The organism is Bacteroidota bacterium (assembly GCA_020402865.1).
In the GTDB taxonomy this organism is placed as follows: Bacteria; Bacteroidota; Bacteroidia; order Palsa-965; family Palsa-965.
In genome coordinates, this window is the sequence record JADBYT010000006.1 from 57672 (window position 1) to 115342 (window position 57671).

Here is a 57671-nt window from a genome sequence, read left to right on the forward strand (position 1 = left end):
GCGCAACAATCAATCGCAATGCCGCCGTGTATTCAGGTTGTGTGCGGAGATGTCCGTACTTTTTATCCCACTCGCCCGACATAAGTTCGGTTTCCAGACGTTTCACGAGCAGCTCTTCCTCGCCCGGTTTCAGAAAGCCCCAGGCCGATTGCGACTTACGCACTTCAGGAAGCAGAAACATTTCGGGGCGTCCGAAAAATGCTTCCTGAAAACCGTCGGTACAATGCAGGGTAACCGGAATTTTTATCACTTCGCAATTATCGCCCAGTGCGGCTGTAATGCGTTCGATTTTCGGGTAGCGGGTTTTTTCCACTTCAATGAGCTCGGGGAAATAATGCACGTTCCAGAATTCGTGCAGGGCATCGGGATCAAATGTCATTATGACCACCTTGTTTTTTGCTACGCGATGTAGTTCGCGCAGGCCCTGTTCAATGTCGGGCCAGTGGTGTACGGTAACCATAGCCATTACGGCATCAAATGCATTATCATCAAACGGTAATGCACCTGCCACACCATTTACAGCCGGATTTTTGCCCGCTTCCAGTCGCTGCATGCGCATGCGTGCTGAAGGTTCAACGGCCACCACATACTTATCTTCCGGTTCATACGAGCCCGCACCTGCGCCTACATTGAGCACGGTGTGCGCATTGCCGAGAGCGTGGTGTATGTGGGCGGCTATGTGTTTGTCGGCACGGCGTATCTGGCTGTAGTGCTGCCCGTGTGCGTTGTAGTCGAAAGCCGGGTTTGCGATTTGCATGAGTGGAAGTTTGTGGTGGTGAAAGTAGGGCTAAAGGTGTTTAGAAAAATCACTCTTAATCAATTTAACACTTATTCCGCCTTCAATTCAAAACCATGTAAATATTAATAAATGAAAACCGGGTTTGTCAAACAGACAAACCCGGTTTTCATTTGAAAATAACTATCGAAATATACAATCGAAAAACATGATCGAAAAAACGATCGAAGAACCACTCAAGTCACCGCAACTGTCATTTCGAGCGGAGCCGAGAAAGACAGTTAGTTCCCCAGCACTTTAAACAACTCATCCAGTTTAGGCGTGAGTACAATATCGGTTCGGCGGTTTTTGGCGCGTGCTTCGGGTGTTTTGGCGGCATCTACAGGCATGTGTTCACCGTGTCCGGCCGCAGTAATACGCTTGGGATCGATGGCTTTGTTCTGCAGCAGAATTTTGGTTACCGAAGTGGCGCGCATTACGCTGAGGTCCCAGTTGTCTTTTATTTCGCCGGCACCTTTCATGGGCACATCGTCGGTGTGGCCTTCTACCATTACATTAATATCCGTGTTGGCGGCGAGTACATTGGACAGTGTTTTTAGTGCTTCTTCGCCTTTGGGCTGCACTTTGGTGCTTCCGGTGGCAAAGAGGAGTTTGTCTTCCATCGACACATAAATCTTACCGTTTTTCTGTTCAATGGTAAGTCCGTTTCCTTCAAAGCCCACGAGCGCCTGTTTTACTTTGAGTCGGATATCGTTAAGCGCCTGATCTTTTGCAGCCAGTGCGGCTTCGAGTTCTTTCACACGGGCTTCGCGTTTGCCAAGCTCGGTTGTCAGCGAGTCGAGCGAGCGTTTCTGTGCGCGCATGCTGATGTCCACACGACGCAGCGAATCTTCCTTGCGGATAAGTTGTTCCTGAGTCAAGTTGAGTTTGCCCACCAGCTGTGTGTTTTCGGTGGTGGTGCGCTGCATGAGTTCGCGGTTTTGCTTGAGCAGCAATTCGTAGTTGGCCAGCAGCTGGTCGTACTGTGCGGTAATACGGCGGAAAGATGTGCCGCAAATCGACGTATCGCGGCGCAGCCCGTCGAGCTGTTTGTTGGTTTCGGTAAGCTGGCGGTTAAGCTCGTTTACCTGTGTTTCGTAGTTCTGGTTGCTGGTTTTGGCGGTGGCCAGTTCGGCTTCGGCCGCTTTACGGCGTGCTACTTCTTCTTCATACTTTCTCCCGCTCACACAACCGGCTGTTACAGCCACGGCAAGTATCAATGCAAAAACGAAAATGTTTCTCATGGTTATTCAGGTTAATTGGGTAAAGGTAAATCACCGGTACGGAACCTGAAAACACCTGCAACCAAGTTATTAACTGTTTAGTGTGAGCGCAATTACAAAAAAGCCCGGCAGTTGTGGCTGTCGGGCTTTATTAGGCTATAAGCTGCTTATTTTGCGGCCGAATCGCCAGCGGCTTTCTGGTCTTCGGCTTTTTCTTTGTAAAACCACACGCTTGTAAAATCGCGGAACTCCATCTGGTTAATGTCGAAACCGCGCACGTTTTTGTTTACCAGGCGGTCGTTTTGCTCATAGTAAATGGGCATTACGGCGGCATCGTTCATGGCCTGCTGTTCGGCCATGGCAAAGAATTTAGCGCGGCTTGCGGGCGCTACCTCGTTCATGGCGGTTACAAAAAGCGAATCGAATCGGGCGTTTTTGTAACGGCTGGTATTGAGCGGCGATTTTTCCGCATCGGCGGGCACATGTGAGCCGTGGAGAATGGTAAGGAAGGTCTCCGGATCGGGATAATCAGCATACCATGATGTGCGCCAGAAAAGTACTTTGCCCGACTCTATCGATTCGAGGTTTTGTCCGAAGGGCACTGTTTCAATCCGCACATTAATGTTAAGCACTTCGCGCAGCTGGTTGCTCACGTATTCGGCCGTGAGGATGTTTCGGTCGCCGCCGCCGCTGTTTATTTGCAGCGTAATTTCGGGGAAGCCTTTTCCGCCGGGGTAGCCCGCTTCGGCCAGTAGCTTGCGTGCTTTGTCGGGATCGAAATTAAAACCGGTAATGCTTTTGGCATCATAACCATTCATACAGGGCGGTGTAATACCATAATTGGCGGCTTCGGCATCGCCCTGAAGAATTTTATCAGCCACCTGCTCACGGTTTATGGAGTAGCAGAACGCCTGACGCACTTTCACATTGTTAAACGGAGCTTGTGTGGTAAGGAAGCCGTAGAACGTGGTGCTGAGTGAGGGCGATGTTTGAAGTATAAAGCCATTAGGACGCTTTTTGGCATTTTCCAGATCGCCCATAATGTCTTTGCTCATTTCTACCGGCAGGCGGAAAATCATATCAAGCTCATGGCTGTTGAATGCAAGAATTTCGGCACGCTTGTCCTTTATAAACTTAAACTGAAGCTGATCGAGGTAAGGCAAACGATTGCCCCACTCATCGTATTTCCAGTAGTTGGAATTACGCTCAAGCACAACCGTTTCACTTTTCTTGATCACTTTTTGCGTAAACGGACCCGTACCCACGTTGTGGTCGTTAATATCCTCGCCGTATTTCTGCACAGCCTCCTTCGGGAAAATCCAGCAGCCGGGAGTGGCCAGAATATTCAGAAAGCCGGGGTTAGGCGACGTAAGCCTGATTTCAAGGGTAGAGTCGTTCACCACAACCACACCCGAAACTGTTTTCGATTTCTGGCTGTAGCAATCTGCTGCACCTGCCACACGGTCTTTGAATGTGGACTGGTATTGCTTGTTGCGTGGCGAGGGTGTGCAAAGCAGATCAAAGCAGTATTTCACATCTGCGGCATTCACCTTGCGGCCTTTACCATCGGGTGTAAAGCAGGCATCGTTGTGAAAAAACACATCGTTACGCAAATGGAACACGTAGCGGGTTGAACTGTCGGCAACATCCCAGCTGCGCGCAATGGCCGGCATAACCGAAAGGTCTTTCTGGTTGTATTTCACCAGACCTTCGAAAATTTGCGCACCAATGCGGTAACCCGCCACTTCCGTAATTTCAATAGGAAATAATGAGCGGTAATCTTCCAGCTCATTCATGCGGAATACTCCGCCATATTCAACCTCGCCTTTTGCTTTACGTGTAGAGTCGCTGGCATTTTTATCTCCGCCACAGGCAGAAATACCGGCCACAACTACCCCAATGGCAAGCAACGGAACGAGCACCGTCTGTAAACGTTTCATATAAGAAAGGTAATCAGCGTTTATTATGATCGTAAGGGCGCCACAATGTAGTCAAAAAAACAAAACGTGTGCAAACAGCTATGCTTTGATACTTACTAAAATATCAGAATCCCGACATTGGCTATTGAAATAGCTGAAACAATCGACAAGCTAATTGATTGTATCGACGAGTTGTAATGGTAATGTTAACTCGCCGATTACAAATTGCACTCCGAAAAGCGGAATTTTCTACTTGTTTCCCCTAATTTTCACTATTAACACCTGTTGCTGTTTTTTTGTTCAGTTTTAGGGTTGAAATAGGGCTTATTGTTTCTACAAATGAAGTACCGCGGAATGTGTTCATAAGACTTTATTTCCATGAAAAGCAGCTGATATGCCACATATACTGATACGCCGTTTTTTACATCCGGTGCGTTAAACATTTCCCCACAGCCGTCCAGCCGTCGGCAGTATTAAATCGTTTCCACCGCAGCCTGAATAAGGCAAAGTCGTATGTAACACCAATGCGCGGATTCTCAAAAAACGAAATCCCCATTGCCCCGTACCAAGCACACACCGCATGCGCCACATGTAGTTGTTGTAGCGGTCTTCAAAATACCCCATGCTTGAAATAGAGGCTTTGCGTGTAAACGCTTTAATGCTACAGACCAGGCATTTATTAGCGCCGGCAACACAGCAAAAATCAGCACATACGCAAAGCGTTTGAGGAGAATCGGAATTTTCATCAGGTTTACGCTTAGCTTAAAACAGCAATTTCATTTGCATAAATCCAATGCGTGGGTAAAGCAATGCAGCAAGCTAAAAAATGTATCTGCACCGGGTTAAAAATCCACATCTACCAGAATCGGGCAGTGGTCAGAGTGTACGGCATCGGCCAGTATGGCGGCGCGTTTCAGCTGCTTTTCCAGTGTGTTGCTTACCATGTTATAGTCAATGCGCCAGCCTAAGTTGCGCGCACGTGAGTTGAAGCGCTGGCTCCACCAGGTATATTGGTGCGGCTCCGCATTAAAAGCACGGAACGAATCAATAAAGCCGCTGTCTATAAACTTGCCAATCCATTCACGCTCCTCCGGCAAAAAGCCCGATGTTTTAGCGTTACTCACCGGGTTGTGAATGTCTATCGGCTTGTGGCAAATGTTCCAGTCGCCGCCAATTATCAGCTTCTTGCGCTTTTTCTTCAGCGTATCAATGTAGGTCTGGAAGTAATCCAGAAACCCGTATTTAAACTGCTGCCGTTCATCGCCCGTTGTGCCCGATGGCATATATACACTCATTACCGATACATCGCCATAATCAGCACGCAGTATGCGGCCTTCAAAATCGTAAAGAGCATTGCCGCAACCCACTTCCACATGTGTCGGTTTCTCGCGCGAGAGTATGGCTACACCGCTGTAGCCCTTTTTCTGTGCCGGATGCCAGTAGTGGTGCGTAAAACCTGCAGCTTCAAAATCAGCCAGATTCAGCTGCTCCGGTTGTGCCTTAATCTCCTGCAGCAGCACAATATCCGGCGCCGCAGCCTTAACCCAGTCAAACCAGCCTTTATTAATTGCAGCACGTATGCCGTTCACATTGTACGAAATAATTTTGGCCATAAGCTAAAGTTGAACAGCGAAGATAAGCCGTTGCGGCCAAATGTGCGGGGCGTTTACCCTATTGCCGAAAGTTTCAGCAGACAAAGTCAGCAAACAAGCTGCCAAGCTGCGGAAAGTTTCAGCAGACAAGCTTACAAGCTGCGGAAAGTTTCAGCAGACAAAGTCTGCAAACTTTCCGCCGGGGTTAAACAAGTCTCCAGACTTGTTTAAAGTGCTAATCACGTAAGAAGGAGCAATTTCTGCTGCATTTCAAACAACCACCTGTCCCGTGTTCCGCTATACTCCCAAGCTGCGGAAAGTTTCAGCAGACAAAGTCTGCAAACTTTCCGCTATGGTTAAACAAGTCTCCAGACTTGTTTAAAGTGCTAACCACGTAAGAAGGAGCAATTTCTGCCGCATTCCAAACAACCACCTGTCACGTGTTCCGCTATACTCCTTCCCCGCATTTATTGCGGGGAGGGTGCCGCTCCACCCGGGGCTAATTAGTTACGTCAGGTTCATTAAAACACCACCTGTTCCCCGCCCCCCGCATTTGCACCGTTCAAAAAATCACTATTTCTCCAAGGCTTGAAATGCAGCTACCTGAACCTTTCTTATCGTATAAATTGTTTCAGCGCCAGGCATTCCCTGTTTGCCTTGTACACCGTCTGTGCCATTTTTCCCATTCTGCAGGTGTGCACAGGCATTTGGCAGCGACGAATAACCGCTAATCGAACCACCTTTGCCGGCAAAGCCGCCCGTGCCGCCATTACCGCCCTTGTTGTACACGGCTATATTCAACTCACCGCGCGTCACATTCGTGTCGAGCACAAATTCTACATGTCCGCCATCGCCTCCTTCACCGCCATCGCCTCCGTTTCCGCCATCGGCAGCCGGGCAGCACACGGCAGTGTTGTTTACATCGGCAATAAGGCCATCGCCGCCACTCCCTCCGTTAGCGCCACTTCCACCCACACCGCCTGTTACATCAAACACCAGCATGGCTGCCGTATTGCGCATAAACAGCTGTTCGGTGTTAGCCGTAATATCTTTTACCAAAATGGCAAGCAAGGGTGTGGGTGCATTTTTAAGCGTCACTTTTTTTATCAATACCTGCAGCGCATGGCCCGCACCGCCCGGTTTACCGTCTGTACCACTTACGCCATCACGGGCGCATTTTTTACAATCTCCGTTTTCAGGATCCGAGGCATCACGCCCGCCAAACAAAAGTGTTTTCAGCATGGTTGCATCATTACCCGCATTGCCCGTAGCGTTGATATTTAGCGGTAGCGAAAAATCTATTTTCGTTCTCCACTCGCCACTTATTTTGTGCGCTTTTTTGTGTTTTACAATAATTATAAGTTCTCCATTTTCCAGCCCCGATAAATCGTCATTCAGTTTCACCAGATTGGGGGCTAACCAGCTGCCTCCTTTCACTTCTGTTTGCAATTCTGAAAACGAAATGCGTTTGCGGCGTTTGTGTGCATCAGTACTTTTCTGATAGTTTTTGCCCTTATATTCATAAATCACATCAGCTTCAATAGCCGATGTTTGTCCCGGAAACATACTGAACACACTCCCCGGCCGCACGTCAATGCGGATAATGTGTTCGGGCTTACAAGCACTATGGTAACTCAGTGTTGTTTGCCCCGTGTGCAGCATCCGTGCATATACACACAACTCAGGTTGTGGTCTGCCCCAAAAAAGTGCAAACGGAAGTATGATTATGAAAAGTATGCGCATACGTGTTTATCAAGACCAAAGATCTTCTTTTGGGTTGTTTCTAATATGACCGATTAACATCTTTTTTGCACCACATTTTTATGTGGAAAGTGGTTAATAGATAATCTGCATAAAATTGGTTACCATAATTGAGCCGCTTATCATACCACGGAATGCTTCGGCTTACAAAATTCATCCTGCCTAAGTCTAAGCAGACAAAGTCTGCAAACCACGCCCACCCAAGCTTACAAGCTGCGGAAAGTTTCAGCAGACAAAGTCTGCAAACTTTCCGCCGGGGTTAAACAAGTCTCCAGACTTGTTTAAAGTGCTAACCACGTAAGAAGGAGCAATTTCAGCCGTATTCCAAACAATCACCTGTCCCGTGTTCCGCTATACTCCTCGGAAACGCTGCAAATACAGCAGTCTGCACCTGCGGGGTGCCGCTCCACCCGGGGCTAATTAGTTACGTCAGGTTCATTAAAACACCACCTGTTCCCCGCCCCCGCAAAATTTCCCCCCACCCCCAGCGTTATACACAGGCACGATCAAGCCCCTCCGCAAATTCAGCCCGGGCTTTCGTACTTTTAGCGAGGTGAATCTGCAGCAGGTCTTTCGTTTGCGCCATGTGCTGCTGTTGTGCTTTTTCCTTTCGGGCACAGCGGCCGGGCTGCACGCACAAACCTCCGACAACCTGCGCAGCCGCACCCTCGCTCCGGCCGATACAATCCGGCTCGACACACTCAGCATCATCCCCGAAACATTTCTCCTTCGCCTCGGTACCGATACTGTGCCCGCTTCCTGCTACCAGCTCAACGCCGCTGCTGCTTATGTCGTACTGCCGCCCTGCGCACCACGTACCGATAGTTTGCGCATCAGCTACCGCGTGTTTCCGGTGTACTTTGCGGCCACCGCCCGCCGCAAGGATCCCGTGCAGCTTACCGCACCACCCGGCCGCAGCATCAACCCGTTTGTATATAAACCCGGCGAACAAAAGCGCGATGATATCTTCGCCATGAACGGGCTCAACAAAAGCGGCTCACTGGCACGCGGCATTTCCTTTGGCAACAACCGCGATGTATCGGTAAACTCCAGCCTCAACCTCCAGCTCTCCGGCCGCCTTACCGAAAACATCGAACTCACCATGGCGGCTACTGATGATAATCTGCCCATTCAGCCCGATGGGACCACGCAACAGCTGCAGGAGTTCGACCGGGTGTATATTCAGCTGGCAGGCAAAGGCACGCGCCTCATTGCGGGCGACTTTTTTACCACGCGGCCGGCGGGTTATTTTATGAATTACAGCAAGCGCGGGCAGGGTCTTTACGTAACCAGCCGCCAGCGTGTGGGCAATGCCGCCTCGGCCGATTCGCTCAAACAGCCCTTGCTGCTGGTAACCGGCGGCGCAGCCGTATCAAAAGGAAAATTTGCACGCAACATCGTGCAGGGCATCGAGGGCAATCAGGGCCCCTACCGCCTGCGCGGCGCCGAAAACGAATTGTTCATCGTGGTACTTTCCGGCACCGAAAAAGTGTTTGTGGACGGGCAGCTGCTTGTGCGCGGACAGGAGAACGATTACATTATCGACTACAATACGTCGGAAATTACATTCACCGCAAAGCAGCTTATTACCAAAGACAAGCGCATTGTGGTGGAGTTTCAGTACACCGACCGCAACTATGCCCGCTCGCTGCTGCTGGCCGGGGCCGAATACCGCACCCAGCGCTGGGGTGTGCGGCTGCAGGCGTTTTCGGAACAGGACAGCCGCAATCAGCCCCTGCAGCAAACACTTACTGATGTGGACAAACTCACGCTCACACAGGTGGGCGATACACTTTTGCAGGCCGTAGTACCCGGGGCCGACAGTGTGGGCTTCAGCAATGATGTGGTGCTTTACCGCCAAACCGATACGCTGGTAAACGCCGCGCTGTATCCCGATGTGTTTGTGTTTTCAACCGATCCGTCGGTGGCGCACTGGCGGGTTACGTTTTCGTTTGTGGGCGCGGGGCGCGGTAATTACCGGCAAATCAATGCCTCGGCAAACGGAAAGGTGTTTGAGTGGGTGGCGCCCGTGGGCAATCAGCCGCAGGGCGAATACGAGCCGGTTATTCTGCTCGTTACACCCAAGCAGCGCCAGCTTGTTACATTCGGCGCCGACCGCCGCACCAAGAAAAATGCGGTGTTCAGCGCCGAGGCGGCTTACAGCAACAACGACCTGAATACATTCTCTGCCGCCAACAGTAACGACGATAAAGGCTATGGTTTTTTTCTGCGCGGGGCTGATACCTTGAAGCTGCGCGATTCGCTGCGCCTGCTGGCCGATGTGAGCACTGAAGTAGTGAGCCGCTTTTTCACGCCGGTTGAACGCTACCGTGCCGTGGAGTTTGAGCGCGACTGGAACCGTGGCTTTCAGAATGCGGGCGGTGCGGGCTGGCAAAATACATCGGGCAGTGCGCTTTCGCTGGCGGCCGCAGCGGGGCAGCAGCTGGCGCAGGGCGGCGTGCAGTTGCAGCGTTTAGGCTTTGGCACGGCCGGCTACCGGTTTGGTATGTTTCTCGAAGGCAGCAACTACACCGGCTTGCGGCATGCGCTCACTACTACGGTGGCACGCGGCGGTTTCAGGCTCAGTGCCGACGGGAGTTTGCTCACCAGCACAGGTGCGGTGGGTGCCACTGAATTTTTGCGCCACAAAGTGGCTGTGCAACAAATTGTGGCAAAGAAATGGATGATTGCCGCACGCGAACAAACCGAAACTTCGCGTGTACAAAAGCCGCAAAGCGACTCGTTGCAAACCTCCAGTTTCGGGTATTTCGAGTGGGAGGTGCGCGCCGGTACGGCCGATTCGGCTTTGCGTGCGTTTCAGCTTTTCTACAGCCGCCGCAACGATAATCTGCCCACGCCGCTTACACTCAAACAAGCGGCCATTGCCGAAAACCGTGGCGGCACATTTTCGCTCAAACAAAATCCGAACCAGCAAATCCGCCTCACACTCAACTGGCGCACACTGCGCATTACCGATACCGTGCTGGCTCCGCAGCAGCCCGAAAACACACTACTCGGCCGCTTCGAGTACAATGCGCGGTTCTGGAAAGGTATTGTAACCGCGAATACATTCTACGAAGCCGGCTCCGGACTCGAAGTACGCCGCGAGTTTTCGTACCTCGAAGTGCCCGTGGGGCAAGGCACCTACACCTGGACCGATTACAACGGCAACGGCGTAAAGGAACTCAACGAATTCGAAATAGCCGTCTTTACCGATCAGGCTTCCTACATCCGCATTTATACGCCCACCAATCAGTTCATACGCGTGTACACCAACCAGTTTACACAAAGCATAAACGTGCGTCCTGCCGTGCGCTGGGCCAATGAAAAAAAGTTCAAAGGCTTTCTGGCGCGACTGTCTGATCAGTTTGTGTATCGTGTGGAACGCAAAACTACCAGCAGTGATGCGGCTGTAGCATTGGTGCCGCGCCTCGACGATGCGAATGATGCCGAGCTTGTGTCGCTATCGGCCTCGGTGCGCAACACGGTTTTCTTCAATCAGCTCAGCAGTAAATTCGGTGCCGATTTTTCGGTGCAGGATATCCGCAGTAAAATCCTGCTCACCAACGGACTCGAATCACGCGGCAACACCTCGCGCGAGTTTCGTGTGCGCTGGAACATTACACGCGCACTGCTGCTCAGTACCGAAATGAAGGAAGGTGTAAAAACAAACAGCAGCCAGTTTTTCAGCACGCGCAATTTCAGCATCCGCTATTACGAGGTGGCTCCTCAGTTCAGCATTCAGCCCGGCACTACATTCAGGCTCAGCATTGGTTATCGCTATGCGCAAAAGCAAAATGCGCCGGGCTTAGGCAATGAGAGTTTGTTTCTCAACAAACTCAGCACTGAAGTAAAATACAATGTACTTTCAAAAGGCAGCCTTAACGCCGAGCTTGCCTGGATCAGCATGAACTACAACGGCAGCGCCACTTCTGCCGTAGCGTGGGATATGCTTGAGGCACTTAAGCCGGGGCAGAATTATACCTGGCGTGTAAACTGGCAGCGTGCACTTGCAAACAACCTGCAGCTTACACTCGGCTACGAAGGACGTAAGTCTGATGCAACCAAAGCCATACACACCGGCAGCGCACAAATCCGGGCCATGTTCTGATTATTTGCCGTTTACCACAAACGATTGTGGCCGCGAATTACCGTATTCCTCCCTCACAAAATAAATTCCGGGCGCAAAATCATTAACCCGCACAACCGTCTGATTTCCCTGAACGGGTATCATTTTTATCACTTTCCCGTTTATGTTTGTGATGATGTAAGTAGTATTAACCGGTGCAAGATCATTTCTGCGGATGTAGAGTATATCACTTGCCGGATTGGGAAAAAGCTGAAAGGCAGATTCAGAAACCGACTCATTCCGTATTGATGTAATACCCGGAATATGAACCCTCAGATAAGCTGTGGCATTGGGGCGCAGCGGAAATGAAAAGACGGAATCTGTAATTGTAACTGTGGTTGAGGTGAAATTGTTTCGGAACGGATAGAGATAAGCCGTAGCCGTTTGTCGTGTATATCCTGCATTAATTAAGGAATCATACACAGGTATTACATTGTTTTGAATTGAGTCAACAATTATTAATTCTCCGCTGTGCTGCCCTGTAATTCCGGTAAGTTGTAATGTAACTGTGCGTCCGTTTCGGAATACGGAATCGGAATACTGGTAGTAGGGAATTAACTGATTAATTGCCGTGGTTAACGGTGTGGTGGCCGGAAGCTGAATAAGTCCGCGATAAATGGAATCGAGCAGGGTTTCGGATGCCAGCCCTTCATTGATAAGATCGTTTGTGTTGAAGTTCATTGTGTAGAGCAGGCGGGCTGTGGCTTCCGAAACAGGCGGCAGCTGATAAGCGGCAACCACAACCTGAAGCGTGTCCTGATGTGATGATGCGGCTGCCAGCAGATTTGTACTGTCTGAATAGTTGACCGGAATTCTTGCCCCTTGCAGCCTGTTCAGCAGTTGCATTGATTTCCAGGCAGGCTTGTGCAAGCTGGCCCAGCTTACCACACCGTAGTCGTTGTGAAATTCGGTTGCGGAAGAATCAAAATCCTGCCAGGCTGCTACCGACTGTGCGCTTGCGCCGTATGCTTGCAGGAGTATGGTGTAATACGACATATACCCGCTGCTGTATTCCGTATCGCGCAGCGGTGTGGCAAGGTTCCATTCCGATACCATGAGCGGCACAAGCCCGTGCCCCGAACTGATTAATTTCTGCCGGAGAAACGTCATTTCCTGCGGAATGGCGTGTGCAACCACATCAAACTTATGCCAGGAGATAAAATCGAGCGGCGTGCCCCAGCTCACACAACTGTCGATAAGATTGGCAATAATGGTTTGATTGAGTTGAGTCTGACTCAGCGTACCAAGCGGAGGAATGGAGCCGAAAATTGAGGTAAACTGCGAAACTGCAGGCCCTCCTACACGCACGTTCGGGTGCGCTGTTTTTATGGCTGTATAGCTGCGGTGAAAGAATTCGAAATATTGCTGCGGAGTGCCTTGCCAGTAGAAATTATCAGGCTCATTCCAGATTTCGTAGTCAATATCAAGCCCCCATTGTACACTCATTTTCTGCACCACACTGTCGAGCAGTTCAGCCCAAACGGTATAATTGGCCGGAGGATGACCGTGATGCACATTCCACGACGGATCACCGGCACCGGGAATGGGAGCAGTATTGCTTGAGGAACTTAACCACAGCGGCATTTTCAGAATGGGCATTATTATTTTGTGGCAATGCTGGCTCAGCGTAATTGTTCCCGGCCTCATGGCTTCAAGCACGGTCATGGCATCGGCAACAGAATTTACGCCAGCCCAGTTTATTGCCGTTTCTATATTGTATATCCTTACTGCATCGTAATGAATGCCGCTGTTGTAAAAATCCATTCCGCCGGCATTGGTCTTTGGCGAATAATTTACGCTGGCAGTGTAGCAAACAGGCACATTTCCCGCCACCTGAAAAGGATTGATACGTAGCTGTTGCGCATTGGCACTTTGAATTGCGGCAACAATAGTAAAAATGAACAGGAGTAGTTTTTTCATGGCAGGAGCGTAATGTTTATTCGCGCCACTCGGGGAACGACACAAAAAATGTGGTGCCTTTGTCTTTTGCGGTTTCAAACCAGATTTTGCCGCCGCAGTGCTCCACAATGTTTTTCACCATGGCCAGACCAAGCCCCATGCCGGCTGTTTTGGTGGTGAAATTGGGCACAAATATTTTGTCAATCACCTCGTCGGCAATGCCCGTGCCGTTGTCGGCAAAAGCAAGCTGGTAGCGCGTGCCGGTGTCTGAAATTTCGCGGGTAAGCAATACGTTGATTTTGCCCTGCCTTTCTTCCGGAATGGCCTGCACCGCATTTTTGAGCAGGTTGTTAAACACGCGCACAAGCTGCTCTTTATCGGCAGCTACCGGGGCTTCGGAAATTGAGCCGGCATCGAAGTTTATTTCTACGCCTTCGCTTGTTTCGCGGAAAAGCTCAACGGTGTTTTGTGCCATTTGCAGCAAATCCATGCGTTCGCTGATCACCTTTGGCATTTTGGCGAAATCAGAAAATGCGTTGGCGATGGATGCAAGCGTATCAATCTGCTCGATGATGGTTTTCGACATGCGCTCAATTTTCTCGTCAATGCCGGGCGCTTTGTCTTTGTAGGCGCGCTCAAGCAGCTGAATGCTCAGGCGCATGGGGGTGAGCGGGTTTTTGATTTCGTGTGCTACCTGCTTGGCCATTTCGCGCCACGCACTTTCGCGTTCAGATTGCGCCAGCTTTTCGGCACTCAACGCAAGCTCGGTAATCATGCGGTTGTATTCAAACACCAGACTGCCGATTTCGTCGGAATTCTGCCACGTAATCGGGTCGTTGGTTTTGCCAAGTTTTACCTGACGCATTTTTTCCTGTATCAGCCGCAGCGGATGTGTGAGGTAGTTGGATACAAAAATGGCCGCCAGCACAGAGAGTGCAAACAAAAACACGTAAATATTGATGAGCGCCACAAGAAACTGAGAAATTTCCTTTTCAAGCGCACTCTGCCGCGCAAAATACGGGAAGTTGAGGTACGCCTCCAGTTTACCTTCCTTGTTGCGCACCGGCAAATAGGCCGAAAGATAATCGAGATTGCCAATGTGCTCATCGTGAATAAATTCTGAAACACCTTTCACACTCAGCTCCAGAAACGCCTCCGGATTCATCTTGCGCGACACAAGTCCTTCATCAAACAATTTCTGCCGCGATGAGGCATATAAATCACCCTTCAGATCATACATATTCACATCTGTCCCGAAAACAGTGGAAATATCATTGAGCAGATAATTTGCAAAAGCCGGATTGAGTGAATAATTTTTCTCCTTCAGATACGCCTCAATTTCCAGTCGCGCCGAATGCGTTTTGTCGCTGATAATTTCCTGATTTTTGGTTTGATACTGGTTGCGGATAAACACAATTGAACCTACACCAAACAATCCGAGCGACGTAAGAATAATGAGCACAAATACAAGCTGTATGCGCGATTTGAACGAGAGATTGGAAAAAGTAAATCCAACCGTAAACAATTGCCGCAAGGCAAACAGCACAATCAGCAGCAGGCTGAAAATGGTAAACAAATAGGAGAATGTGGTTAAGCGCCCCAGCCAGCCAATGAGGGGTTTGCTGAGAATAACCAATGTTTGCGCATCAGAGCGATATACCAGATGATTCCAACCGTCGTGTTTGATAAACTCGGAAGGCTTGCGTGTATTGAGTTCCCCGGGATGCAGGTTGAAGGTGTATTTGCCCGAATGATTGAGCAGCTCGTTGTTTTTGTATTTGGCGTAGGAATAGTTGATGAGTTTTTTGTTAATGCCGAGTTCACGGTCGAGGAGAAGTTCGGGGAAGCCGATTTCCTGCACCATGAGTTTCGATTCGAGTTCGATGAAAAGCTGCCCCTGCCCCAGCGGCTTTTTCTCGCCCGGAAATTGCAGCATAATTAATCCTGCATAACTGGTTCGGCCCGAATTGAGGTTGAGGTAATGAAGCTGCTCACTCATTGTAGGGCTTCCCTTTTCGGCAACGAGTTCTTCAGCCAGCGTAAGGCTTTCGGTCCACGGCGATTCTGAACGGTGCAGGGGCGAACAGAGTGTATCGTAATAGGTTACGCTGAGGTTGTATTTGTTGTCCCAGAAGCCGTTGAAATAATTCTGGCGGATGTATCGGTCAAATACATTCCAGTCGGGCTGCTGCTGCTGCGCCATTGCAATAAGCACGGTATCGGTGCTGAGGCGTGGCTGGAGTTCGAAGAAAAGTTGCTCGGCCACCGGATCCTGTTCGGCGGCAAGTTTTTCAGCGAGAAGCAGGCGTGTGTCGTGTTCTTTATAGCGGCTTTCACGAATGAGCAGATGGGTGGACACGAGCGAGAAGAAAAAGAGCAGCACCACAATCATTACAAATGAATAGGGCTGATTGTGTTTGCTGAGCATGAGCAGCAGCAGAATGCCGTATGGCCAGCTCATCACCAGAATATCGGCCACGCCAAGCAGGTGCATCACGGCAATGTGTACGCATATAGCTGCAACCAAAAACAACCAGCGATGCAGTGTGCGGGTAATGAACCGGTGAAGCCAGCTGTTGAGCCAGTTGGCCAGCACGAAAAACGTACCAAGCAGAAACGTGAGCAGCAGCAGTGAAATATAACTGAAGCGGTTAAGCGAGAAAAAATCGTTGAGGTTGAATGAAATGTCTGAGTTCTGCACAAGGCCGCTCACCATAGTATTAATCATCATTCCCGCGCTGCCCAGCGCCAGCAAGGCCAGTAAACTTAGTGCGGCTCGCAGCGGGTAGCGTCGTGGCAGCGGCCAGGTATGCGGCGGCAAACGGCGTGTTACATACCGGGCCAGATACAGGAGCAGCAACGCATTAATAAAGAAATCGCCAAGCGAGGGCAGCCAGAACGAATCGGCATTGCCGTAGTGAACCGGACTAAACATCGGCAGTTCGTCGAACAATGCGGGTATGTGCAGCAGCATACACAGCACACGCAAACCTGTTACCACGGCCACAAACAGCAGTGTGGTGTAAACCGTGCCGATGCTCCTTGACAGTGCTTCACATTCGCGACGGATAAAAAGTATAAGCAGCACAAACCCGCATATATACAGCAATACGGCCAGCCAGTCGCGCCAGCCCAAACCGGCTGAGGCCGATACTGATTTGGTGGTGAGCGTGAGCAGGTAATTACCTTCCTTGTCGCTGATGCTGTTTATGGCGTTGGGCGTGCCGCTCTGGATATCAGCTTCGCCGGGCAGCGAAAATGAAGGATGAAATTCGTTTTGCAGGTATTCGTTCTGGTACGGATAAGCGTACTTGATAAGTATTAGTCCGATATAAATGCGCCCTGTATTGTCGTTGCGCTTACGTACCTCGAACCAGCCGTTTTTCAAACGCGCCAGCCGGTCGTCGAGGCATACTTCCTTCATGTAATTTTCAACGGCAACGGAGTTTTCCGACCAGAACTTGAGCGTGTCCTGTTCATAAATCAGGTACACGAAGCCTTGTTTGCGGGCCGTTTCAATGAGGTCTGATGGCTGTTGCCGGAAAATATCGGCGTATGATTTGCCTGTGGCAAACTGTTCGAACCGTGCAAGCTGCTGTTCAATTAAGGTTTCCCGCTTATGGAGCGTTTGCGTAAACCGTGCGGTATGCAGGCCCAGCGGGTTGTTTCCGGCCCCTGCACTGCTGCCCGATTCCTGGATGAGCCAGCCCGGCAGCATACACAGCAGCGTGGCTGCAAGCAGACTAAACCGGTGTTTCAGTAAGGCAGGGAGAGAAAAACGGGCCATATTTTGCCAAGATACAAAGCTGCTGCCAAAGCTGGCAAATACAGCCGCCACCAGCCGCAAAAATCAGGCCGTAACCGCTATTCAAATTTATACCGTGTGCCGCCAATCTTGGCTTTGTCGGAAATGAGTTCCACAATATATTCGCCGGGAAGAAAGGTATAATCGGCATTCGGTTTGGCACAGTATATCAGTACCGATAAATTTTCATTCTGGTAATCCACCGATTTTTTTGCGGCAAAATAGGTAGTGCCACCGTTGTAGGAAATACGGTGTTCCGCATCCATTGCCTGTGTCAGCTCCTGCCCGTCGGGTGTAATTATCCGTACATAAATATCCTTCATCCCCGGTTTGGTGGTGGGGTTGCGTACCAGTTCAAATGTCACTTTAAGCCGGTCAATTTTTGAAGCTTTCGTTACCTGATTTTCTTTTCGTCCCCCACGCTTTTCGTCCACACCGGCTAATACAATATTGGTTGCCGCAATCCGGGCCGCCTCGTTTAGCCGGCCCTGCAGGTTTTCGGTTTGCCGGGTAAGTTCGCTGGAGCGGTCGCGTTCCACACTCAGTTCTTCGCGCACCTGTTTGCCTTCAGCACGCAGGCCCTCGTTGAGGCGGGCCATGGAGTCGATGGTGCGCACATAGCCTTGCATAACACTGCGCAGGGTGCCCATTTCCTTACGGAGTTTGGCAATAACGGCAGCGTTGTTTTTGTTGCGTTCGGCTTCTTTCTTGAGTTCCTCGATCTGCGCAATTTTATCGTTCAGCTCCTTCTGCAAATTGGCATCGTTGGTTTTCAGGTCTTCAAACTGGCGCGAAAGGTCGTCGAGTTCGTCCTGAAGCTGATCGTTTTTATCGCCAAGTTCGGTTACAACAACCGTTTGTGTTTGTATCTGGTCCTGCTTCTCCATAAACTTCCAGCCCAGAAAGCCGGAAATGCCGGTGAGCACGAAAATGATGCTGAGGTAGGTAATGTGCAACCCCTTGTTGCTTCGGGGTGCTTGCTGTTCAGGCTGTTCCATACGATTTCTTCTTCTACTTCGGGAAGGATGCAAAAACCATTCCCGCTGCATAATCAAACGTCAGAAAAAACGGCTTATTTCTGTAAGGTTGTAAAAACGACTTGTTGACATCTCGGTATGAATAACCCTGAAAAAGAGCCTGTTTGCCGTTTTGGCGCTGTTTGCCGGGTTGTTTTGAATGATTACAAAGGTAATAAGCCGCTAAATTTTTACTTTTAAAATTCGGCGTTACGTCCGAAATAACAGATTAACTGCAAAAAACAGTATGCCGGTTTCACTTTCCTTTCACGCTGCAAAGTCGTTCCTCGGGCAGCTCGGTACTGATTTGTCGGGGCTATTGTTTCCCAAACTCTGCGCAGGTTGTGCTGATAATTTGCGTGTGGGGGAGCAGGCTATTTGTATGTCATGCCGGCTCGAACTGCCACCGGCCTATGATTTTGACGAGCCCGCCGAAAATGCGTCAGCGCGGGTGTTCTGGGGGCGTATTCCTTTTCGGGGCGTGGGTGCCGGTTTTGTGTTTAGTGGTAAAAGCCGGCTGCAGGAAATCATTCACCAGCTCAAATACAATTCGCGGTCCGATGCAGGTGTGGAACTGGGGAAAACAGTAGGGCGTAAGCTGATCGGGGCACATCCGTTTTGCACGGCCGAGTGTATAATTCCGGTGCCGCTGCATGAAAAACGGCTGCGCGAACGCGGCTATAATCAGGCGGCTGAGTTCGGGCGCGGACTTTCGCAGGTTTTGAATATTCCGCTTCAGGAAAATGTGCTTTTCCGCCTGCAGGCCACGCGCACGCAAACCCGCAAAACACGCGCGCAGCGCTGGGAGAATGTGAGCGACGTGTTTGCCGTGCGCAATGAAGCAGAAATAACCGGCCGGCATATTCTGCTGGTTGATGATGTGCTCACCACCGGCGCCACCCTCGAAGCAGCTGCCAGTCCGCTGCTGGCTATACAAGGAGTCTCCGTAAGCATCGTTACCATTGCCGCCGCGCGCAACTGACAGCCGCCAGCTGCACATCGCCAAAAGATGCAAAATGCCGCACCGGCCTGCTGTGCATAACCCCGCCAAACTCGTTACCTTTGCCCAGCTATGGCCGAAACATTGCTCATTACCGGCACCACACGCCGCGAAATCTACCACTCGCTGTTGCCGCAGATTGCCGCACTCACCGAAGGCGAAACCGATTTTACTGCCAACCTCGCCAACGTGGCAGGTGCGCTGCGTCAGGGGCTGGGCTTTTTCTGGGTGGGCTTTTACCTTGTGCGTGGCGGGCAGCTTGTACTTGGCCCTTATCAGGGGCCGGTGGCCTGCACACGCATACAGAAAGGCAAAGGTGTGTGCGGCACAGCCTGGGCCGAAAACCACACACTGGTAGTGCCTGATGTAGATGCTTTTCCCGGCCATATTGCCTGCAGTTCGGCTTCAAAATCAGAAATCGTGGTGCCGTTGCATGATGCGCAGGGCGAAGTAATTGGTGTGCTGGATGTGGACAGCGATACGCTGGCCGATTTTGATGATACGGATGCGGCTTACCTCGGCGAACTTGCCAAACTCATTACACAACTTTATGTACGTGCGGCACAGGCTTAATTTTTTGTGGCTGGCTGCGGTGCTGCTGCTGCTGGCGCGCTGTGCACAGGTAGTTACGCCAAACGGCGGGGCTAAAGATACACGCCCGCCTGTAGCCGTAAAATACAGCCCCGACAGTGCCGCCGTAAACGCCAATGCACAGCGTGTGGTTATTGAGTTTAATGAGTATGTGACTCTGAGCAATGTAAACGAACAACTCATTATTTCGCCGCCGCTGGCTAATCCGCCAGAAGTAAGCATCCGCCGCCGCGAAGTGGTGATTGACTTTAAAGACACACTGCGCCCCAATACAACCTATACACTCAGCTTCGGAAATTCCATCCGTGATATTACCGAAGGCAATGTACTTGATAATTTCCGCTACGTATTTTCAACCGGTCCTGTGGTTGATTCGCTTCGTATTCGCGGCCGTGTAACGGATGCGTTTACGCTGGCGGGCGAAAAAGAGGCACTGGTTATTTTATACAACACCGCTGCTGATTCGGCACCCCTGAAAATGCGGCCGTGGTATTTTACCAAAACCCGCGCCGACGGCTCGTTTGAGCTCACCAACCTGCGCGCGGGCAGCTACAAGGTAGTGGCCATTACGGATAAAAATGCCGATTACCTCTGGCAAAACGCGGCCGGCGAGCGCATTGCCTACCGCGATTCGCTGCTTACACTCAATGCAAATTGTGATACGCTGCAACTGCGCCTTTTTCAGCAAACCGAATCCAGACAGCGCGTGCGCAACACGGTACAGGTGGCGCCGGGAAAAGTAATGGTGTACTTTGCCTTCCCTGCAAAAAAACCGGAACTGCGTTTCACAGAACCCCTTTCCCCACAAATCAAACTTTTCACCGAACGCAACCGAACAGGCGATACACTTACCCTCTGGTTTAGCAGCAACACTACCGATACACTCGGACTCATTGCAGCCGATGGCGGTGAAATATTTGACACAGCCGAGGTCCGGATTTTTGATCCCAACGATAAACGCTTCCGCCCGCGGGGCGGACAGCCCGATGCGCGTAAACTCATGGTGTATGCCACTGTAAACAACAACCAGAAAGCCGATCTGTACTCGCCGCTGGCCGTGCTTACATCAATACCCGTTCGCGAATTCAATGCAGCCGGAATTATCCTTACCCGTGGCCGCGATACACTCCGCATCAACCCGCAGCTCGACAGCCTTTCACGCAGGCGTATTCAGCTGCTGAGCACGCTGCAGGAAGACTCGGCCTATAAACTCGTGGTGCTGCCAAACACCGTAACCGACTGGTTTGGTCAGCGGAATAAAGACACCATTACAATCAACTTCCAGCCCCGCACGCCCGACGATTACGGAAACCTCAAAGTCACCACCCGAAATCTCAAACCCGGAAATTACCTGCTGCAGCTTCTCAACGAAAAAGGACTGGTAGTAAACGAATACACGATTACTTCCGATCAGTCCGTGTCTTTCGAACATCTGCTGCCGGGACAATATGCGCTGCGTTTGATTACCGACACCAACAAAAACGGCCGCTACGATTCAGGCAATTACACCGAACACCGCCAGCCCGAAATTGTAAAGCTGTATGGCGGAAATGTAAAGGTCAGAGCTGGCTGGGATCTGGATATCGACTGGAAGATGAAGAAGCAGTAATTTGCGCTACTGAACCTTCGGCAAACTACATCAGTTCAAATTCGTCGGCATCCATTCCGGCTGGGAAATTACTGCGAAACTGTTCGAGATTGTTCAGGTCAAATGTCTGACGTACTACCTGAGGAACATTGTATTCATAGTAATGCATGTTTTCGCCTTTGAAATTGAGTAACAATGAACGGCCATCATGCGGTATATTTTTACCATCCCTACCAATACGGTTTACACCAATTACATAACATTGGTTTTCAATAGCCCTTGCCCGCAATAGTGTTTCCCATTGAAAAGAACGTGCTTCGGGCCAGTTGGCTACGTATATAAGTATGTCGTAATCGGCAGTGAGGTTGCCTTGTTCGTCTTTTCGGAACCGGTTGCGGCTCCATACCGGGAAGCGCAGGTCGTAGCATACGAGCGGACAAATTTTGAAGCCGTTAAGTTCGGTAATCAGTTTTTCTGTGCCGGCTGTGTAGTGTTTGTCTTCACCACCCATGCGGAAGAGGTGGCGTTTGTTGTAGTATTTGACTTGGCCACCGGGCGCCACCCAGAGCAGGCGGTTGTAAAAGAGGTTGTTTTCTTTGATAATGATGCTTCCGGTAATCACTGCATTGTGTAGTGATGCCTGCTCCTGCATCCATTGTGTGGTAGGCCCGCCGGGCGCCTCGGCCAAACGTTCGGGCGACATGGAAAAACCGGTGCTGAACATTTCGGGCAGCACGATAAGGTTGGGGCGCATCTCCTCTTCATCGGCTGCCATTTCACGCATAATGGCGCTGAAATGCCTGCGGTTGGCATCAGGATTTTCCCAATGCAAGGCGGTTTGCACAGCCGCAATATGAAGTTCTCCGGGTTGCATGTTCAGACCTTGCAAAGTTTTTCGGCGGCAGCTTCCAGCGTTTCGTCTTTCTTGGCAAAACAAAACCGCAGCACATTGTTGTAAACCGGTTTGTGGTAAAATACCGAAACCGGAATGGAAGCCACACCATGCGTTTTAAGTAACTCTACGGCATAGTCGGTGTCTTTTGCGTCGGTAATACCCGAGTAATCGAGCAGCTGGAAATAGGTGCCCGGACTGGAGATGAGTTTAAAACGCGAGTCTTTAAGAAGGGCGTTAAACTTATCGCGTTTCTGCTGGTAAAATGTGTTCAGGCCGAGGTAATGTTCTTTCTGGTCGAGAAACTCAGCCACGGCCACCTGCACTGGCGTGTTGCACGAAAACACCAGAAACTGATGCACCTTCCGGAACTCCGCCATCAGTTGTTTCGGCGCCACACAGTAGCCAATTTTCCAGCCGGTGGTATGAAACGTTTTGCCAAATGACGACACAATAAAACTGCGCGAAGCCAGTTCGGGATATTTCGCCATACTCTGGTGCGGTAAGCCATCAAACACCATGTGTTCATACACCTCATCGGCCAGAATAATAATATCGGTGTTTCGCGTAAGATGGATGAGCTGCTGCATATCCTCTTCGCTCAGTACCGCCCCGGTGGGGTTGTGCGGCGTATTCACAATAATCATCCGCGTGCGGTGATTCACGAGTTTTTTCACCGCACCCCAGTCGATGTGAAAATCCGGAGCGCAGAGTTGGGCATATACCGTTTTGCCGCCGTTGAGCTCAATGGCCGGTTCATAACAGTCGTAGGCCGGCTCGAAAATTATAACCTCATCGCCATCACGCACGGTAGCGGCAATGGCGGTGTAAATGGCCTGTGTAGCCCCGGCGGTAATGGTTATTTCGGTTTCAGGATCATACGCCGTGCCGTAAAGCATCTGTGTTTTTGCACAAAGCTGTTCGCGCAAACGCGGCAGCCCCGGCATGGGTGCATACTGGTTGTGCCCGTCGCGCATGGCTTTTGATACAAGATCAACCAGTTCTGGCGGGCAACCAAAATCGGGGAAACCCTGAGAAAGATTGATGGCGTTATATTCAGCCGCCATGCGCGACATGACCGTAAATATGGTAGTCCCCACGCGGGGCAGTTTCGAGCCTAAGCTTCCTGAATAATCGGGCATACGTAAGGGGAAAGGTTAGCGATATATAAACAGTACAGGGTAAAAGTAAGTGATAACAGGCGTAGAAAAAACACCTCCTGTGTGTAAACTGTACGAACGGGCGATTCTCCGCTGGTGCAATAAGTTGGTATGTAATGTTAAAAACGCCCTTTTTCGCCGTATCTTTCGGAAAATTAAATCTCACTCAATGATTATTGCGAAAGACTGTGTGGTAGCTGTAAACTACCACCTCACCACTCCCGGTGAAAACGGCGAAGGTGAAATCACTGTAGAGCAAACCTCCGCTCAGGATCCGTTTGTGTTTCTGTTTGGCGTAGGTCAGCTTCTGCCCGAATTTGAAGGTAATCTTGCCGGCAAACAAGTTGGAGATACATTTGATTTCCGGATCGAGGCCGAAAACGGCTACGGTGTTTACCAGCTTGAACACATCGTGAACATCCCGATGACCGCTTTCCTCGACGAAGAAGGAAAACTCGATACCGAAATGATTGCCACCGGCAAATCAGTGCCCATGATGGACAATGAAGGTAACCGACTCTGGGGCAAAGTACTTGCCGTGGAAACCGAGCATGTGCGTATGGATTTTAATCACCCCCTTGCCGGCAAACAACTCCACTTCGTTGGCGAAGTGGTAGAAGTGCGTGCTGCAGAAGCCGACGAACTGGCTCACGGCCACGTGCACGGCCCCGGCGGGCATCACCACTAAACAGATAAAAAAACTCCCGGCTTTGCAGTCGGGAGTTTTTGTTTTATTCGAGCTGAATTCATATTCAGGCAATACCTCGCAAATTATCAATATTCAAAAACTCCCGCCAGTCGGCCAGGTTAGCCATCACCTGAAGCTGGCGGTAACGCTCGTGAAATGCCACATCGCTTGGCTGCGCGTTTAATTCTTCTATTCGGAAGCGATCGAAATTATAGAGTGCCAGACGTTCGTCCTCGGTAAGATATTCGCCGTTGAATTCCCGGTCGCGCAGGTCATTAATGCTCACGCTGCCACCAATATTCATCTTGGCAAAAAACTGCTGAAAGGTTGTATTACGCGACGACATATATCGTTTGTTCATGCAAAATTAACGAGCCTGATCGAGCAAACGTTTCAATAATCCTGCCGCAGTTATTAACAGGTGTTGGTTAATGATGAGTTACAACGATTTAGCAGGTGAAAAAAGTGCCCGGGCGGAACTATTGTCCGCCCGGGCATTAAATAATTTCGACAGAAAAGTGGTTGTTTCCGGTTATTGCGGTTTGATTACCGCCCGGGGCATGCGTTTTTCACGGGCATTCAGACTGTCAATCAGCATACGCGCATTGGCATCGCCGGGGCGGGCGGCAAGTGCACGGTTGAGCAGCACACGTGTTCTCGGATAAAACTCGGTTGTGTTTATTAATGCATTGGCAAGCAAAATATTACGGTCGGGGTTGAGCGAGTCGGCCTGCCAGAGTTTCATGAGCGAATCATTCTGATGTGCCGCGCGGAAGCCATTGCCAATCTGATTTACATCAATGCGCGAGGCCTCGCCGTAGCTTTGAGCCAGCCTGTCTTCATCGGCCGCTTTCTGAAAGGCTTTTTCAGCCTCGCCAAATTTCATGGCCATAAAGCTCGATCCGGCATAGTCGGCCCAAAGTCCTGCATCGCCGGGGTTGGAGGTGGCGGCCAGTCTGTACCAGTAAGAGGCTGTGGCGTAATCTTTTTTCACAGCGGCCTGTCCGGCCGGGTTCTTGAAGAAATTTACATAACCCAGCAAAATCGGGTTGTTGCGGAATGCGCTCTGTGCATTGCCCCAGCAAACGGCCGCATTTTCCACATCACCACGGTGGTAGTAGCATAACCCCAGATTAAGCCAGCTGTTTACATAGCGGGGGTGCAGCTCGGTGGCTTTCTGCAGGTAAGGCAGCGCCTTGCCCGACCAATACAACACGCTGTCTTTGTTTTTGTCCACGTGCACAAGCGCCTTGTTCATGTATTGCGCGCCCGCATTGCCATTGCAAAGGGCGCTGTTGGGTTTGTGCGTTACATCGTGTGTAAACAACGTGAAATCATTTTTCCAATACGGGTTGCGGTCAATTGTAACCAACGCATACGGAATGCCCAGCGCCAGCACAACACCCGCCGGCACAAAGCGCCCGGCTGTTTTCAGATACTGTGCCAGCCACACTACGCCCCAGGCAATGGCCATGGTAAAGCCCAGCGAAGAATGAAAGATCAGACGTTCGCCCATAGTAGCGCCGATATCCATGAGGATGTTGCACACCAGCGCAAAAAAGCCCAGGTAAAATGCAATGGCAAAACTCAGCACATGCTTTCGCCTGAATAGCCAGATCATAAGACCTGTGAGCAGCACATAGATGAAGAAGGAAAGATAAACCCCGCCATCGCTGAAACTGGAATACGGGAAATGCTTGTAGGAGTAATCCGACGAAAGCGGCGAAGGCACCACCAGCAGCAGGAGGTAATCATCAAGCCGGTTAATCTTCGAAGCCATGCGCTGGTGCGATTTGGCATACATGTAAGGCTCATTCAGCGGATCGAGTGCGCTGCGGTCGGGTTTACCCGCGCCAAGTCCCACCGCATCAAAACGCATTGCACCATAAATCACAAACACGGCCGTAATAGCCAGCAAAGGCTTCGTAATGGCATTTTTATCGCCCCGGAAAAGGTAGATGGCCATGGGCAACAGCACAAGTAATGCAAAGGCATATTCTTTCGAAAGCAGTGCAAGGAATAACCAGAGCGAACCCAGCAACAGGTGTTTCAGCAAACGGGTATCGACATAACGGAAAAACGAAATGAACGTGAGCGCAATAAACAGGAGCGAGAAAATTTCATCGCGGCTTTTTACGTTGGCCACTACTTCTGTATGAATGGGGTGCATACCGAAAAGCAGCACGGCAATAAAGGCAATTTCGGTATTGGTTCGAAACACACACTCGCGCAGAAAAACCAGCAACACCACCAGCAACAACGCATACCACGCAATCTGAAAGCCGTGGCGCAACGGAGCCATTTCGATATTGCTGGCCGTTATTTTTTTGTCGAGATCAAGGCGTTCTTCAATTAATTTGTTGAGTTCCTTTTGTTCCTCTGCGGTAATGTTTGCTTTCTTTTGAAGTTCAAGCACACGGTCGCGCACAAACTCAAAACGTTCACCGTAGCATTCACCAAACAAACCCTGTTCAATGGCAAAGCTCACAATGGAAAGCGGACGATAACGGCCACCGGCCAGCTGCTGTTCCACACCCATGCTTTTGTAGAAACTCTTGTACGCATCGTTGGTGAGAATTTCGCCGATACCGCCAAAGCCTTTTTGTACAAAGGTGTTCTGACGCATTACAATATCATCGTCAAGCGCGTATTCGTTTTTCAGCGTATTGGCATAAAAACCTACAGCCACCGCCACCAGCACGGCGGCCTGCACCCAGAAATTGCGGGTAAATAAATAGGCTGTACTTTGTAAAGCAGGCAATTCAAATGAAGCCTTCTTTTTGGTTTTGGCAGTTGATGACATAAGCAGTGTAAACGGGCTGGCACTAAACTACGAAAAATGTAGCTGTGCGTAGTTGACCGGCGGGGGAATGAAATGAGGTTGAATCAGTATGGCGTGCCAATAATTTACTGCATCAACACTTTTCACACACATTAATTTCTAATTTCACACAACCAATTCCGGGGAAAAACAATCAGTTTATGAGCGATTTCGGCGCATACATATCAATTTCCAAAACCGATGAATCTTCCTTTTCCGATCAGGAACAGGAAGCCATGAAAGAGGTGTGTGAGGAAGTAAAAAACCGCCTGCAGTTGAAAAACTCAATGGGTGAATATTACTACTACAATGTAGGCCGCTCCATGCGTGTGGGTTCGGAGGAATGCTTTGAACTTATTGTGCTGCTCTCTGATTACTGGGGTGATGCCGAAATGTTTAAATGGCATGGTGAAGTGGATGAAAGAGATGCACGGAAAATTGCCGCCGTACTTACCGAAACACTCGGCAACGGTTATGTAATTACCCCAAAATTTGAGTGGTGGTAAACCGAATTGCGGTTTTATAAAAGCCTACAGCCAGCCTTTTTCTACAATGTCGCGTGCGTGATAGGTAATGATAATATCAGCACCGGCACGGGCAAAGGCTGTCATGTTTTCCATTACAATGCGCGGCTCGTCAATTAGTCCGGCAGCAGCGGCATTTTTCACCATGCTGTATTCGCCCGAAACATTGTAGCAGGCCACCGGCACATTTACTTGGTCTTTTACGCGGCGTATAATATCGAGATAAGCCAGCGCCGGTTTCACCATAATTATGTCTGCGCCTTCCTGCACATCCAGCAGTGCCTCGCGTATGGCTTCGTTGCCGTTGCGCGCATCCATCTGATAGGCTTTTCTGTCGCCCTGCTGGGGCGATGAATCGGCAGCTTCACGGAACGGGCCGTAGTACGCCGAGGCAAATTTTACCGCATACGACATTAGCGCCGTGTGCTCAAAGCCATTGCTGTCGAGCGTTTCACGTATGGCGCCCACACGGCCGTCCATCATGTCTGATGGTGCCACCATATCGGCCCCGGCCTGTGCATGTGCCAGCGCCATGCGCGAAAGCAGCTGCACCGAACTGTCGTTCTGTACTTCGCCATGATGCAAAATGCCGCAATGTCCGTGCGTGGTGTAAGCACATACGCATACATCGGTAATTACATATACATCATTACCAAACGCATTTTTCAGCGCCTTCACAGCGGCAGGCACAATACTGCTTTCGCCGTGTGCAGTGTGTCCGTCTTCGCTTTTTTCTTCACCTACACCAAACAACAGCAGCTTGTTTATTCCGGCTTTCAATCCTTTCTCTGCATCCTTCAATAACGTATCCACCGAGAAGTGATTTACACCCGGCATGGCCGAAATCGGATTCACCACCCCGTTTCCGTGTGTCACGAAATACGGATAAATAAACATATTGCTGCTGAGCCTTGTTTCGGCCACCATATCGCGGATAATAGCGTTTCGACGGTTGCGGCGGGGGCGCTGAATAATGTTCATAGCTGTGGTTATAAATACGGTTATTAAATGATTTCGTTCCGGCTCAGTACGGCAAATGTGGCCTGTACCAATCCTGCATCATCAAATGTGGCAGGCAGTGTGCAGCGTGTAATGCCCATTTCGCGGAGGGCGCTTTGTGTGGCGTGACCCATGGCTACAATTTCCTGTCCGCTGCGTGGCTTGCGTTGTGCAAAGCAGGCTTCGGCATTCGACGGGCTGGTGATTACCAGCACATCGGCATCGGGCAGTTCGGAGGCGGGGCGCTCAATGGTTTCATACACAATGAGGTTGATTACCTGCGCGGCAGGAAGCTGCTGCTGCACGGTACGCATGCTGCCTTTGGCCTGCGGAAAAAGCACGCGGTCGCGGCCGGCACGTGCGGCAAACTGCTTGCCGGTAATGCGTGTATCGTTGCCGCCGCCTATGAAATCGGCGCGGAGGTTATGCTTGCGCAGTTCGTCGGAGGTGCCTTTGCCTACGGCGGCTATTTTGGCGCCTTGCGGAATTTCGGCCTGTGCCAGAAAATGTTTCACGGCATGCTTGCTCGAAAAGAACACCCAGCTTGCCTCGGGCACTTTTGCAAGCTGCACGCGCCGGGTTTCAATGAGTGCCACGCCGTGTACCGTGCAGCCCGCCGCTTCGAGCAGTTGCTGAAACACATCACCCTGACGCAGGTCGCGGGTAATGGCAACCGATGCGGGTTTGATGCTGTGCAACCGGCGCAGTACGCGCTCCGGCAATTCTTCGGGCTGGCGCGATTCGAGGCAAATCATGCGCGGCGACTGATCGGCGCTGTCGGCCAGTGCGGTCCAGACTTTAAAGTTGCCATCGTCTTCTTCGCAGTAGGCGCCCAGCGGCAGGTGGCAACCGCCTTCGAGCAGGTTGAGGATGCGGCGCTCCACGGCAATGCAGGCCTGCACATCGGGGTGATGAATCTGTTGCAGGGCGGCAATAAGCTCGTGGTCGTTATCGCGGGTTTGCAGGGCGAGTACACCTTGCGCGGGTGCGGGAATAAATTCGTGTGCGGGCAGTTCTTCCACATGCAGGTCGCTCAGATCGAGCCCGAGTCGGCCCACGCCCGCGGCGGCAAGCAGGATGGCGTCGTATTGTCCGCTGCGCAGTTTTTCGATGCGCGTGGGTACATTGCCGCGCAGATCGGTAATGCTTACATCGGGCCGGAAGCCGCGCAGCAGCGATTTACGGCGTGCGGAGGATGTGCCCACCACCGCATTTTTGCGCAGGTGAAATTTGTTGTATTTGTCAACCGCCTCTTTGCGTATGAGCAGCAGTTCGCGCGGATCTTCGCGGTACGAAACTGCTGCTACGGCAAGCCCTTCGGGCGATTCGGTGGGCAAATCCTTGTGCGAATGCACGGCCAGATCAGCCGCGCCGCTGAGCACCGCTTCTTCAATTTCTTTGGTAAAAAAACCCTTGCCTTCGAGTTTGTCGAAGCTCAGGTGCTGGATGTTATCGCCCTGCGTTTTGAGAATAAGCAGTTCAGAGGCGATGCCGTTGCGCTGAAGTTCGCTTTGTACAAAGCGAGCCTGCCAGAGCGCAAGGTCGCTTCCGCGTGTGGCAATGGTGATTTTGCGTTGCATGTAATTGATTCCGCTGTTGCGGGCGCAAGTTACGCCGAAGTTCAGCTGCGTGCGGCTTCCGCAGTAAGGATTTCGCGCGCCATTTTCATGGGCACGCTGATGTATTTTTTCTCCACATACCCCAGCACCCGGTCGAGCAGTTCACGCGAGGCCGGATCAAGCTGTTCGATTTCGCGGGCAAACACGCTGTTTACGGCGGTATCGCGTATTTCTTTCACCTTGCTGGGCACATGGCGCATGGCCAGTTCAATGCGGCGGGTTTTAAGTTCGGTGCGGAAGGCTTCTGCCGATGCGCCAATGATGGCATTGCAGCGGTCGAGTTCTTTTTCGCGCTCTTTCAGGTTCTCCTGTGCCACTTCCTGCAGGTTGTTTACCGCAATGAGGTTTACATCCCACGCATTCAGAATTTCGGGATCAAGATCATTGGGCACGGCCAGGTCAATTACCACTTTGCGTGTACGGTCGCCCTGTGCAAGCTGACGGTAAATGGCGGGTGTAATTACGGCGTGATCGGCTCCGGTGCAGGTTACAATTACCTCAAAGCCGCCGGCAAATGTGTCGAGTGCAGTGAGCGGATATGCATTTCCGCCAATTTCCAGCGCCAGCTTTTCGGCATTGGCCTGTGTGCGGTTGAAGATGCTGAAACGGGTGAAACCGTGCTTGCGCAGGTAGCGCGCCATGGCCGTGTTGGTTACACCCGAACCGACAATAAGAATGCGTGCGTCGAGCTGCACGTTAAGTGCGCGCAGCTTGCGGTAGGCGAGTGATACTACCGAAACCGGATTGCGTGCAATGGCTGTTTCGGTGTACACAGCCTTGGCTGTTTCGATGGTTTTTTTGATTACCAGACGAATGATGTCGCCGGTAAGCCCCATGGCTGCCGATTCCTCAAATGCGTTGCGCACCTGGGTAATGATTTCGCGTTCACCCACCACCAGCGAATCGAGCGAGGAAGCCACCCGGAAAATATGCTCCAGCGCATCCTGCCCGCGATACACCGCTCCCGTTTCCACGGCTTCGGCAATAAGTTCGGGTGAATCGGTATTGAGGAAACAGCCAAAAAACTGTGCAAGGAATTCTGAATCGGTATGTTCATCGCGCACAAACACAAATTCTACACGGTTGCAGGTGCTCAGGTACATCAGTTCCGACAGGCCGCAGGCTGCTTTTAGCCCCTGCAGGCGTGCAGCACGCACATCATCGCTTAAATGATAGCGACCAATGTCGTCAACACCGATGGTTTTGTGAGTAAATGCTATGACCTGAATCTCTTGCACAAAAGGGCTTTCGTAGTTTCTACTGCAAATTTGCAGCCCCTGCGCCCCTTTTTTGTCAGAGAATTGTCACCGCCCCGGGTGATAACCGTCAGCATTCCGCTATTTAGAATCAGTATAAACAAGATTCACCCAGCTACTTTTCAACCGATTTACGTATAACGACAGGAAATAACCGGCGACGGTTATTTTTGTTGGGAATAGCCATGTATTATACATCGCATACTGCAAAGTTGTGACAAAACCATCAGTTTCTGTGTTTCGGAGCATAAAAAGTTTATTGTTTCTGTTGATGATGTGCCACGCGGCTTTCGGGCAGAAAACGGATAGTCTGGAAGCTGTACTCAGGCGCAGTCTGGAAGATACCTCGCGGGTGCGGGTGCTCACGGCGCTGGCCTGGCAGTTGCGCACGTCAGATCCGGGGCAGGCCAGCCGGCGTGCGCAGGAAGCGCTGGTGCTTGCCGGCAGGCTGCACGACGAAAAAGGGCAGGGCGATGCGTGGAATGTGATTGGCGTGGTGCATTACCGGCGTGGCGAATTTGTGGATGCGGCAGCAGCTCATTTAAAAGCGTTGGGTATTCGTGAACGCATTGGCGATGAAGAAGGCTCGGCCATCAGTTTCATCAATCTGGGCAATGTGTACAGCGATCAGCAGAACAATAAGCTGGCGCTTGATCATTACATGCGTGCGGCGGGACTGCTCGAAAAAACGGGTGGTACAAAGCGGCTGGGTGCGGTGTATCTGAACATTGGCACCATTTACGCCACCGACGAAAAATGGGGACAGGCGCTTGATTTTTTCCGCGAAGCAAAAAAACTGGCCATTGCCAATGGCAACCGCGCACTTGAAGCGCAGGCCAACAACAACATTGGCGTGGCCTACGAAAACACCGGCCGCTATGATGAAGCCCGGAAAGCCTACGCCGAATCCTACGCCATTGGTCAGGCCGAAGACGATGCGCCGAGTATGATTGATGCGGGCATTAACATTGGCAATATTTACCGCCTGCGCAAACAATATGCCGAGGCCATGAAGCAATACGACCAGGCCGAAGCACTGAGCCGCAAAACCGAATATGCCGAAGGCCTGCTGGCGGTGTACGAAGTAAAAGCCAAAACGTACCGCGAAATGCAGCAGTTTGAAAAGGCGCTGGTGTGCCAGATTCGTTTCAAGGCCATCAGCGATTCACTGTTCAGCATTGAGAATACAACCAAAATGAACGAGCTTACCACGCGCTGGCAAACCGAGCGGCAGGAACGTGAACTGCTGGCCCGCGAAGCCGAACTGACCAAACAGCGTGAGGCCGAGCGCCGAGCTACCATGCGTCTTTGGATTACAGCCGCGGTAGCTTTGCTGGTGCTTATTTTTGGTACGTGGGCGTTTTATGCCTACACGCAAAAGCAACGCGCAGGCGAACTGCTGGCTGCACAAAAACGCGAAATCGAATTTAAAAACGAAGAGCTGGCGGTAAAAAACAAAGACATTACCGACAGCATTGTGTATTCGCGGCGTATCCAGCAGGCGCTGCTGCCGTCGGCCGGTTACGTGCAGCAGCTCTTGCCCGATTCATTTGTGTTTTACCGGCCAAAGGATATTGTAAGCGGCGATTTTTACTGGGTAGAAAGCTGGGGCCGACGCGTGCTCGTAGCCGCGGCCGATTGTACCGGACATGGCGTGCCGGGTGCGCTGCTGAGTGTAGTCGGGCTTAATCTGCTTAATCAGGCCGTGCAGGTGCATGGGTTGTCGAGCCCGGCACCCATGCTTAACGCGGTAAACAAAAGCCTGGCGCAGGCCCTGGGACAGCGGCAAAGCGGAGCCGGGCAAATGTATTCGCAGGTGAACGACGGTATGGACATTGCCCTGCTGGCTATTGACCGCAGTGAAATGCAGGCTGAGTTTGCCGGAGCCAACAACCCGCTCTGGTTAGTGCGTGGCCACGAACTTACTGAATACCGCGCCGACCGCCAGCCCGTGGGGCAGCACAGCGACGGCGAGCAACGCCCCTTTACCAGCCACAGCATTGCACTGCAGCCCGGCGATATGCTCTATATTTTCAGCGATGGTTATGCCGACCAGTTTGGCGGTACTACGCAAAAGAAATTCAAACAACGCCGCCTGCGCGAACTGCTTACCGAAATTGCCGCCCAACCCGCCGCGCAGCAGCGCATCCTGCTCGAAGACCGGTTCGAAGAATGGAAAGGAAGCCTTGAGCAGGTGGATGATGTGCTGGTAATCGGCATTCGCGTGTGAGGCTTACCGCCACAATGCTGCATCGCTGAAAGCATGGGTGATGTGCAGCTTATCAGTGTGTTGTCGGTTCATAACCCCATTGAAAATTCCTTGTTTTCCGAAGGATAGCATAAATGCTGTCGTCCTATTTTTGCAGATAGCTGTGGTGTGTTTCACAGCCAAAGCGCCTCCTCCTCCGCTCATGAGCAGCCGAAAGAAAAAAGCAACTCCGCAAACACCCCTGCTTGACGTATTCATGCCTGATGTGACACAGCGTATTTCCCTGCCGCTGTTTCAAACTCCTGTATCAGCCGGCTTTCCTTCGCCTGCCGACGATTACGAAGAAAAGAAACTCGACCTCAACGAATATCTCGTTTCACGTCCGTCGTCCACATTTTTTGTAAAAGTAAGCGGGCAGTCAATGACCGGCGCCGGCATTCACGACGGCGATTTGCTGATTGTGGACCGCTCGGCCACTGTGGCCGATAAGAAGATTGTAATTGGTGTGGTGAATGGTGAGTTTACCGTGAAGCGCATCCGCAAAAAAGGCACGCAGCTTTTTCTGGAGCCGGAAAATCCGGCGTTTAAGCCGATTGAAATTACGGGGGATATGGATTTTACAATCTGGGGTGTGGTTACGTATGTAATTCACAAGGTGTAGGTTTTTTTTGCGAGGGATTTTTTGTGGTGAGGGATGAATTGGTGAACGTTTTTCGGGTGAAATTCGGGATTGTTTGATTGCATTTTTGAATCAAGTCTGGAGACTTGATTCAAAATGGCGAAAAGTTTGTCGTCTTTGCCGACTGAAACTTTTCGCAGCTTCAACGACTGAAACTTTCCGCAGCTTCGAGTTTCCGCAGCTTCAACGGTCGTCTTCGCCGACCGGAACTTTTCAGCTGCGTTGTGTAATGCGTTTGCGGATGCGGCTGAGCGATTCGGGAGTTACGCCGATGTAGCTGGCCAGCTGGTGTTGCGGTACGCGTTGCAGTAAACCGGGGCGTTGTTCGAGCAGTTGCAGGTAGCGTTGTTCGGGCGAGGAAGTGATGAAACGGGCAAAGTTGTCTTTCATTTTCCCGAAGCTTTGTTCGAGCATGATGCGGATTACCTCGGCAAACTTCGGGTGCCGGGCAAGGAATTGTTCTTCGCTTCCCGGGCCGCCGGCTGTGGCTGTGGTGTCTTCTTCACACACGAAGAAATGGCTGGCCGGCAGCTGCTGGCTGAAACTGATGAGCGATGCAGCCGCTTCGCCTTCGGTGAAAAATGCAGTGGTTTTTTCTTCACCGTTTATAAGCTGATATTCGCGGATGCAGCCCGAGAGTACAAAGTAGCACTCGCGCGCAATCTCGCCTTCGCGCAGCAGCACAGTGCCTTTGGGGAAATGCTTTACTTCAATTTCCTTTTCAAGCACCAGCCGGTCTTCATCACTCAGCGGCGTGTACTGCTCCACATAATCGGCAAGCGTTTTTGGCATTTTGTCGGACCTGAATAAGCGAAGGCAAGTTACAAAACCCCGCGCACACAACTGCAAAGAATGGATTCGTCGGCTGTTTTTGCCTGCCGGGCGAAGTGAACGGCAAATACTTGACAAGCGGGTTTTGTGCGCAGTATCTTCATGGCGTATTGGCAAAAGACCTGTGCCCTGATGTACGCCATTGTTGACTGCAATAACTTCTTCGCTTCGTGCGAGCGCGTGTTCCGTCCCGACCTGCGCACGCGCCCGGTGGTGGTGCTTTCCAACAACGACGGCTGTATTATTTCGCGTTCGGCAGAGGCTAAGAAGCTGGGCATAAAAATGGGTGCACCGTATTTCGAAGTGCGCGAACAGCTGGAGAAAAACGGCGTGTCGGTGTTTTCGTCGAACTATGCCCTTTACGGCGATTTTTCGCACCGCGTGATGAATTCGCTGGCTGAGTTTGTGGACCGCGAGGAAGACCTTGAAGTGTATTCGATAGACGAGGCCTTTCTGCATCTTGCCCCGCTGGCTCAATTGCATGAGCCGGTGGCCTATTGCCACACAATACGCACCACGGTGGAGCGGTGGACGGGCATTCCGGTTTCGATAGGCATTGCACCCACCAAAACGCTGGCTAAGATTGCCAACACCATTGCCAAGAAGTACAAAGGCTATGGCGGCGTGTTTCATCTCGATACGCAGGAGCGTTTAGACAAAGTACTTACCGCCACGCCTGCCGAAGATGTATGGGGCGTAGGCCGCCGTCTGGCCGAAAAGCTGAAGCAATACGGCCTTTATACCGCAAAGCAGCTGCGCGACTGCAACGATGCCTTTATCCGCAAAACCGGCGGCGTGGTGCTGTTGCGCACCGTACACGAACTGCGCGGTACGCCCTGCTTTTTTTCCGATGCCGTGCCCGATGTGCGCAAAGGCATTGCCAGCACACGTTCGTTTGGCAAATCCGTAACCACATTTGAAGAGCTGCGCGAAGCTGTATCCACCTACGTATCGCGCGCGGCCGTGAAACTGCGCAGGCAACAGTCGGCGGCGGGCTCGCTGTATGTGTATGTGCGCACCAGCGCATTCAGCGACAGTGAAAAATACAGCCGCAGCCTCTGGCGCGAACTTCCGGTACACACCGACAGTACGCCCGAACTCATTCACCACGCCACCGAAATGCTGCGCGAAATGTACCGCGAAGGCTACCAGTACAAAAAAGCCGGTGTGATGCTCTCGCAACTCATCCCGCGCAGCAGCGTACAACTCAACGCATTCGACACCGCCGACCGTTCGCGCCAAAGCCGCGCCATGCGCGCCCTCGATCAGATAAACCGTATTCACGGCAGTGATACACTGCGCATCGCTGCCTCCGGCCAAAGCCGCGAATGGAGCATGAAATCAGACATGAAATCGGGGCAATACACCACGCAGTGGAATGAGTTGTTTGTGCTGAAGGTGTAGAAAACAGTTTTACATTCGCATAAAACCACCCCAAAATGAAAATCCGTACACTTTTTCTCACACTGCTTTTCCCGCTTTTTATTCACGCCGAAACTGAATTTATCAAACCAGATCGCGCAGCAATAGAAAAAGCCATTACCGATTCAACCGCTGATACCTATTACCCAAAACTCCTGAAACGGTACAACGATTTTGATTCTACGCTTACCGTAGAAGAATACCGGCTGTTGTATTACGGATTTGTATTTCAGCCCGGCTATTCGGGTTATGACAATCACAACAAAAAAGAAATTCAGGAAGAGCTCAGTGCCGGTATGAACAGCGCAGCATCTCGCCTCTGCGATTCGGTATTTAAAAAAATCCCCATCAGTTTACAAACCAATTACTATAAATCGCTTGCGCTGATACGCATGGGAAAAACCGGAGAGCCGGTGCAGAAATATGCACGCCGCTATCGCGGATTACGCGATGCTATTTTACAAACCGGCGACGGGAAAACAAAAGAAACAGCCTTGCACGTAATTTTTGTGACGGACGAATATCACCTCATGTATTTTCATTTTGATCTTGATCAGATAAAGTCACAATCGCTTATTTATCCCTGCGACATGTTTGTGGTGAAGAAAAATAAAAACTACCGCGGCAAAAAAATCTGGTTTGATATTTCGGAGGCATTCAACGCCATGTCGAAACAACTTCGTAAAGAAAGCGGGGAGTAAAATTTTTCAGGCGCATCTTTTTTCATTACCGCAAAACCCGCTCACGAATAAGTGTGGCATACTGTGTAGTATTTTCAAGTTCAGGGAAATGACCACACTGTGCAAACTCAATAATTTCGCAGCCCGGCAAATGTGTGTGAATTGTGTCGGGGGCGGTATGGCGGTGTGTGAAATCAAGTTTACCCCAAACCAATGTGGCTGGCGCGTGTAAAGGATGAAGCGAGGCCGATGATTCGCGGTTTAAGCCCTGCACCAGTCCTGAGAGACAGAAGCAGCCGCGTTGGCCGAGTGCATGGTGTGCAGTTTGTACAAACGGATTTCTGTTGGCTCCTTTGGGCAGGGCATATTTGTACCAGATTGCTGCAAACTTTTTGGCATACACCGCATTCATCGTTTGTCCGAGCACAGGCACCCGCAGCGATTTAGGGATTGATTTTTCGCTCCATTGCTGCAGTGCTTCAAACGATGGTGTTTGTGAGAGAAAAAGATGTGTTACACGTTCGGGAAAACGTTCGGTGGCTTTTATGGCGTAGTAGCCGTTTGAGCACGAAAAGGCAAACACCGCACGCGCAATACCAAGTATATCCATAACCTGCAGAATAAGCGCGGCGCCATGATCAATCGAATAATTGAAGCGGCGTGAAGGATAGGAAAAACCCACACCGGGAAACTCAAAACAAATTACCCGGAATGATTTTGAAAGCTGTTCAATCAACGCAAGCTGATGTTCAATTACATTCGGTCCGTCGGGCGCATTAATCAGCACAGGCTTCTCGCCGCCGGTATCAAATACGCGTACAGTGCCAAAGTCAGTATCAAGCAACGTGGCGTTGATATTCCAGTATGCAGTTGTGGGTTTTCGGGCAAAACGAAGATGATCGATGAAATTGCTATTGAACATTGCTGCGTTAAATTTTGCAGGCAATGTAGGTGGAATGTCGTTTAGAAAAATGTGTGCGGGGTGATTTTTATATGAGTGGTGTTTGTAGGATGGGATATTGCCGAAGGAGATACAAAATGAATCCTCTTTTCCATACTGTATTATTATAAAGGCCGCTCTATTTGTTTCTACTCGCCATGTATGAGCAAGGCAAGCTGTTGCTTGGTCAGGCGGCGGAACTGGCCGGACTTACCAAAAAAAGCATTTAGCGAAGTATTGGGAAAATACAATGTATCTATATTCAACTCCCCATCATCAGAACTGGTAAATGATATTACCAATGCTTCACCAGCGTGATGTGCTTTCACATTTATATCTCTTCTTTTGACTAATAATCCAGAATTTACAATTTACCGCACCGAACCAAATGAATTTCCAGCCCCGGGCGTAGCGGCACCCCACAGGTGTAGAAAGCTGTTTATGTAAATAACTCCGAGGAGTATAGCGGAGCACGGGAACCGAGCCGTATTTTAATGCACTCTAAGCTTCGCTCCACCTCATTTGAATACAGTAGGTTATGAATACACAAAGTCAACACAACCTTTTGCTACCTTGCATGTGTGAATAACACCATGCACCTGCACCACCAAACACCCAACCTCCTCCTGCGTCCGCTGCGCGCAGCAGATGCCCCCGCCATTTACACCTTCTACTCCACCCCCGAAATGATGGCCTGGCGCGGCGCAGCCGTATTCACTACACCTGATGAAGCCGAAGCCCTGCTCTTTCACTGGCGCAAACTGGAAGCCTTGCAACGCGGCTTTCGGGTGGGCATTGCATGGAAGGAAACCGGCCAGCTCATTGGCACGGCCGGATTCAAACACATTGACCACACCCACCACAGCGGCGAAATTGGCTACGAACTTTTGCCGGCCTTCTGGAACCGCGGCTACATGACCGAAGCCATGCAACCCCTGATTGCGCAGACCGCCGCACGTTACCAGCTGCACACCGTGACCGCCAACATAGACCCCGGCCACACCGCCAGCAAACGCGTGCTCGAAAAGCTGGGCTTTGTGCAGGAAGCGCATTACCGCGAAAATTACTTCTTTGAGCGCTGGTGGGATTCGGCCATCTGGGTGAAGCATTTATAGCAGCACACGCACCATAAACGTTTACAAACACATGTGGGGCAGGCAGTTGTACCTGCAGCCAAACAGTGCGCCAATGTAAACTACGCAGGATTTCGGGCAGGTTACACAACGAAAACCGCAGACTACATTATTTAACTTGAACCGGTGAAATTTTGGTACTTACTTGTGAGCAAACTAAAATTTCATACCCATGAAAAAAATCTGTTTACTTATGGCGCCCCTGCTTGTATCGGGGGCTTTGTGTGCGCAGTATTACGAGCGCGCCTACGGCGGAATTGGTGGCGGCTGCGATGTACTGCGCGATGGAATTCCTTCGGTAACGGGCCTTGACGGCCATCTGCTTGCCGGGCACACCGATGTGTTTGGCGGCGGCGACATGACACTGACCCGCACCAACAACAACGGCGATATTCTTGGTGCTACAGCTTTCAACAATGGCTACCGGTTGTTTAATGGTGCCACCACACTCTATACCGATCCGGTAAAAGTGCTGCACACGGCCAGCAACCGCATTTTGGTGGTGGGCAATTCAACCCGCATTGCTCCGGGCAACGCGCAGGAAATTTATATTGGTGCCGCTTCAGGCGGCGGCGGATTCTTTTCTACCGTGGGCTTTGTGGATGCCGGCTTTCAGAATGCCTATGCTTCGTCGGCCTGCATATCGGCCTACAACCCGGCCGAAATGTTTGTAACCGGCTATGTGCTTGCTCCCAACTTTACCGATATACGTCCGTTTATTATTTGCTACAACTGGCAAACAAACACTACCGTGTGGACAGAGACCTACGACCTGAGCCCGACACAAACCGATGCAAACATTCCGGTAGAAATTATCTGCTCGCCGTACGGCAACGAACTCATTGTGGTGGGCAACAACTCAATAAACACCGTGCGCAACGGGTTTATGTTTAAAGCCGATCCGGCCAACGGAAATTTCATTCCCGTAACGCTGTGGTCGGGCGCGTCGGACCGTGTGGTGTTTTATGATAACCGCGGCGTGGATTATTTTGAAGCCATTACCACAGGCTCATCCGGATCAGGCGGAGCGCAGGGGTTTGTAATTGCAGGCAACAGCGATTTTATGCAAACCTACACCCAGCCGCTGCCGTGGCTGCTGAAAATAGATACCGACGGCAATGTGCTGTGGACAAACGAACTTATTTACCGCAACGGCAACGCCACCGTATCAGACGTAGAAGAACGCCTGAACACAAGCGGCACGTATGAGTACTATCTCTCCGGCACTGCAGGTATGGGCTACACTTCGGGCGATCAGGATTTTCTTGGCTTTAAATGCGACGATGCGGGCAATGCGTTGTTTGAGTTTACCTACAACAATCCCGGTTTCCAGCACACGGTAGCAGTGGGCCTTGTGCAAAACACACCCGACGATGGCCTTGCACTTTACGGATCTGACGGAAGTGCATTTCTATCGGGCTTTCCCGGCGATTTGTTTATGGTAAAGGCATACTTCGACGGTGCGGTGGCCTGCAACGAAAACATTTTCCCCACAGCAAGCAACAGCTGGTACACGGCGCATTGGGCCGTGGGCGGAAGCATGCCCGGGCCGCTCAGTTCGTTTCCGCTTACCATTACCAATCTTGGCCCGTTTGGTGATTATCCGTTCTGCTCCACACCGTCTATTGCCGGAGCCAGCAATGCACGACAAACTGTTTCACAGCAAAACACAAATGCAGCCACGCAAACGCTTTCGCCCAATCCGCTGAGCAAAGACGCAAGAGCATTTCAACTGCAAACCGCTTACAACGAGACCACCGAACTGCTGATAGAAATTCATGCTGCCGACGGACGCATTGTGGATCGCATCACCCACCAGGCGGCTGCGGGCAAACAGCAGCAGACAATTGGTTTGCGCGAAGCACTGGCTACTGGTGTGTATCTGGTGCGCGTTTACGACGGTGCATCGATGAATGTACTCCGGCTAATAGTAGAATAACAGATATTCCGGCGAATTGAGTGCCGCACCGGCAAACCGGCAGGCAACAGTAGATAATTACTGTTGCCTGTTTTATTATTTAACTGGACGAAGACAATTTCATTCACATCTTTTGTTTTCCTTTCACATTCGTTGACAACTCATTCCGCACATCGCATGTAGTTTCGTGCCACACACAAAACCTCCGCCATGCTGCCCGTAATCTTCATTTGTTTTGCCTGCTGCTTTCTGATTGAGCGGCTTTTTCCGGGATGGAAACTTCCCGAAGTGCCCACCTGGACCATACGCGTGCTGGCCATAAATTTTGTGCAGCTGGGTGTGGTGGTGCTTGCGGGATATTCGTGGGAAATCTGGCTATCGTCGGTAAGTATTTTTCATCTTTCTGAACTTACAGGGCCGGTTTGGGGCGGAATCATTGCCTACTTTATTGCCACGTTTATTTTTTACTGGTGGCACCGCTGGCGGCATACGGTTGATTTTTTGTGGACGCATTTTCATCAGATCCATCACAGTCCGCAACGGATAGAAGTGATTACGTCGTTTTACAAACATCCGCTTGAGATGACGGTGAATTCCATTATAGGCAGTTTGCTAGTGTACACCACACTTGGGCTGAGTCCGGAAGCGGGTGCTGTGTACACGCTTTGCACGGCGCTTGGCGAATTTTTTTACCACACCAATGTAAAAACGCCGCAGTGGATCGGCTACATTTTTCAACGTCCGGAAATGCACCGCATTCACCACGAATACGAAAAGCACACAAGCAACTATGGTGATATTGTGTGGTGGGATATGTTGTTTGGCACATACAGCAATCCGAAAGAATTTACCACCTCATGCGGGTTTGATACGGAGAAGGAACTGAGATTAAAAGACATGCTGCAGTTTAAGGATGTGCACAAAGAGTAAGCGGATGCGTACTTTTGCGGCATGAGTACCACTGATCCGCGCGCAATTTCGATTTTCGATTACACCTACGACCTGCCCGAAGCGCGCATTGCGCAGCATCCGCTGCCCGAACGCGATGCCTCAAAACTGCTGGTGTACAAAGGCGGTGAAATTGCCACGCGCATTTTCCGCGAACTGCCGGAGGTATTGCCGCCGGGCGGTCTGCTCGTTTTCAATACCACGCGTGTGGTGCGCGCACGTTTGCAGATGCAGCGCGAAAGCGGCGCAGCAATTGAGCTCTTTTGCACGGATGCGGCCGATCCGTCGGTTGATTTTGTGCGGCTGCTGCATGCGCGCGAGCGTGTAACCGTGCGCTGCTTTGTGGGCAACGGCAAGCGCTGGAAGCCCGGCGAAATGCTGCAGCTGCAACTGCCCGGCAGCGAAGGCGCCACGCTTTTTGCCGAGCGCCTGGAGGCCGACGGCGAGCAATGGAAAATTGCACTGCACTGGTCGCCCGCCGCACTCACGTTTGCCGAAATACTGGATGCAGCCGGACGCATACCGCTGCCACCCTACATGAAACGCGACGAGGAAAGCGACGATGCCGAGCGCTACCAGACCATTTACGCACAGCACAACGGCTCGGTGGCGGCGCCTACAGCCGGACTGCATTTTACGCCGCGCGTGCTGGATGCGTTGCGGCAAAACGGCACCGAGCTTGGCGAAGTAACGCTGCACGTAGGTGCCGGCACATTCAAGCCCGTAAAAGCCGAGCAAATGGCCGGGCATGACATGCACCGCGAGCAGATTATTGTCACGCGTGCGCTGGTGGAGCAGCTTATTGCCTGCATCGGTAAAAAGCCGGTAACGGTGGTGGGCACTACGGCGCTGCGTACAGTGGAAAGCCTTTACTGGTTTGGCCGGCAATTAGTAACCGAGCCCGGGCGCTACCGCGATGCGCTGTTTGTGGAGCAATGGGAACCGTATGCCGGTGGCCCCGATGTGCCCGCTGCCATTGCGCTGCGTGCCATTTACGACTGGATGGTGGAAAACAACCATGCGCAGGTGCAGGGCTACACGCAGCTGCTTATTGCACCGGGCTATACCTTCCGCGTGGCCGATGCGCTGATTACAAACTTCCACCAGCCGCAAAGCACACTGCTGCTGCTTGTGGCGGCCTTCATTGGCGGCGATTTCCGTAAGGTGTATGACTACGCGCTGGCGCACGATTATCGCTTTTTAAGTTACGGCGATTCGAGTATTTTATTCCGTAATTAACGGTTTGCGGCTTGGTTATTGCGGCGGTTTGGACTAATTTTAATGTATGACCCAACCCCGACTCCCCGGTTTCTCCATTCCGGAGCCTTGCACTACATTGTGGTATAAAGCTGCAGTAATGCTGCCTCTTTCACTTTTGTGCGCATCGCTCAATGCACAACAAACCGCGCAAACGGATTTAAGTTCGTTCACTACTGCTGAAAAGGACTCTGTGCAACTGGCGTTGATTGTATTAGAAAATAATGCCGATGTGGTGATGAATGATTCTTTTGCCGCCACCGATTTGATGCTTGCAGATACAGCAACTACGGAGTTGTACAACTGGGTTGACGTTGTCGGATTAGCGAACTGCAGATATTTAGCCCCTGAAGAATATGTTTATGACAGGGCAGCAGTCACATTTAGTAACACACTAACAATACCCGAATTTACGATAGCCGATTACACACCCATTGAATGCATTGCGGCTCAAAGTAATGTTGTTTTCGACTACGAAGCGTATTTATATGCACAGCGATTGCGCACCATTGCCGCAATGATTACCCAACGCTTTACGCCGCAAAAACAGGAACTCGCCGTACATCATCCCTCATCCGGTTCACACGCAGGCATTCTTCCTCCCGAAACACGCATCGCAGTACCCGAATCGCGCAAGCGACCAAAAAATAATCCGCGCGCATGAGCAGGCGAACTCACCTCACCATTTCCATTCCCGAACCCTGCCATGTGCCCTGGCAGGAAATGCGGCGTGTGGATGAATTTCGTCGCCACTGCAATTCATGCGCGAAAATTGTGACCGACTTTACGGCGATGAGTGAGGATGAAATTGTGAGTTACTTTCAGCAGCATGCCGCACAAAAACCCTGCGGGCAGTTTACACAGGAGCAGCTCAACCGGCCAATGAAATTGCTGCCGGAGAAAACGCAAAAAGCCGCGTGGTGGAAAGCGGCCGTACTGCTGCCGCTGAGCTTGTGGAGTAAACATGCGTTTGCGCAACAGCACACTAACGCGCAGGATACGTCCACACAACAAGCCGCGCACGCATTCGGCAACCCGCATACGAACGATTCAATTTCTTCCGCACCCGTTGCGAACAATGTGAAATGCGCATTGCCCGATACCGTTAACTCACCCTACATCAATACACAGGTTTGGGTGAATATTGATTCGCTGACATTAGTTAATCCATTCTCCCCACATATCATTGTAACCGGTGGCGTGCCGATGATTATGTATGACCAGCCTTTGCGTTGGGATATTAGTGCTTTATCCTACACGATTACCATGCTTTACACGCCGGTTTATGATTCGGTAGTGCGTGCGCGTGATAGTGTGTATGAGGCGTTGAAGGTGAAACTCTGGGGCAAAACTACGGCCGGAAATTCTCCCCTGCCTTCGCCGAAGTTGCCGGAGCCGCATACAGGCGAAGGCATTACTGCTACTGAGCCGCCCCGGCGTGTACGTGTGCCAAAAGCGTAAATTCCTGACGATACAACCAAAAATTAAACGGTAAATTCGTGCAGGAACCAAACGCACATGCCGCACCTTTACCTGCACATTCCGTTTTGCAAACAGGCTTGCCATTACTGTGATTTTCATTTCTCCACCTCGCAGCAGCGGCGGGGCGAAATGACAGCCGCACTGGTTGATGAGCTGCGCATGCGCAAAAGTGAATTGCCTGCAGTGCCGCTCGAAACCATTTACTTTGGCGGCGGCACACCCTCGCTGCTCAACAGCGATGAACTGCTGCGGATTTTTGACGCTATCGGTGAGCATTTTTCCATTGCGCCTGATGCCGAAATTACGCTCGAAGCCAATCCCGATGATCTTACCGAAACCTATCTGCGCATGCTGCGTCATACACCGGTAAATCGTCTCAGCATTGGCATACAGTCGTTTCGCGACGATGATCTGCAGCTGATGAACCGCGCACACACCGCTGCCGATGCAAAACGCGTGGTGCAGCGTGCGCAGGATGCAGGCATTACCAACCTTTCCATTGATCTGATTTACGGCATTCCGGGCCTGAGTAATGCCGACTGGCTGCGTAATCTCGATCAGGCGTTTGCATTGGGTATGCAGCATCTTTCGTGCTACAACCTAACGGTAGAGCCCAAAACGGCGCTGGCCTGGCAGGTATCGAAAGGATTTGTGCAGCCGCCCAACGATGCCGTGTGCGAACAGCAGTTCATTCTGCTCACCGAGCGTGCAGCCGACGCAGGTTTTCTGCACTACGAAATTTCCAACTTTTCGCTGCCGGGCTGGGAAGCAAGGCACAACAGCAGCTACTGGAAAAACAAACCGTACCTCGGCATCGGTCCTTCGGCACACAGTTATAACGGTGAACAGCGCAGCCACAACATAGCAAACAACAGCGAATATCTGCGCCGTATTGCTGCAAACCAAACCGCAGCCATAATTGAAGAACTAAGCCACAACGAAAGCTACAACGAGTTTGTGCTTACACGCCTGCGCACTTCGTGGGGCATTGAAGATACCGAGCTGCAAAACCGCTTTGCCGAATTTGCAGGCGATTTCCGCACCGAAGCCACAACCTGGCTGCGCAGCGGCGATCTGCGTTTTGAAAACGGAAAATGGTTTCTCAGCGCCTCCGGCAAATTGCTGGCCGACCGCATTGCCGCCTCACTGTTTGTTGTGTAGCTTTGTTGTAATGCTTCACCTGCGCCGGTTTGGCGCGTAATTAGTCATCGTATGAAATCAATTTTAGTTTTTCTTCTCCTCGCCGCTGCCCCGCTTAATGCTACCGGCACTTTTGATGCACACTACGGCATGGGGGTGATGCACCTGAATTTTGAGCTGCTCACCGAAATAAAACTCTATCCCGAACGAAACGATAAAGCAGCACCAGCCAAAACCATTACGTTTACCGTAAGCGGAAAAGGAAAAACTAAAACCGCAAAACTCGAAACGCCCAATACCGACAACTGGCTGAAGCCTGAGTTGCTGAAACCGGAGAATCTGTTGTTTTCGATGCGGGTGCTGAGCCGTGAAACCGGGTGGTATCAGGTAATGACAAACAACGGCACGCATCAGACCTACTGGCTGCGCAAGGTTGACGGGCTCGACTTTTACGACTGGGCTGATGAATTGCTGCGTGCCACGAGTGTAATACGATTGAAGCGCGAAACCAATCCGCTGCGTAAATTTCAGGCAAGCACCATTATTTTGCCGTGGGATATGAATTATGCCGATTGTTTTAAACCGGTGAAGATACTGGGGCAATGGATGGAAATTGAAACGCGCGAGAAATGTGCCGACGGTACTACAAAAATCAAATCGGCCTGGATTCAGTGGCGTGATGAAGATGGACTGCTGATTGATTATTCACTTTTGCCCTGATTGTATGTTTGCCACCATCAACCACAAAGGCCGCAACATTAAAGCCGATTTGCACAAAGGCTTTGATATTTCCATTGCCGTGGCGCCTGCGGGTGTACGCGCATGGTATGCAGCGCCGCCCGTTATTGAACCTGTGCGTATGGGCGACTGGGTGGGCGAAGTAAAGCAGGGCGGCTCGGTGAATTTTAAAAATGTATTTTTCAATCCGCACGCGCACGGCACACATACCGAAAGTGTGGGCCACATTACCCCTGAGGGCGAAACGGTGAATGGCATTGTAAACCGCGCATTTTACGTGGCCGAGCTGATTACCGTATTGCCCGAACAGCTCGACAACGGCGACTTCGTAATTACACGTCGCCAGCTGCGCACGCTGCTCGAAGGCAAAACACCCGAAGCCGTGGTGTTGCGCACCATTGCCAATCCCGAAGTAAAACGCACCACCAACTGGTCGAACACCAATCCGCCCTACCTCGCTGCCGACGCGGCTTTGCTGCTGGCCGAAATGGCCGTGGAACACCTGCTCATTGATTTGCCTTCGGTTGACCGCGAAGTGGATGGCGGCGCATTATCAGCACACAAAACATTTTGGAATTATCCCGAAAACACACGCCGCCACTGCACCATTACCGAGCTTGTGTATGTGCCCAACGATGTGTTTGACGGCGCCTATCTGCTCAACCTGCAAACCGCAGCCATAGAAAATGATGCCGTGCCCAGCCGGCCGGTGCTGTACCGCATTGTAAATTAACTCAGGCCATGCACATTGAAGAGCTCCGCGAATACTGCCTCAGCAAACCCGGCACCACCGAAGATTTTCCGTTCGACAGTGAGGTGCTTGTATTTCGTGTGCTGGGCAAAATTTTCCTGCTCACACCCGTAAGCGCCCAGCCTCCGCAGTTTAACGCCAAATGCGATCCGGAGCGTGCGGTTGAACTTCGCGGCAGGTACGACAGCATAAAGCCCGGTTACCACATGAACAAACAGCACTGGAACACCGTGGTGGCCGACGGTTCGGTACCCAAAAAACTGCTGCTCGAACTCATCGATCATTCGTACGAACTTATCCGAAACAGCCTGCCCAAAAAGCAGCGCGATACATTGCAATAATCCATACACGTGAAAACAATAGCGCGTTACTTCCTTCAGGGAATTTTAGTGATTGTGCCGCTGGGCATTACTGCACTTGTGCTGTACCGCATTTTCATCTGGCTTCGCGCACTTTTCGCTGAGTTTGATGTGGTGATCCATCCCTATGTGGATCCGGCACTTTTTACATTGCTGGCTATTTTAGCAGTAGTGCTCATTGGCGTATTTGCATCAAGTGTAATTGCCAATTTTGTGCTGCGTGCCACGGAAAATGTACTTGAAAATACCCCCGGCGTAAAACTCATTTATACACCCATCAAAGATATTCTAGCCGCATTTATCGGCAACCGTAAACGGTTTACACATCCGGTGCTGGTGCGTATAAACGATGAGAATGAGATTTATGAACTTGGGTTTATGACGCAGGAGAATCTTTCGGAAATGGGTATCGAAGAAGGTTTTGTGTCAGTGTATCTGCCTGCTTCGTATGCCGTTTCGGGAAAAGTGGTCATTGTGCCCCGCTCGCGTGTGCGCGAACTGGATGTACCTGCAGGCGATGCCATGAAGTTTATTCTTTCGGGCGGTGTTTCGGAAATTAACTGAGAATAGGTGTAGCTACGCCTATTTATTTATGTCGTAAAGCATGAAAAACTCCATAGTTTTTACGACCTTTCCTGTACAGAATTGAACCGGAATTTAACACACACGATTATGAAAAAAGTTTTTGTACTAGCAGTGGTGCTGCTTGCTGCCGTTGTGGCACATGCCCAGAAAATAAACGTTAAAGAATCGAACGAAAACATTGGCGGAGGTTCGCACAATGCGCTGGTGGTAACCATTTACGATGCCAAACCGGATGATATTGAGAAGGAATGGAAATCGAAAATGAAAGGCTACGATGCGAAGGTGAGTTCGAAAAAGGAAATTTTTGCCGATAATGCGCTCATCAAGGAAATGGGCGGGAATGACCCGATGGATATTTATGCGCGGGTAGAAAAAGTAAGTGATACTGAATCGAAACTCATTGTGGGTTTTGATCTGGGCGGTGCCTGGCTGAACTCAAAAGAGCATAGCGATAAATATAAAGTGGCCGAGAAAATTGTACGCGACTTTGCCCTGCAAATGACGAAGGAAGCGGTAGCCGGCATTCGCAAAGCTGCGCAGAAAAAAGTGGACAACCTCAAAGACCAGCAGGCCGATCTGGAGAAGAAAAACAAAGACCTGAAAAACGATATTGAAACCTATAAAGAAAAAATCAAAAAGGCCGAAGACGATATAAAAACCAACGAAAGCGATCAGGCAAAGAAAAAAGCGGAGGTAGATGCTGCACAAAAAGCACTCGACGAAATTCTTGCCCGCGAAGCAAAGATCGATTAAGCGATACCTCATAAAAAAACGGCAGCCGCAAAAAAGTGGCTGCCGTTTTTAATTGTTGCGGTATTACTCGGTTACAATCATACGCTTGCTGTCGGCTGCTTTGCCGTCAACAATAAGTGTGTAGATATACATGCCCGGAGCAAGTTCGTTTGCGTTGATTACAAACTGACCGGCACCGCGCTGGTTGATCTGCTCAGCGCGGATCTGACGGCCGTTGAGATCGTAAATGATCATGCTGGCTACACCTGCGTTCTGCGCCACGTTGAAGTTGATTACCGTTTGCTGGTTGAACGGATTGGGTACGTTCTGCTGCAATGAACCAAGTGAAGGATTTACTTCAAGCGGAGCCTGCACACCGTCGTTGGTAATGGTGTTGCCTTTCATAGCGGCAATCTCTGCTTTGAGTGCATCAATCTGAGCCTGCTGCTGCGAAATTTTGTCTTCCTGTGTTACAATCTGCTGCTGTTGTACTTTCATACCTTCTACAAGCAGCGGAGTAATGGCACCGTAGTTTACAGCGTAAACACCGTCATCACCCACAGCTACCACTTCAGGTACAACCTGAGCAAGTTCCTGTGCAATAAATCCGATTTGCGCTACACCCGGAGTGCCTTCTTGGTTGCCCGGCGAGTTGAATACATAGCTGGTACCGCGCATTTTCATAATACGCTCCATCGGATTTTCGATGGTCTGGATAGATGATTTGTAGCGCTGATCGGAGAAAGCAAAGTAGCCTTCAGCACGCACGCCACCCTGTACATCAAGATAAAAATCAAGTGTGCCGCCAGGTGAAGGCGACACGTTAAAGGTTCCTGCATTTACCGGAGCCGCGGTGTTAATACCTACACGGCCGTTGGCCAGAATAGTCATCACCTCACGCTTGGTGGTAGAGTTATTAGCATTAACGTTGTTACGGAAGTTGAAGGTAAGACGATCCTGTGAAGCGCCTGCTGTTGATACATTGCTGCTGAACTGTAAATCCTGCCAGGTAATTTCGGCGGTATTGCCGTTTACCTGCGCATTGAATCCGGCATCGCCATTTTGAGCGCGAAGCCCCACAATATCATTGGTAGCAAGTGTTGTATTACCCTCTTGTCCGATAGAAGCGAACTTAACGGTTGCCGGATTTATAAAACTTCCGTCGGTAACAACAGTAATGGCGCGGAATACCGAAGGCAGCGTATTTGAAATGGCTGTGGGTGAAGCATCAACCAAAAAAGCCACGGTACCGGGATCTCCATTTATACCTGCAAAACCATTGGCGTTAAACACCATCAGATCTTTATTCACAGGCGCTGTTGCACCGTTAGTGCGGATATTTCTGATGCGCATGCGCTGGTTAGCATCGGGTGTGGCGCCTTCGCCTCCAAATCCGATAACAAGGTCTTCTGTACCCAAAAATACCGGGCTGTTTACCAGATTGAAATAACCCGCCGAAGCACCCCGCGACATAGCCATACCAAATACCGAAGAAATCGGTACTGCCTGTGTACCGGCAATGCCTAAACCAATCCATTCATTACCGTTTGCAAAGTTGCCGAAAGTTCCTGTCTGCAACTGCGAAATCTGTCCGCCGAATACCTGAAATACTGCCGACGGAGCTGTAGTACGAACGCCCACAAAGCGGTCGCCGGTAGCAGTAAAGATATTGCTTGATGCAGCTTCGGTACCCGCCTGAATGCGGAAAAAAGTACCTGCAACACCTGCATTGCCAATTACGTTAATATTACTTCCATTATATAAATTTGCCTGATCTGTGCGGCAATTAAATTCCGTACGACTACCATTTACATAGAGGCGGGCAAATAAACCACCGCCGTCCTGCACACGGATACCACCACGTACATCAAGCGGATCAAGCGCAGGATTAGGTAGTCCGACTGTAACACCGGTAGATGTTAAACGCATGCGCTCAATACCTCCGCGCTGCATAATTACATCAAAATTGGTAGTAGATCCGAAAATTCCATTTGCTGCCAGCGGATTTCCACCCACAAGCCATTGCGCTTTCATCTCAGAATAACTGAGCAATAATAACGCACCAAGTACCGCCGTAGCAGCAATTCGTTTGTTTGTTTTCATAAGTAATAGATTTTGGTGTTATACCCGAACCATAGTTTATGATCAGGTGGAGCCAAAGTAAACTAAGTAAATACCAATTACAAATGTTTGTAAATATTTTAATCTTTTGTAAAACGAACAAATACATATAAAACAAAACCAAAGCAGTTTTGTTTCTGCGGGCAACCGAAGCTTATCAACAGATTTAGCTTTCGACTAATTGAATGGTTAAACATTTTTAATCCCGGCAAAAAAACAGCCCGGAAAGACTTCCGGGCTGTAAAATCAGGGCAATAAATGTTGTACAATATAATTATTCGGTTACAATCATACGCTTGCTGTCGGCTGCTTTGCCATCAACGATAAGTGTGTAGATGTACATGCCCGGAGCAAGTTCATTTGCATTAATTACAAACTGACCGGCACCGCGCTGGTTAAGTTGTTCGGCACGGATCTGACGGCCGTTGAGATCATAAATGATCATGCTGGCCACACCGGCATTCTGCGCCACATTGAAATTGATTACGGTTTGCTGGTTGAACGGATTGGGTACGTTCTGCTGGAGCGAGCCAAGCGCAGGATTCACTTCAAGCGGAGCCTGCACACCATCGTTGGTAATGGTGCTGCCTTTCATAGCGGCAATCTCTGCTTTGAGTGCGTTAATCTCAGCTTGCTGTGTGGTAATTTGCTGCTGCTGTACTTTCATGCCTTCCACCAGAAGCGGTGTAATGGCGCCATAGTTCACCGCGTAAATTCCATCATCGCCTTTGGCCACTGCTTCAGGCACTACAAGCTCAAGTTCCTGAGCAATGAAACCAATTTGCTGTACACCGGGCGTACCTTCTTCAGCGCCGGGAGCATTGAATATATAACTGGCACCACGCATCTTCATGATACGTTCCATCGGGTTTTCAATGGTTTTGATATCGCTTTTGAAACGTTGGTCGGAAAATGCAAAGTAACCCTGAGCACGCACACCACCGTTTACATCGAGGAAGAAGTTGAACATACCAGCCGGTGAAGGTGCAACGTTGAAAGTACCCATAGCAACAGGTGCGGCAGTATTAATACCCACACGGCCATTGGCCAGAATGGTCATTACTTCCTTTTTGTTGGCGGCATTGTTGGCCGGCTGATTATTACGGAAGTTAAACGTAATACGATCCTGCGCCGCTGTTGCGGTAGAAACGGCTCCTGCAAAATTCAGATCCTGCCAGGTAATTTCGGCCACGCTGGCATTTACCTGACAATTCAAACCTGCATTACCATTCTGTGCACGTAAACCGGTAATATCGGTACCCGGTATAATGGTACTGTTTCCTTCCTGACCGATGGAAGAAAAAGTAGCCGCGGCCGGAACGGCAAAACTGCCGTTGGTAAGCACGGTTATCGCCCGGAAAGCTGCGGGAGAAGGAACAACAGCGGGTGTGGCATCTACCAGAAATGCAATTACACCCGGATCGTTGTTAATGCCTACGTAACCGGCTGCGTTGAATACCATCAGGTCTTTGTTTACCGGTGCAGCCATTCCGTTGGTGCGGATGTTTCGGATACGCAAACGCTGGGCCGCATCAGCCGCAGCACCGTCGTTACCGTAACCGATCACCAGATCCTTGGTGGCGCCGTTATCTACAATATTGTAATACCCGGCAAAACCGTTGTCGGCCATGCCCAGACCATAAACAGACGGAATCGGCATTGCCGGTGATCCGGCCTGCCCGAGCGCGAGCCATTCATTACCGGCAGCAAAATTACCGAATGTCCCGAACTGAAGCTGCGATACCTGTCCGCCGATTACCTGAAACTTGGCCGAAGGCTGACCACCAATGCCCACGAAATTGAGCGTACCGTCGCAAAGCAGCAGATCAGGCCCTACACCACCGGGCTGAACACGGAAGTTGCGCACACCGCCCAACAGACCGGGACGCATTACCATCGACCCGAAATCAGAGCCAATCACAAAATCATTTATGGCAATAATCTGCTGAAAGGCATTCGACTCGATACGCAGGTGACGGCCGGGGAAACCATTGCTGGAAACCCGGAACGTATTTCCTACTTCAAGCTGAGCTACCGGGGCGGCAACAAGGCCTACGCCCACATTGCCCGCCGCCAGAATCCGGACGCGGTCAACACCATTGGAAATAAAACGAACATCGGCATTGTTCGTAGAACCAAAAACGTCGGCAGCACCGACAACGTTACCGGCCGTCAGCCAGTTCTGAGCACTGAGCCCGGCCGTACTCAGTGTACCGGCCAGCAACAATGCTGTTTTTAATAGTGTGTGTGTATTCATAGGTATTGGTTTTAATGAATTTTATTACTGCTTTTTGCAGCTTATAAGGGAAGTTAAAACGGTTAAACTGAGAAGGCAAGCCGACTTTTTCTACTTAACTAATTATAAGTGCTTGTTTCGACTTATTGCCTTTCCTGTTCTCAAATCTGCATTTTACGAACAGCCTTTCAAATAAATGATTTTAACGTTTACATAATATGTTTGAATTGATTCAATAAAAAAGCGCCGGACAAATCTATCCGGCGCTTTTAATATTTTAATACTAATTATTCCGTCACAATCATACGCTTGCTGTCGGCCGCTTTGCCGTCAACAATAAGCGTGTAGATGTACATGCCCGGAGCAAGTTCGTTTGCGTTGATTACAAACTGACCGGCACCACGCTGGTTGAGTTGCTCAGCACGGATCTGGCGGCCGTTGAGATCGTAAATAATCAGGCTGGCCACACCGGCGTTCTGCACCACGTTGAAGTTGATTACCGTTTGCTGGTTGAACGGATTGGGCACGTTCTGCTGCAATGAGCCAAGCGCAGGATTCACTTCAAGCGGAGCCTGCACGCCGTCGTTTGTAACGGTGTTGCCTTTAAGTGCAGCTACTTCGGCAAGCAGCGTATTAATCTGAGCCTGCTGGGTGGTAATCTGGTTCTGCTGCTCGGTAATTTTCTGCTCCTGTGTTACAATCTGCTGCTGCTGCACTTTCATGCCTTCAACCAGAAGCGGAGTAATTGCACCATAGTTTACCGCGTAAATACCATCGTCGCCTTTGGCTACTGCTTCGGGTACTACCTGCTCAAGCTCTTGTGCAATAAAACCAATTTGCTGCACACCGGGCGTACCTTCTTCAGCACCAGGTGCGTTGAAGATGTAGCTTGTGCCGCGCATTTTCATGATTCGATCCATCGGGTTTTCGATGGTTTTGATATCGGTTTTGAAGCGCTGATCGGAAAATGCAAAGTAGCCTTGTGCACGCACACCGCCGTTTACATCAAGAAAGAAGTTGAATGTACCCGCCGGCGAAGGAGCTACGTTGAATGTACCTGTAGCAACCGGTGTAGCGGTGTTGATTCCTACACGGCCGGTAGCCAGTATGGTCATTACTTCTTTTTTGTTGGTCGCATTATTGGCCGACTGATTGTTGCGGAAGTTAAACGTAATGCGGTCCTGCGCTGTTGTTGCTGTGGAAACGGCCCCGGCAAAATTCAGATCCTGCCAGGTAATTTCGGCCACGCTGGCATTTACCTGACAATTCAGGCCGGCATTACCGTTTTGTGCGCGCAAACCGGTAATATCTGTACCCGGTGTGATGGTGCTGTTTCCTTCCTGACCAATTGAAGAAAAAGTAGCCGCAGCAGGCGATGCGAAGCTGCCGTTTGTAAGTACCGTAATTGCTCTGAATGCATTCGTGGCAGGAACAGTTGCAGCGGTGGCATCAACCAGAAATGCAATGGTTCCCGGATCGGCATTTACACCCACGTAGCCGGCGCTGTTAAACACCATCAGGTCTTTATTTGCAGGTGCGCCCGCACCATTTGTTCGAATACTGCGGATGCGCATACGCTGATTGGCATCTAATGCAGTTCCTTCGTTGCCGTAACCGATAATCAGGTCTTTGGTAGTACCATTATCTACAAGATTGTAATAACCGGCAAAACCGCCGCGCGAAAGACCAAGGCCATAAACCGTATTAATCGGAGCAGCAGCAGAACCAGCCAAACCTAAACCAATCCATTCGTTACCGGTTGCAAATGTGCCGAATGTTCCGGTTTGCACCTGCGAGATTTGGCCACCGAAAACCTGAAATTTAGCGGTTGGATTGGTAATTCCTATACCCATGAAACCGTTACTCAATACAGTAGTCAAAGGATTTGTGGCTGATCCCGAACAGATGTTGTAGGAATTAGATGTGCCAAAAATATTATTAAAATTATTTATGGTACTAATCTCCATTATAAATGAGGTCTCTATCTGACTCACATATGGAAAAGTTGCCAATGAAGAAGTCAGGCGAAGAGTTGCTAGTTGTCCGATTCCTACTGTACCATTAACATGTAGCGGTTGTGTTGGCGTTCCTAACCCAAGTCCTATGCCAACATTACCTGTGGAAGAAATTTTCATCCTGTCAGCACCATTAGTCTGGAAAATAAGATCAAATCCATTTGTTGAACCTAATCGCTGTGTTGGTGAAGGCGCAAATCCCGTTAACGCATTCCCGCTCAACGACCAATCTTGTCCGTTCACCTCAGCCGCGAGCAACAGCATGCCTCCCATTGCCAATGAGGCAATTTTTGTTTGTGTTTTCTTTTCCATGAGTTTGATGTTTATTTGACACATTCAACCATTGAATGCGCACGAAAAAGAAAAGTACTCCCGGATTGTTTTAATGTCAAATTAAATATTTATATTATAAATGTTTTATTTATGTCAAAACATAAAATAACACACACACCACAGCAATGTTGAATGAATTTCCGATTATCTGCTAACAGATTTAGATTTAGACTAAAAAACAAGCAGTTTCCCATGTATCGTTAAACAAAAACAGGGCTGCATGCTTTAATGACGCATAGCCCCGTTGACGCAAAATCAATAATTTAATTTGCCGCTAATCCTTCAACTAAAAAACCACCCGGACTATCCAGACAAACTTGTCGGGAATCCGGGTGGTTCTTCTTTTGCGATGCGCCGGGGATTTAAGCCCGCGGCGCATCAGGCTGCACTTCCAACTTCACACTCTTCTGTTAATTCGATATGGTTAAACGCTGACGCGATACTTTGCCATCCATGAGAAGTTCTACGATGTAGATGCCTTTCTCAAGACCGGCAAGCTGTACATCCTGCAGGTAGTTACCGGCGGCAAGCGAACCAAGGTCAATTTGCTGTACGGTGCGGCCGCTCATGTCGGTGAGGGTAATCATACCCTGCTGTACGGGCGACTCAAGCGAGTAGGCAATCTGTACATTGTTCTGCGCCGGGTTGGGGAACATTACCATGTTTGATACCGCATCCGTTTCGGTGATACCGGTGGTAAGCTGCAGCGGAATGAGGCTGTCGCCCGAAGCAAGTGCTACCCAGAGGCCAAAACCAGGACCGTTGCTGTTGTTTGACGGGTTAAGGAAGCCCGAAGCAAGTACGGTAATTGCTTGTCCCTGAAGGTTGCGCTGTGCAAGATCAGCAAAGTAAGAAGCCACTACGGTGTTGCCGGTAGCATCAGTTACACTGATGTTGTAGTTTGAAGTAGGCAGTGAAAGGTAACCCGCAAAGTTGGTGTAAGCTGCATCATTTACAAGTGTAGCACCGGTAAAGGCTTCTTCTACATCCACTGTGGGCGCATCAGTTGAACCATGAAACACCAGTACATCGGTGTTGGCCACGTTGGTAGCCTCTTCACGGGCACCGCTGAATACTTCAATAGTAAAGTTAGGAGCCGGGTTGTAGCCGGTGGGGCTTACAATACCGCTGGCCACCAGAATATATTTGGTACCCGCGTTTAAAGTATAAGTGAAACGGGCAACTTCATTGGTTGTATCGGTGCTGTTGGGTCCGCAAATGGTTACATCAAACGGCGTTCCGGCGGGAAGATCTACAAAACCGGTGGCGGTGCGGAACGCAAAGTTGGTTACCGCAGGAGTATTGTTTACCCATACATCAACCAAGGCCGCTGCTGCGTCGGCACAATTGTGAATTACTTGTGCGCGGGTTGTACTCACAGCCACAGAAGGCAATTGCTGGAGCGGACCGCCCGAAGGCAATGCTACCCAAAGACCGAATGCAGGACCATTGTTGTTCGCCTGTGTATCAAGAAAACCCGAAGCTACTACAGTAATTGACTGACCAGCCAGACTGAGTGTTTGAAGCGGAGCAGAATACTCAGCTACTACATCGGCACCAGAAGCTGTACGCACCTGCAGGTTGTAGTTGGCAGTGGGCAGTTCGAGGTAACCACCAGAAGCATATTCGCTGTACGAAATATCATCAACAAGTGTGGCAACAAGCGGAGCCACTACATCTACAGTAGGAGCATCGGTTGCACCATGATATACGAGCACATCCGTATTAGACGGGTTTGAAGCTACTTCGCGGCTTTGGCTAAAGATTTCGAGAGAGAATGCAGGTGCAGGATTATAGTTTGCAGCTACCACAATACCACTGGCAATAATGGTGTTTTTGCTGTTTGCAGGAACACCACCGGGATAGCTGAAACGAACCACTTCAGCTGTAGTATCTGTGCTGTTC

The 57671-nt window shown here is 50.5% G+C and carries 44 protein-coding genes (2 of these 44 cut by a window edge); 23 read left to right on the top strand and 21 right to left on the bottom strand.

Annotated elements, in window-relative coordinates; genetic code table 11:
* The 5 genes from IM638_04440 to IM638_04460 all read right to left on the bottom strand — a co-directional run.
* Positions 1 to 757 carry the 5' portion of a methyltransferase domain-containing protein gene (locus IM638_04440; GenBank protein MCA6362260.1) on the bottom strand. The gene continues 8 nt to the left of window position 1, outside the view, so the window shows 757 of its 765 coding nt (coding positions 1-757); the start codon lies at positions 755 to 757; its stop codon lies off the left edge, out of view.
* 260 nt (positions 758 to 1017) lie between these two features.
* The gene (locus tag IM638_04445; GenBank protein ID MCA6362261.1) at positions 1018 to 2019 is read right to left on the bottom strand and encodes an OmpA family protein; all 1002 of its coding nucleotides are present in this window, start codon (positions 2017 to 2019) and stop codon (positions 1018 to 1020) included.
* Positions 2020 to 2165: 146 nt separating this feature from the next.
* Complete coding sequence (locus tag IM638_04450) at positions 2166 to 3938, bottom strand: ABC transporter substrate-binding protein (protein MCA6362262.1); 1773 nt, start codon at positions 3936 to 3938, stop codon at positions 2166 to 2168.
* 821 nt (positions 3939 to 4759) lie between these two features.
* Positions 4760 to 5530 (bottom strand): exodeoxyribonuclease III, encoded by a 771-nt coding sequence (xth, locus tag IM638_04455; protein MCA6362263.1) that lies wholly within the window; start codon positions 5528 to 5530, stop codon positions 4760 to 4762.
* 552 nt (positions 5531 to 6082) lie between these two features.
* The gene (locus tag IM638_04460) at positions 6083 to 7252 is read right to left on the bottom strand and encodes a hypothetical protein (GenBank protein MCA6362264.1); all 1170 of its coding nucleotides are present in this window, start codon (positions 7250 to 7252) and stop codon (positions 6083 to 6085) included.
* A gap of 571 nt (positions 7253 to 7823) precedes the next feature.
* On the opposite strand from IM638_04460, the gene IM638_04465 reads away from it, so the two are divergent.
* Positions 7824 to 11381: a hypothetical protein gene (locus IM638_04465; GenBank protein MCA6362265.1), complete on the top strand. Its 3558-nt coding sequence runs from the start codon at positions 7824 to 7826 to the stop codon at positions 11379 to 11381.
* Here the strand turns inward: IM638_04465 and IM638_04470 are convergent, their stop codons facing one another.
* From IM638_04470 to IM638_04480, 3 genes are all read right to left on the bottom strand, one after another.
* A complete protein-coding gene (locus IM638_04470) occupies positions 11382 to 13319 on the bottom strand; it encodes a T9SS type A sorting domain-containing protein (GenBank protein MCA6362266.1) in 1938 nt (645 codons plus the stop codon).
* Positions 13320 to 13335: 16 nt separating this feature from the next.
* Positions 13336 to 17085 carry a GHKL domain-containing protein gene (locus tag IM638_04475; GenBank protein ID MCA6362267.1) on the bottom strand — a complete coding sequence of 1250 codons (3750 nt, stop codon included), beginning with the start codon at positions 17083 to 17085 and terminating at the stop codon, positions 13336 to 13338.
* A 77-nt stretch (positions 17086 to 17162) separates the two neighbouring features.
* Complete coding sequence (locus IM638_04480; protein MCA6362268.1) at positions 17163 to 18101, bottom strand: hypothetical protein; 939 nt, start codon at positions 18099 to 18101, stop codon at positions 17163 to 17165.
* A gap of 265 nt (positions 18102 to 18366) precedes the next feature.
* Here IM638_04480 and IM638_04485 point away from each other — a divergent pair, with 265 nt between their 5' ends.
* The 3 genes from IM638_04485 (at position 18367) to IM638_04495 (ending at position 21319) form a co-directional block, all read left to right on the top strand.
* Positions 18367 to 19101 carry a ComF family protein gene (locus tag IM638_04485; protein ID MCA6362269.1) on the top strand — a complete coding sequence of 245 codons (735 nt, stop codon included), beginning with the start codon at positions 18367 to 18369 and terminating at the stop codon, positions 19099 to 19101.
* Positions 19102 to 19191: 90 nt separating this feature from the next.
* A complete protein-coding gene (locus IM638_04490; GenBank protein ID MCA6362270.1) occupies positions 19192 to 19692 on the top strand; it encodes a GAF domain-containing protein in 501 nt (166 codons plus the stop codon).
* A complete protein-coding gene (locus IM638_04495) occupies positions 19670 to 21319 on the top strand; it encodes an Ig-like domain-containing protein (GenBank protein MCA6362271.1) in 1650 nt (549 codons plus the stop codon). The genes IM638_04490 and IM638_04495 overlap by 23 nt, the downstream gene beginning before the upstream one ends.
* 25 nt (positions 21320 to 21344) lie before the next feature.
* Here the strand turns inward: IM638_04495 and IM638_04500 are convergent, their stop codons facing one another.
* Both IM638_04500 and IM638_04505 read right to left on the bottom strand, forming a co-directional pair.
* Positions 21345 to 22172 carry an amidohydrolase gene (locus IM638_04500; protein MCA6362272.1) on the bottom strand — a complete coding sequence of 276 codons (828 nt, stop codon included), beginning with the start codon at positions 22170 to 22172 and terminating at the stop codon, positions 21345 to 21347.
* Positions 22173 to 22174: 2 nt separating this feature from the next.
* Positions 22175 to 23332 carry a methionine aminotransferase gene (locus tag IM638_04505; protein MCA6362273.1) on the bottom strand — a complete coding sequence of 386 codons (1158 nt, stop codon included), beginning with the start codon at positions 23330 to 23332 and terminating at the stop codon, positions 22175 to 22177.
* Positions 23333 to 23519: 187 nt separating this feature from the next.
* Between IM638_04505 and IM638_04510 the strand changes: the two genes are divergently transcribed.
* The gene (locus IM638_04510) at positions 23520 to 24038 is read left to right on the top strand and encodes an FKBP-type peptidyl-prolyl cis-trans isomerase (GenBank protein MCA6362274.1); all 519 of its coding nucleotides are present in this window, start codon (positions 23520 to 23522) and stop codon (positions 24036 to 24038) included.
* A gap of 64 nt (positions 24039 to 24102) precedes the next feature.
* Here IM638_04510 and IM638_04515 read toward each other — a convergent pair whose 3' ends face one another.
* Together IM638_04515 and IM638_04520 are read right to left on the bottom strand one after the other, a co-directional pair.
* Positions 24103 to 24399 (bottom strand): hypothetical protein, encoded by a 297-nt coding sequence (locus IM638_04515; protein ID MCA6362275.1) that lies wholly within the window; start codon positions 24397 to 24399, stop codon positions 24103 to 24105.
* A gap of 171 nt (positions 24400 to 24570) precedes the next feature.
* The gene (locus IM638_04520) at positions 24571 to 26841 is read right to left on the bottom strand and encodes a hypothetical protein (protein MCA6362276.1); all 2271 of its coding nucleotides are present in this window, start codon (positions 26839 to 26841) and stop codon (positions 24571 to 24573) included.
* A 179-nt stretch (positions 26842 to 27020) separates the two neighbouring features.
* On the opposite strand from IM638_04520, the gene IM638_04525 reads away from it, so the two are divergent.
* On the top strand, positions 27021 to 27365 hold the full coding sequence (locus IM638_04525) for a hypothetical protein (GenBank protein MCA6362277.1): 345 nt from the start codon (positions 27021 to 27023) through the stop codon (positions 27363 to 27365).
* A gap of 24 nt (positions 27366 to 27389) precedes the next feature.
* Here IM638_04525 and hemB read toward each other — a convergent pair whose 3' ends face one another.
* Genes hemB through hemA form a run of 3 tightly spaced genes read right to left on the bottom strand, consistent with a single transcriptional unit; the run spans position 27390 to position 31239 of the window.
* Complete coding sequence (hemB, locus tag IM638_04530; protein MCA6362278.1) at positions 27390 to 28364, bottom strand: porphobilinogen synthase; 975 nt, start codon at positions 28362 to 28364, stop codon at positions 27390 to 27392.
* 23 nt (positions 28365 to 28387) lie between these two features.
* Positions 28388 to 29962, bottom strand: a complete 1575-nt coding sequence (hemC, locus tag IM638_04535) for a hydroxymethylbilane synthase (protein MCA6362279.1) — start codon at positions 29960 to 29962, stop codon at positions 28388 to 28390.
* A 41-nt stretch (positions 29963 to 30003) separates the two neighbouring features.
* On the bottom strand, positions 30004 to 31239 hold the full coding sequence (gene hemA / locus IM638_04540) for a glutamyl-tRNA reductase (GenBank protein MCA6362280.1): 1236 nt from the start codon (positions 31237 to 31239) through the stop codon (positions 30004 to 30006).
* 289 nt (positions 31240 to 31528) lie between these two features.
* Between hemA and IM638_04545 the strand changes: the two genes are divergently transcribed.
* Together IM638_04545 and umuD are read left to right on the top strand one after the other, a co-directional pair.
* A complete protein-coding gene (locus tag IM638_04545) occupies positions 31529 to 33487 on the top strand; it encodes a tetratricopeptide repeat protein (protein MCA6362281.1) in 1959 nt (652 codons plus the stop codon).
* A gap of 181 nt (positions 33488 to 33668) precedes the next feature.
* Complete coding sequence (umuD, locus tag IM638_04550; GenBank protein MCA6362282.1) at positions 33669 to 34127, top strand: translesion error-prone DNA polymerase V autoproteolytic subunit; 459 nt, start codon at positions 33669 to 33671, stop codon at positions 34125 to 34127.
* Positions 34128 to 34358: 231 nt separating this feature from the next.
* Here umuD and IM638_04555 read toward each other — a convergent pair whose 3' ends face one another.
* Positions 34359 to 34937, bottom strand: a complete 579-nt coding sequence (locus IM638_04555) for a Crp/Fnr family transcriptional regulator (GenBank protein ID MCA6362283.1) — start codon at positions 34935 to 34937, stop codon at positions 34359 to 34361.
* A gap of 171 nt (positions 34938 to 35108) precedes the next feature.
* Here IM638_04555 and IM638_04560 point away from each other — a divergent pair, with 171 nt between their 5' ends.
* Positions 35109 to 36380, top strand: a complete 1272-nt coding sequence (locus tag IM638_04560) for a Y-family DNA polymerase (protein MCA6362284.1) — start codon at positions 35109 to 35111, stop codon at positions 36378 to 36380.
* A 35-nt stretch (positions 36381 to 36415) separates the two neighbouring features.
* Entirely contained in the window at positions 36416 to 37099 is a 684-nt protein-coding gene (locus tag IM638_04565; protein ID MCA6362285.1) for a DUF4919 domain-containing protein, read from the top strand.
* A gap of 25 nt (positions 37100 to 37124) precedes the next feature.
* Here IM638_04565 and IM638_04570 read toward each other — a convergent pair whose 3' ends face one another.
* Positions 37125 to 38000 carry an alpha/beta hydrolase gene (locus tag IM638_04570; GenBank protein MCA6362286.1) on the bottom strand — a complete coding sequence of 292 codons (876 nt, stop codon included), beginning with the start codon at positions 37998 to 38000 and terminating at the stop codon, positions 37125 to 37127.
* 599 nt (positions 38001 to 38599) lie between these two features.
* Here IM638_04570 and IM638_04575 point away from each other — a divergent pair.
* The 12 genes from IM638_04575 (at position 38600) to IM638_04630 (ending at position 49082) form a co-directional block, all read left to right on the top strand.
* Positions 38600 to 39133 carry a GNAT family N-acetyltransferase gene (locus IM638_04575; GenBank protein ID MCA6362287.1) on the top strand — a complete coding sequence of 178 codons (534 nt, stop codon included), beginning with the start codon at positions 38600 to 38602 and terminating at the stop codon, positions 39131 to 39133.
* Between the two features lie 190 nt (positions 39134 to 39323).
* Entirely contained in the window at positions 39324 to 41090 is a 1767-nt protein-coding gene (locus IM638_04580) for a T9SS type A sorting domain-containing protein (GenBank protein MCA6362288.1), read from the top strand.
* Positions 41091 to 41279: 189 nt separating this feature from the next.
* A complete protein-coding gene (locus IM638_04585; GenBank protein ID MCA6362289.1) occupies positions 41280 to 41999 on the top strand; it encodes a sterol desaturase family protein in 720 nt (239 codons plus the stop codon).
* 21 nt (positions 42000 to 42020) lie between these two features.
* Positions 42021 to 43256, top strand: a complete 1236-nt coding sequence (locus IM638_04590; GenBank protein MCA6362290.1) for an S-adenosylmethionine:tRNA ribosyltransferase-isomerase — start codon at positions 42021 to 42023, stop codon at positions 43254 to 43256.
* A gap of 136 nt (positions 43257 to 43392) precedes the next feature.
* Entirely contained in the window at positions 43393 to 43938 is a 546-nt protein-coding gene (locus IM638_04595; protein ID MCA6362291.1) for a hypothetical protein, read from the top strand.
* On the top strand, positions 43935 to 44735 hold the full coding sequence (locus tag IM638_04600; GenBank protein ID MCA6362292.1) for a hypothetical protein: 801 nt from the start codon (positions 43935 to 43937) through the stop codon (positions 44733 to 44735). The genes IM638_04595 and IM638_04600 overlap by 4 nt, the downstream gene beginning before the upstream one ends.
* 57 nt (positions 44736 to 44792) lie before the next feature.
* On the top strand, positions 44793 to 45917 hold the full coding sequence (gene hemW, locus IM638_04605; GenBank protein ID MCA6362293.1) for a radical SAM family heme chaperone HemW: 1125 nt from the start codon (positions 44793 to 44795) through the stop codon (positions 45915 to 45917).
* 51 nt (positions 45918 to 45968) lie between these two features.
* Entirely contained in the window at positions 45969 to 46616 is a 648-nt protein-coding gene (locus IM638_04610) for a hypothetical protein (GenBank protein MCA6362294.1), read from the top strand.
* Between the two features lie 4 nt (positions 46617 to 46620).
* Entirely contained in the window at positions 46621 to 47367 is a 747-nt protein-coding gene (locus tag IM638_04615) for a cyclase family protein (protein ID MCA6362295.1), read from the top strand.
* Between the two features lie 8 nt (positions 47368 to 47375).
* Positions 47376 to 47726, top strand: a complete 351-nt coding sequence (locus IM638_04620; protein ID MCA6362296.1) for an MmcQ/YjbR family DNA-binding protein — start codon at positions 47376 to 47378, stop codon at positions 47724 to 47726.
* A 9-nt stretch (positions 47727 to 47735) separates the two neighbouring features.
* Complete coding sequence (locus tag IM638_04625) at positions 47736 to 48308, top strand: DUF502 domain-containing protein (protein MCA6362297.1); 573 nt, start codon at positions 47736 to 47738, stop codon at positions 48306 to 48308.
* A gap of 108 nt (positions 48309 to 48416) precedes the next feature.
* Positions 48417 to 49082, top strand: a complete 666-nt coding sequence (locus tag IM638_04630; protein MCA6362298.1) for a hypothetical protein — start codon at positions 48417 to 48419, stop codon at positions 49080 to 49082.
* A gap of 63 nt (positions 49083 to 49145) precedes the next feature.
* Here IM638_04630 and IM638_04635 read toward each other — a convergent pair whose 3' ends face one another.
* The 3 genes from IM638_04635 to IM638_04645 all read right to left on the bottom strand — a co-directional run bounded on the left by IM638_04635 (position 49146) and on the right by IM638_04645 (position 55286).
* On the bottom strand, positions 49146 to 51164 hold the full coding sequence (locus IM638_04635) for a tail fiber domain-containing protein (protein ID MCA6362299.1): 2019 nt from the start codon (positions 51162 to 51164) through the stop codon (positions 49146 to 49148).
* A gap of 292 nt (positions 51165 to 51456) precedes the next feature.
* The gene (locus tag IM638_04640; GenBank protein ID MCA6362300.1) at positions 51457 to 53439 is read right to left on the bottom strand and encodes a tail fiber domain-containing protein; all 1983 of its coding nucleotides are present in this window, start codon (positions 53437 to 53439) and stop codon (positions 51457 to 51459) included.
* A gap of 266 nt (positions 53440 to 53705) precedes the next feature.
* Positions 53706 to 55286 (bottom strand): tail fiber domain-containing protein, encoded by a 1581-nt coding sequence (locus IM638_04645; GenBank protein ID MCA6362301.1) that lies wholly within the window; start codon positions 55284 to 55286, stop codon positions 53706 to 53708.
* A 235-nt stretch (positions 55287 to 55521) separates the two neighbouring features.
* On the opposite strand from IM638_04645, the gene IM638_04650 reads away from it, so the two are divergent.
* Positions 55522 to 55764, top strand: a complete 243-nt coding sequence (locus IM638_04650; GenBank protein MCA6362302.1) for a hypothetical protein — start codon at positions 55522 to 55524, stop codon at positions 55762 to 55764.
* 412 nt (positions 55765 to 56176) lie between these two features.
* Here IM638_04650 and IM638_04655 read toward each other — a convergent pair whose 3' ends face one another.
* Positions 56177 to 57671: the 3' portion of a DUF4397 domain-containing protein gene (locus IM638_04655; protein ID MCA6362303.1), read on the bottom strand. 941 nt of this gene lie beyond the right edge of the window; only the last 1495 of its 2436 coding nucleotides appear in the window; its start codon lies off the right edge, out of view; the stop codon is at positions 56177 to 56179.

What these genes read in the sequence shown, in the direction of transcription:
- IM638_04515 (MCA6362275.1), bottom strand. Translation starts at nt 24,399, where the DNA reads ATGAACAAACGATATATGTCGTCGCGTAATACAACCTTTCAGCAGTTT.
- IM638_04640 (MCA6362300.1), bottom strand. Translation starts at nt 53,439, where the DNA reads ATGAATACACACACACTATTAAAAACAGCATTGTTGCTGGCCGGTACA.
- IM638_04510 (MCA6362274.1), top strand. Translation starts at nt 23,520, where the DNA reads ATGATTATTGCGAAAGACTGTGTGGTAGCTGTAAACTACCACCTCACC.
- IM638_04545 (MCA6362281.1), top strand. Translation starts at nt 31,529, where the DNA reads ATGATGTGCCACGCGGCTTTCGGGCAGAAAACGGATAGTCTGGAAGCT.
- IM638_04500 (MCA6362272.1), bottom strand. Translation starts at nt 22,172, where the DNA reads ATGCAACCCGGAGAACTTCATATTGCGGCTGTGCAAACCGCCTTGCAT.
- IM638_04560 (MCA6362284.1), top strand. Translation starts at nt 35,109, where the DNA reads ATGTACGCCATTGTTGACTGCAATAACTTCTTCGCTTCGTGCGAGCGC.
- IM638_04445 (MCA6362261.1), bottom strand. Translation starts at nt 2,019, where the DNA reads ATGAGAAACATTTTCGTTTTTGCATTGATACTTGCCGTGGCTGTAACA.
- IM638_04475 (MCA6362267.1), bottom strand. Translation starts at nt 17,085, where the DNA reads ATGGCCCGTTTTTCTCTCCCTGCCTTACTGAAACACCGGTTTAGTCTG.
- IM638_04570 (MCA6362286.1), bottom strand. Translation starts at nt 38,000, where the DNA reads ATGTTCAATAGCAATTTCATCGATCATCTTCGTTTTGCCCGAAAACCC.
- IM638_04520 (MCA6362276.1), bottom strand. Translation starts at nt 26,841, where the DNA reads ATGTCATCAACTGCCAAAACCAAAAAGAAGGCTTCATTTGAATTGCCT.
- IM638_04630 (MCA6362298.1), top strand. Translation starts at nt 48,417, where the DNA reads ATGAAAAAAGTTTTTGTACTAGCAGTGGTGCTGCTTGCTGCCGTTGTG.
- IM638_04600 (MCA6362292.1), top strand. Translation starts at nt 43,935, where the DNA reads ATGAGCAGGCGAACTCACCTCACCATTTCCATTCCCGAACCCTGCCAT.
- hemC (MCA6362279.1), bottom strand. Translation starts at nt 29,962, where the DNA reads ATGCAACGCAAAATCACCATTGCCACACGCGGAAGCGACCTTGCGCTC.
- IM638_04620 (MCA6362296.1), top strand. Translation starts at nt 47,376, where the DNA reads ATGCACATTGAAGAGCTCCGCGAATACTGCCTCAGCAAACCCGGCACC.
- IM638_04485 (MCA6362269.1), top strand. Translation starts at nt 18,367, where the DNA reads ATGCCGGTTTCACTTTCCTTTCACGCTGCAAAGTCGTTCCTCGGGCAG.
- IM638_04565 (MCA6362285.1), top strand. Translation starts at nt 36,416, where the DNA reads ATGAAAATCCGTACACTTTTTCTCACACTGCTTTTCCCGCTTTTTATT.
- IM638_04480 (MCA6362268.1), bottom strand. Translation starts at nt 18,101, where the DNA reads ATGGAACAGCCTGAACAGCAAGCACCCCGAAGCAACAAGGGGTTGCAC.
- IM638_04580 (MCA6362288.1), top strand. Translation starts at nt 39,324, where the DNA reads ATGAAAAAAATCTGTTTACTTATGGCGCCCCTGCTTGTATCGGGGGCT.
- IM638_04590 (MCA6362290.1), top strand. Translation starts at nt 42,021, where the DNA reads ATGAGTACCACTGATCCGCGCGCAATTTCGATTTTCGATTACACCTAC.
- IM638_04450 (MCA6362262.1), bottom strand. Translation starts at nt 3,938, where the DNA reads ATGAAACGTTTACAGACGGTGCTCGTTCCGTTGCTTGCCATTGGGGTA.
- IM638_04650 (MCA6362302.1), top strand. Translation starts at nt 55,522, where the DNA reads ATGCCAACATTACCTGTGGAAGAAATTTTCATCCTGTCAGCACCATTA.
- umuD (MCA6362282.1), top strand. Translation starts at nt 33,669, where the DNA reads ATGAGCAGCCGAAAGAAAAAAGCAACTCCGCAAACACCCCTGCTTGAC.
- IM638_04585 (MCA6362289.1), top strand. Translation starts at nt 41,280, where the DNA reads ATGCTGCCCGTAATCTTCATTTGTTTTGCCTGCTGCTTTCTGATTGAG.
- IM638_04460 (MCA6362264.1), bottom strand. Translation starts at nt 7,252, where the DNA reads ATGCGCATACTTTTCATAATCATACTTCCGTTTGCACTTTTTTGGGGC.
- xth (MCA6362263.1), bottom strand. Translation starts at nt 5,530, where the DNA reads ATGGCCAAAATTATTTCGTACAATGTGAACGGCATACGTGCTGCAATT.
- IM638_04505 (MCA6362273.1), bottom strand. Translation starts at nt 23,332, where the DNA reads ATGCCCGATTATTCAGGAAGCTTAGGCTCGAAACTGCCCCGCGTGGGG.
- hemB (MCA6362278.1), bottom strand. Translation starts at nt 28,364, where the DNA reads ATGAACATTATTCAGCGCCCCCGCCGCAACCGTCGAAACGCTATTATC.
- IM638_04635 (MCA6362299.1), bottom strand. Translation starts at nt 51,164, where the DNA reads ATGAAAACAAACAAACGAATTGCTGCTACGGCGGTACTTGGTGCGTTA.
- IM638_04615 (MCA6362295.1), top strand. Translation starts at nt 46,621, where the DNA reads ATGTTTGCCACCATCAACCACAAAGGCCGCAACATTAAAGCCGATTTG.
- IM638_04525 (MCA6362277.1), top strand. Translation starts at nt 27,021, where the DNA reads ATGAGCGATTTCGGCGCATACATATCAATTTCCAAAACCGATGAATCT.
- IM638_04610 (MCA6362294.1), top strand. Translation starts at nt 45,969, where the DNA reads ATGAAATCAATTTTAGTTTTTCTTCTCCTCGCCGCTGCCCCGCTTAAT.
- hemW (MCA6362293.1), top strand. Translation starts at nt 44,793, where the DNA reads ATGCCGCACCTTTACCTGCACATTCCGTTTTGCAAACAGGCTTGCCAT.
- IM638_04555 (MCA6362283.1), bottom strand. Translation starts at nt 34,937, where the DNA reads ATGCCAAAAACGCTTGCCGATTATGTGGAGCAGTACACGCCGCTGAGT.
- IM638_04470 (MCA6362266.1), bottom strand. Translation starts at nt 13,319, where the DNA reads ATGAAAAAACTACTCCTGTTCATTTTTACTATTGTTGCCGCAATTCAA.
- IM638_04490 (MCA6362270.1), top strand. Translation starts at nt 19,192, where the DNA reads ATGGCCGAAACATTGCTCATTACCGGCACCACACGCCGCGAAATCTAC.
- IM638_04495 (MCA6362271.1), top strand. Translation starts at nt 19,670, where the DNA reads ATGTACGTGCGGCACAGGCTTAATTTTTTGTGGCTGGCTGCGGTGCTG.